The following is a 53,652-nucleotide window of genomic DNA, read 5'->3' as shown; positions in this document are numbered from 1 at the left end:
TAATCAAAAGCAGATAGAGAAGCCTTCGCACCTTCACCTGTAGCAATGATAATTTGCTTATAAGGAACAGTGGTACAGTCACCCGCAGCAAATACACCTTTCACATTGGTTTCGTTGCGATCATTAATCATAATCTCACCACGGTTAGTCAATTCAACATTTGAATCTTTTAAGAAATCCGTGTTTGGTAATAAACCAATCTGAACGAAGATCCCAGCCAACTCAACTGAATGCTCAACATCTGTTGCACGATCTTTGTATTTAAGTGCAGTCACTTGTTTACCATCACCCACAACTTCAGTCGATAACGCATTCTTGATCACTGTGGTATTCGGCAAGCTGTTCAATTTATCTTGAAGAACTTGGTCAGCACGAAGTTTCGTATCAAACTCAACCAAAGTAACATGCTCAACAATACCTGCAAGGTCAATTGCCGCTTCAACACCTGAGTTACCACCGCCAATCACAGCAACACGTTTGCCTTTAAACAATGGACCATCACAGTGCGGACAATAAGCAACACCACGAGTACGGTATTCAGCTTCACCCGGTACATTCATTTCTCTCCAACGTGCACCTGTAGACAGGATCACTGTTTTCGATTCAAGTTTTGCACCATTTTCCAAAGTCACTTCAACATTACCGTAAGTGGTTTGGTCTGCACCGACAATCGATTTAACACGTTGTAGGTTCATGATGTCGACACCATACTCACGTACATGTGCTTCCATTTCAGCAGCAAACTTAGGACCTTGAGTCTTTTGAACTGAGGTAAAGTTCTCAATATCCATGGTATCCATCACTTGACCGCCCATGCGCTCAGCCACGATACCTGTACGAATCCCTTTACGAGCAGCATAGATTGCAGCTGTATTCCCCGCAGGACCACCACCAATCACCAATACATCAAATGCTTCTTTGGCATTGAGCTTCTCAGCATCTTTAGCAGCAGAGTTGGTATCTAACTTGGCAATGATTTCTTCCAAAGTCATACGACCTTGACCAATGTGTTCACCGTCTTGGAATAACATTGGAACAGCCATGATTTTACGTTCTTCAACTTCGTCTTGGAAGAATGCACCATCAATCATCGTTGCAGTTGTGCCTGGGTTATTAATCGCGATCAAGTTTAATGCTTGAACCACGTCAGGACAGTTATGACAGCTTAAAGAAACAAATACGTCAAAGTTTGATTTGATACCTAAGTCTTTAATTTGAGCCAACACTTCATCAGATACTTTAGGTGCATAACCTGATACTTGTAACAATGCCAAGATCAAAGATGTGAACTCATGACCCATCGGTAAACCCGCAAAGTACACACGAGGTTCTTCACCCGCTTTCGCGATACCAAAACTTGGTGCACGGCTGTTTTTACCATCGAAACGTGCAGTCACTAGTGCAGACAACGCTGCCACTTCTTCAACCAATTCTTTAATTTGGTTTGATTTATCTGAACCATTTAAAGTTGCCACGATTTCGATTGGGCTTTCAAGGCGTTCAAGAAGTGTTTTTAATTGAGCTGAAGTATTTTGATCTAACATTGCTAACGTCTCCAAAGGAGTAAATGTTTATTTGATAAGGGAATCATAGCTAAATCTGTTAAATAGGTAAAACAGTTTGTTTTTATTATATTGATCGAAATATTAGATATAAGATATTCTCCTGTATCAATGCAACAATGTGTTCTAAAGAATAGCCTTCCATTACTCACTTATTCTCACTAATCTTAAATAATGATATTCCAAACGCACGTCCAATAGATCAATCCATCGATTCCATCATTATTATCACCTGCATCATTGATAAAACTGAACGAAGTTCAAGTTACAACAATCATCTAAAGTTTTAAGAAAAAATTCAGAAATCTCAGATGTAATTCTGAAGTGTTCTTTTTACTTTTATTGAGAATTTGGACAAATAAACATGGATTTAGTTTTTTAAATTAAATCTATGCATAACAATCTTGCCAATCGCAAGACTAATGTGGAGGAGTACCTAGCTCGTTAATCCATAGATGTAAAGATTCAGTTACAGAGGCATACATTAAATCTTCAAAACAAAGAATAGGTAGAAATTTAGAAAGGTAAAACTTGAAATAGAAATACTCAAATTTTCCACATTCATTGAAAAGAGTAAGCACATGAAAATTGAATTTGTTTTTGATATTGTTTATCCGATGAGTTATGTCGCATTTCAAAAATTAAAGAAAAATTGGAATGAACAAACCTCATCCCACATTGAACTTCTTCCTATACAGGCTGTTCCGGAAATTCCCGAACAAGGCTTAAATGTTTTGGAATATCTCACTGAAAAATATGGTTCAACTGCTGCTCAACGGAAATTAGAGATGACCAAATTTGCCGCATATAGTGAAGATATTGAAGTCAATATCGAACACATGAAACGTATGCCAAATAGTCGTTTGGCACATCAAGCAATTTTAGCTTTGGAAAATACCTTAGATAAATTCGCACTGACGCAAGCCCTGTTCCACGCCATTTTTGCACATGGCAAAGATATTTCAGATGCTGAAGTTTTGAAAAATATCATTGAAGGAATTGGCTTAGATGGCAATCATGTTCTACGTTCGATACAACATAAAGAAATTGCCGATCATCAGCGCGAGATCACAAAATACGTGCAGAGTTTAGGCAAGCATCCGATTCCTTATTATATTGTGAATGGTGAAATTTCAGATGAAAGCTTTTCGACTCAAAAGCTCAAAGATTTATTACGCCAAGCCAGTTAAGTAAAATATGAATAATCTATGAAAGTCGTAAATGAAAAATCCCGAATATTTTCGGGATTTTTTGTAGTCGGTCTTAACATTCTATTTTATAGATAAAGGGCTGAATTAATATTCAATCTGATGTTGAATGCGATGAATTCTTCCCTTTAAACGTCTTGATATTGAATAAAACATAAGACTGAACAAAAATAACAATGCGGACAGCGCCATCAAAGCAATATTCACCACTTTGGAAATTTGATCTGCTTTCAATACTTTCGGTTCAATACTTTTCGCCAAAGGCGTCATTGCTTGACCATAAACTTGCTTTTGCATCGTCCAAATCATTTCAGGCTTAAATCCATACTCAATAAAGTTATGTTGTGTTCTTTCAGCCTGAACCAATTGAGCTACATAAGAAGTTGCTACATCCTTATCCGTTGGCTTATGTAATAAAGCAACTTGCCCTAATACATAAGCTTTTACCGTATCGTTGCTGTTGTCTTCATTCAAAATTTGAGCAATTTGGCTTTCTTGAATGTGCTGTTTGTAATGAATTAATTCATATTGATCCTGTTCATCATCATCATTCATATCATATTGAATATAAGTGAATGCTGACCAAATCAAAATTATGCAGATAAGCCAAGCTACAAATTTCAATACAAAAGACTGAAATCTGATTGCAAAAAACTTAAACTTCTTCAAAAAATGAATAACGACAAATGCACCAACCATCGAACAGAAAACTTTCAGTATGAACCAACCAATCCAACCAAGTAAATTAAATAAATAATCAGGTTGATTGTGATATTCAGAAACAATGCCTTGAATTGAATAAGGAATATGTAACTGTTCAACTGTTTGAGTCAGCCCAAAAAAACTGTAGATAAAATCCTGCTGAATAAAAATTGCCACGAAGCTCACAATAAACACACTACCCGTCAATACGCTCATCATACTGAGCTTATTTTGACGCTTTTGTAGTATGTTTAGTCCCGTTGCAATATGTTCGGATTTAACAGGATGATCTTCTACTGTTTTCAATCAAATGACCTCAACGACATAAATTATGAGTGGGTTTGGTTATTACTTGAATCAATAACCAACTGCTGTAAATTGGTCTGCAAAGCACGAATTCGTGTCGATGCTTCTTCACGCTTCTGCATACCTTCTTTCTGAATTTGAATCACATCATTTACAGTATTAATGAGGGTATTCTGTACATGTTCAAGGGTTTCGATATCAATCACTGAACGCTGATTGGCTTTGGCAGTATCCACAGAGTTTTGATGTAACAAATCTGCATTACGCTTCAATAAATCATTGGTCGCATCATCAATGCTATTTGCCAATTGCACACTATTCTTTTGCTCATTCAGAGAAATAGCTAAACTGATCTGATTTTTCCAAGCAGGTAACGTAATATTTTTGATCGCATAAAACTTATCAACCAACATCATATTATTCGATTGAATAATACGAATCATCGGTAAGGTTTGCATTGCAGACTGCTGTAAAACCTGTAAGTCACTGACGCGTTTTTCAAGATTATTCGCCAAATGATTGAGATCATAGACAAGCTGATTCGTCTGCTGATCCTGCTCTTGTACTGAAAGTGCCGAAATTTCCTGTTGGATTTCTTGTTGTTTTAGACGACCCGCCGCAATATAAACACCCAATTGCTTGTATTCATCTTGCACGCCTTCGAACATTTTATCCAAAGTTCCAACACGTGCTTTTAAACCATTTTGTGATGTTTCAATTTCTTTGACCAAGGCATCAATTTGTTCTTTAGTCGTATTAAAATGCTGATCAAAGTTTTGCTTAGCACCTCTAAACTTGCTCAAAATACCACCCAAAAACCCACTGCTTTTTGGTTTATTCAAGATACTGGAGGTATTGAGTTGCTGTGCCACGCTCACAACTTCATTGAGCTTTTGACCCGTAACATCTAGGTCTTTATTTTTCACCAAGCTCAGTAATTCATCGGTATAAGTAGAGGTCTTAGTTGCGATATTTTTACCATATTCAGCAACACTTGAATGATTAATATCAGCCAACTCCTTACGTGCTGTTTGGACGGCTTGAAAATCTTCAGGTTGTAACCCTATTTCTTTAAGGTTCATTTTTTCAAAGTCTTGCTGTTGAATCTCTGTAGATACTTCAGTTGACGACTTAACCAATAATTCTGAATTTGAATCTGACATGATGTCCCCTATTTTTTATCTAATGATTTTTGTAAAGATTGAATGAGCTTCTCTCTGCTTTTATCAAGCTCATCTAAAGATGTTTGTGTATTTTGCGAACTATTTCTTTGAGCTTGGCTTTGCTTAACATGATATTGCCATGCAGGAATAAGAACTTGCTCAGCTTCTTTAAAACGATCCATCAAACTAAACGAAAGTTTTTGTGTTAGTTGCATTTGAGTGAGTGCAATATCATTACTGGCTTGTAAAGTTTGCAAGGTATTAATTTTCTTAGAAAGTCGATCTTCAAAATTATTTAACGGATGTAAATTTTTCACAAAATTCGGATATTCCACTAAAAATTCTTGTGCGGCACGAATATATTTTGCCATTTGTTCACGCAAACCATTCGCTTGTTGAAAACGCGACTGTGACTTTTGAATTTCAAGCTGTAACTTTTGACTGAGTTGATTAGCTTGATGAATATTACGATCTAAATCTTTAAGATATTTAATTTTTCCTGCTTTAAACTCCAAATCCAAACCGAGCCAACGTTGTAAAGCATTAAATTTTTTAACTTTTAAAGACTTTTTAGATTGATTGAGTTGTTGAATAATCTCTGCAATGACATGACTAAGTTGCTGTGTAAGCTGTGGATCAACACCATTGAGCAATACTGCCTGTGATTGAATCAAGTGATCTGCATAATGATTCAGACGAACTTGATCATCCAATAATGGTACAAGATCATTTCGTTTAATCGAGAGAAGCTCATCAGAACTCACCGCAATTTGATCAAGTGGGACAAGCTCATAAAATTGTTTCATATCATTAAAATTAATTCGTGATCTGTTTATAGTAAATAGTTATATGCGTTCTAATGTAGCAAATTGCAATAAAGAGATTATCATTTTCAATCACTTTATATTTAGTGAAATCGTTATGCAAATTTTTAATGATTTAAATTCTGGGTTCTCTTTAAATCATTAAAAAACCCGTTAAGGTTAACGGGTATTTGAACTCATATACATAATGAATGTGATTGTGGAACTATCTTACTATTAATGACGGCGTGATGCTTGTCGTGCTCTATAGCCGATTAAACCTGCCAATCCAAATAATGTGAACCACCCGATTGAACCACCTCCACCATTATTTCGAACACTGCCTGGTGCTGTCGCTGTATTCTTTAAATGAATTACGCCAGTATTTGACTTTGCTCCATCAGCATCGTACACGACATATTTAACATCATAAGGAAATACATCTAAGGAATTTTTTAATTGCAATGTCACGTTACCACCATAACAAATATATTTACTGTCTTCATTAGGACATGGACCAGAACGATCTGCACGAACTGCAACTGGGTTAGGTAAATCTTCAATACGAATGGCTTGCGTTTGACCTTGAGCATTAAAAAAGAAAGCCGACTTGTTAGGATTAGATAATGTACTTACCAGTCCATCTCCATCATCATTGGCACCTTTGAGCAAATCAACACTTACACTTTGAGTGCCACCATGTTGAATGGTTAGATCCAATTTTTCAGGAACATTTGGGCCTATATTCGTAAACCTTCCTAAAATATATGCACTTTCTGAAGTTGAAGTTTGTTTATTTTTCAGCGTGTACTTACAAATCTCAAAGTCACTCTCTGCAGTCAAACGATCATCTTCTCTGTAGAGCATGATTTGTTTGAGATTACTGTTCCAACTACATTTTAAACGTGTGTCATCTTGACCAATAAATAAGCCATCTGAACCAATTTTACCGACACCAGTTCTGACAACCGTGACTTCATAGTTATCAGGGTTTAAATGCTGGATTTGACGTGCACCATTAGTCACTAATTCATCAGGTATATTAGCCGAAAACGGATCAATAAAAATCGTTCTATATTTCTGATCAGATTTTGTATATTTAATTAAATTACTAAATTCATCACGGCGTAGTTGATAGTATTTCAACAACTCAGGTTTAGTTTCTTTATTATTAATAAGGTCATTAAACAAATCATAATTGGCTTGGTAATTGTCAATTAGACTCGTCATAGATTTATTGGTATCCGTGATATTTTGAACTGTTAACCTTAGCACTTCAGCTGAACCAATATCACAGGTATTACTTTTCATACTAGCCGTAGTTGAATCTGACTCTAGCGAACGTTTAACTCCTCTTTGATCAAATCCAGCGCAACCACCATCACCGCCCACATCAATCAGACTCACCCCTGTTTTCTCCAGTGGAAAATACATCGGAAGATAATCCGTGTACTCTTTGTCTACCTGAATTGGGCTTAAAAGATCGCCCATTTGTAAACCATTTATATCTACTGAATTAGTTTTGGCATAAGCCAGCGTTATTTTCGGTAATTCACAATCTGCATTACTGAGATTCATGGCATTTTTTTCAGCATCGACATTCGCATTATCAATAGTAGTAATGTCTCCGCCATTAAACTTACATGATTTACCCGAGTTAAATGCAAGCACATTATAATCTATAGTTTTCTTAGCTGTTAAATCATAGAGTAATGCTGTAGTGGCTGTATTCTCGACAATCGTATTGCTCAGCAGCCCCAAACTCGACGTTGGGCTTAGGTTATTTTGGGTATTTCCCGTGATTCCACTAAATTCAATAATACGACCTGTGCTCAAATTGGCTATATTTTTACTGATGGTACTTGTCGATATAAGTGCAGTCGGTTGACCACAATAACTCAGTGTACTTTGGCTATTTGCATCACCATTCCCAATGATACTGCTTCGGTTAATTGCAATATTTCGAATGGTATAACTGAGCTTATCTAAACAAGTCATTGCTAGCACACTACCTGTATTCGCTTTATTGTCTTTTAATACAGAACCTGTGATCGTTAAATTGCTATTGATATCATTGAGAAAAATTGCTCCTCCTTTATCAGCCTTTGAGTTCTGAATAATTACATTAATCAATTCAGTATTTCCGCCTAACAGTAAAGCTCCTCCAGCATCCGCACTATAGCCATCAGCTAATACAATATTCTCAAGAGTTAAACTCGGCTTTTCCAAATTGATGGTATTAAATAATCGCGCCGCACCTTGACCTGAAATGGTTGTTTTTAGCTTTGTTTTTGCTGGATAATCATTATTAATAGCATTGGGTTTTGAATAATCGGCAGGCTCTTTACCAACAATATAAAGCGGTGAATTAGGTGTGAGCTCTCGCTTAAGCACATAGGTACCTGCTTCTAATTGAATTGTTTTGACATTCGATGCATGTTTATCACCTTTCGGGCACCCACCATAAGGCTGATGCGTTGAAGCTGCTGTGACGGCTTCTCGTAATGAACATTGACTTGGATTTTCACCATCTTCATCATTAAAGGTAGTCACTAAAATCGTTGTATCCTCGGCAGCCATAAGTGACATTGCAGCCAATACACCGAGTGTTAACAGTCCTTTTGTGAATTTTTTCATCACTATTCCTTATTTTTATTTTACTTATACTTTTATTTTTTATTGCGGCGTAATGTTATTAAACCTAATAACACTATCAATCCAGCAAAACCAAAGCTTCCGCCTGATGTTTTCACACTGTAGTCTTTATAGGTATTTGGTGGATCTTGCACGACATTTGTTTTGATTTGGATATATTTGTTTAAAGAATCACTAAAATAAGTCGTGGTGGTAATAACTAAAATATTAAATTGGTCACTACCATGCCAATCACCATTCGGTTGGTAGCTAATGTCACCATCCTGTGTGAGCGTTAATTTCCCTTTAGAAGTAGTATTGGTTTGAACAATCTTTAGACAACCAGGTTGCCAAATGCCACTGGTTGGTTCACTACCAAAAAGCTTTTGACACTGTGCTGGTGTAATCAGTTCACCATCCACCAATTGATCACGAATGGACATTTTTGCAACATCTTTATAAAGAATATCCGCCCCTACAAGTTCAATTGTGTTTAAGTCCACGCGGAGTTCAATTGCTCCACGATCACAAAGTTCCCAAATATTATTTCGTTTAATTAATCTTTGATCTGATGTCTCACATGAAATAACACCACTTCCTGATAAGGGTCCTTTATTTACAATAGGAGAATCATTTCGACTGCTGTAGCTTTCTAACAATCTCGGTCTAAAATAACCTAAACTCGAATCTGAATACTCTTTAAAAGGACATAAAATACCATCTGATGTGATATCACATATACCTTCAGAAGAGGATGAAGCGATCAGATTAGTTGTTCCTAAGCTTTGAGAAAATGTTCCTGCACAACCATTAGAATATAAGTTATTACTTAAGTTATTTGCGATACCGCTTTGGCGAATGGTGCAATCTTCAGCTCCATTTTTAGCCAAAATGCTATTTCCAACATAACCACGTTGCAGTGGTGCATCTAGAATCAATCCTTTGCTATTCAAAATCATGGTGATATTACTCACTGTCATGAGATCCATGACACGAATTGTATGACCTTTATTATTAAAAATTGTGCTGTTCGAGATCCCTCTAGCACCTGAAACATTCACTATCGTTTTATCATCAAATCCCTCAAGACTATCAAATAACGCAGCTGAGCTTAAGGTTACTTCATTATCTCTGACCACAGATGAATTCACTAAATACTGTGGTGTATCACTAAAAATTACCGCCCCATTTTCTGCTTTATTACCCTGCATTACTGAATTTGCAATACTTACAAATCCAGGGGTTTTTAACAGATCAAATTTACCGGCGCTATAAATGGCTCCACCTGACTTTGCCTTTCCATTGAGTAATTGTGAATTATAAAAATTCAACGATTCTTTATTGTAAATTAATCCACCTTGCTCTTTGCAAAGTACAGCATCACATCCACTAAGCGTGATTTCATGAAAATTCACACTGATTCGAGCATTATCATCATCTTTTGTATCAGTGGTTTCTGATCGACGATCAATATTAAAAATTCGATCAGTGCCAGTCATTTTGATTACAGCATTATGTTTCCCCAACAAATTACTGTTTAGATCGGATTCGTAGCGTGTTCTCAGTGTGACTGCTTTTGAAATTAAGATTTCTTTATTTAAATTGTAAGTAAGAGATTGTAAATAAATCGTATCTGTCGTCTCTTTTCCTCCACAACCATTAAAGCCTGCTTCTGGTCGACCTTGGTTGATATACTCTATTGCTTCACGTAATGAACACTTGTCGTCAGCTGCTACAACATCTTCAGTTGTATTGACAACAATATCTGCCGCGAAAGTATGACCAGCGAAGCACAACAAAACTAAGCTTATGCTTTGTTTAAGCATAGAGAACTCCTTGTTTTTTCTTTATTTTTATAATCAGCAAAACATCAAAAATGTAACGCTATTATTCCTTTTTGCGTACTTTGTCACATTTGGTCAATTTAAACAATTTTTTTAGCGTTACAGATTATTATTTTCGACGAATGAATTAGAGAATTAGAGAATTAGAGAATTAGAGAATTAGAGAATTAGAGAATTAGAGAATTAGAGAATTAGAGAATTAGAGAATTAGAGAATTAGAGAATTAGAGAATTAGAGAATTAGAGAATTAGAGAATTAGAAATCTATCTCTTATATTCATCAATCAATGCATAAATTTGTTTGATAGTTGCATTGGATAATTTTACTTTCTCTCCCTGAAGCATCTTTTCTAATTGCTCCAGAGATTGAAGTAAAGTACTGGTTTGAGTCGGACCATGCATCAACAAATAATCAATAATTTGTGGGTCAAAATGAACACCTTTCCGTTCCATCACAGATGTGAGCAATGCCAGACGATCAGCATAAGACTGCCCACTAGGAACTCTTACACTCACTGCCTGAGTTAAGCGAGATTGTAAATCTGGAAGCTCTAATTTTAATTCAATCGGAGCAAAGCGTGAGGAAAAGACCAATTGTCCTCCCCCCTCGTTATTATTATTGATTAGATGAAATACTGCTTTTTGCCAATGAGGAACCCCGCTAATGGCCTCAATGTCATCCAAGGCAACAAGGTCATACATTTCTAATGAAGTAATTGCTTCAATCGGTGCATCTAGTAATTCAAGTAGGGAGACCTTAATTGCCGACTTACCTACTTCTAGATAAGAATCACAAATTGCGGTGAGCAAGTGACTCTTACCTGTTCCCGCTCCACCATAAAGGTAAAAACGATTCATCAGTCCTGCATGAAGCTGCCTAACGCCATCAATTACAGGTCCCCAACCCGGACCAGAAAAATCACTGATTCGAGCATCGAGCTGGGGTTCTATGTTTAATTGTAATTGACGCATCTAATTCATGAGACCTTATGGTTCTTTTCGATCTGGCAAATCCATGTTACTAGAATTTTCAGTAACTTGCTGATTATTTACCACAGGATCTTTTATTTCAACGTCTATATCCACATCCTGAGTACGAATACTCACAGATCCAGACGGATCAGTTTGAATTTCAACGTTTCTAGAACCATAAAGTTGGCTTTTTTCATAACTATCGCGAGCATGTCTCAGCAGAACAACAATTACTGCTGCAACAGGTAAGGCAATCAACATACCAAGGAAGCCTGCAAGCTGTGCACCTGCCAATACGGCAAATACAACCGCTACTGGAGATAGACCAATTTTATCTCCCAGCAAGAAAGGTTGTAGTACATAACCTTCTATGCCTTGTCCAATCATAAATACAACAAGAACTAACGCCAGTTGCATCCAATCAACGCCAAATTGAAGTAGGGTTGCAATTACAGCAGCCACAATACCTACAGCAAAACCAAGATAAGGAATAATACTCGCCAAACCTGCGATCATCCCAATGATTAAACCGACATCTAATCCAATCAGTTGTAATCCAACCGCATACACAATTCCGAGTAAAATCATCACCAAGAATTGACCTTTAACAAATGCCCCTAAAACACTATGGCATTCGGTGGCAATTTCTAAAGTTGTTTTTTCATAAGGACGTGGAATCAAACGACGTAAACTATCAAGCATTCTTCTCCAATCTAATAGGAAATAGAAAGCAATGATAGGAATGAGGACAACCGTACCACCAATTTGTATAAAGTTAAGTCCAGATTGAGCAATTCTAAGCGCCATTGCCTGCAAACTGTCCGTACTATAGTTGGTCTGAATGTAGTCCATTACAATAGTCGACATATGGTTGGTGTCAATTTCCATCTGTTCGACATTAAATGTATTCGACACCCAAGGTAAAAATGTAGAGTTAATCCAATTAATACCGACAGGAATACTGTCACGTGCAATGACCAACTGCTTCCAAATTAAAGGTACGATGTACCAAAAGGCCATGGTTACTGCAACGCCAATACCAATAAATACTGTGCCAATCGACAACCACCGAGGTAAACCAATTTTCTGTAATCTATCGACTAAAGGACTAAATAAATAGGCAATAAAAAAAGCAATAATAAATGGGATGACAACAGGCTTTAATAGATACAAAATCCATAGGAAAAGCGCTAGTCCACCAATAATGAGAATTCGTTTTAATGTACGATCTTGCATGCAATCTCGCCTTTTTCTAGATGATTCGTTATTGAATTAAAAATATTTCGCTAAAGATAACATTTTAAAGCATAAATACCATAAGAGTTTCGTATATTCAGGTATAATCTCCGCGCGAATGCGGAGACTTCATTATGAGCAACTCAACCTCTACCCATAACACTGGTTTAAGCTATAAAGACGCAGGTGTCGACATTGAAGCGGGCGACGCATTAGTCGATCGTATCAAATCTGTTGCAAAGCGTACTACACGTCCTGAAGTGATGGGCGGTCTTGGCGGCTTCGGTGCCCTTTGTAAAATCCCTAAAGGTTATGAAGAACCTGTTCTCGTATCTGGCACAGATGGTGTTGGTACAAAATTACGTTTAGCATTGAATTTAAATCGTCATGACACCATTGGCCAAGACTTGGTTGCAATGTGTGTAAACGATCTTCTTGTTTGTGGTGCTGAACCATTATTCTTCCTTGATTACTACGCAACTGGTCATCTAAATGTTGATGTTGCTGCGAATGTAGTTACTGGTATTGGTGCGGGTTGTGAGCTTGCTGGTTGTGCATTGGTCGGTGGTGAAACTGCTGAAATGCCAGGCATGTATGAAGGCGATGACTATGACCTTGCAGGCTTCTGCGTAGGTGTTGTTGAGCAAAGTAAAATCATTGATGGCACTAAAGTTAAAGCGGGTGACGTTTTAGTTGGTGTTGCATCAAGTGGTGCTCATTCAAATGGTTATTCATTACTTCGTAAAATTATCGATGTAAAAAATGTTGATTTAACTCAAATCGTAGATGGTCGTCCTCTTGCAGACGTTGCAATGGAACCAACTCGTATTTATGTAAAATCAATTCTTGAATTGCTTAAACATGTTGATGTTCACGCTATGGCGCACATCACGGGTGGTGGTTTACCAGGTAACTTACCTCGCGTACTTCCAAACGGTGCACAAGCTGTTGTTAATGAAGCATCTTGGGAATGGCCAGAACTATTCAAACTTCTTCAAAAAGAAGGTGGCGTTGAACAGTTTGAAATGTACCGCACATTTAACTGTGGCGTAGGTATGGTTCTTGTTGTTGATGCTGCAGAGGCTGACAAAACAGTTGAACTATTGAATAGTTTAGGTGAAAAAGCTTGGTCTATGGGTCATATCGTAGATAATGCTGAATCTGTTGAAGGCGCTGACGAAAAAATCCGTGTGGTTTTTGCTTAAGTATTCAAGATGATTAAAATTGCTGTACTTGTTTCAGGTAGTGGTTCTAACCTTCAAGCCTTGATTGATGCCAATCTTTCAGGGCAAATTGTTGGGGTAATTTCCAATAAACCTGAAGCATATGCTTTAGAACGTGCCAAACAAGCCAATATTGCCACAACCATCATTGAACATAAGCAATATCCTAATCGTGAAGCCTTTGATGCAGTCATGCATCAACAATTGGTGGATTGGGATGTGGATCTGGTTATTCTTGCTGGATTCATGCGCATATTAAGTGCTGACTTTGTCAAATTATGGGAAGGAAAAATGGTGAATATCCACCCTTCTCTTTTGCCAAATTACAAGGGTATGCATACACATCAACGGGTTTTAAACACAGGTGATGTGTTACATGGATGTACTGTTCATTATGTGACGGCTGAACTTGATGCAGGTCAAGCACTTGCTCAAGGTATACTTAAAGTCGCAGTAAATGACAATATTGAAACGCTTGCTTCACGTGTTCATGTTTTAGAGCACCTCATTTATCCACAAGCTGTTGAATGGATTTGTAACGGTACGATTAAGTACACTTCTCATGGTGTAATGCATCGTGGACAAGCCTTAACTGAACCCTTTCAGTTTTGTAAGTTCTGACTTTTATATTTATACAATTATCAGACTCAAAACCATAAAATAGTTTAAATAAAAAACGCATCTTAAGATGCGTTTTTTATTGCTCGAAATATTTACTTCAAATAAAAAAGTCTTTATAACCGCTATTGAAGCAACAAAGTTTTAATTTTTTCTGCTACTTCGACTGGATGCTCTAAAGGAAACATATGGCTTCCTTCAAAAACCTGAAATGGAGTACCAAATTTCTTTTGAGCTTTTTGTGGAAAGCGCATTTTTAAAAATGGACCTTTAGACGCGATCAGCATTTCAACAGGTATCATCGGCTTTGCTTGAGGCATCCACCACAAAGATGGATTCGTTCTAAAAATTTCAACTTCCGTCATTTTTGGTATCGTCAGTTCAACACCACCACGCAAATGATCATCGGTCAAAGCATAACGAATATAGTCATCAAAACATTGAGCATCAAATTCTTGATAGAAACCTTTCGGTCTCAGTAATTCAGCAGCTTGCTCACGACTCTCCCAATGATCACGGCGACGCAATGACAAAGCTGCTGGAGACATTGAATCAACAGCTTTCAGCTTTAAAACTTTCGCAATATGCAACATGACGGATTCCTTACCTAAAATCAAAGGAGGATCCATCATCAATACACGTTCAAAAAGATCTGGGCGTTTTAGTGCAGCCTTAAAAGTTAAAACAGCACCAAGAGAATGACCGATGCCAATCACCTTACGACCATTGGCTTTTTGCACAATACTATCAATGACTTGCTGCGTCATGCTTTCCCAATGATTATCCACTGGATAGCGTTGATCCGTCCCAATCAATGGAACATAGATCACATCAAATTGATCACTCAAAGCATCAAATAATTTTTGATAGACTTGAGCAGGCACGCCATTGGCGTGCGCAAAATGAATAAGTGGTTTCATTGCAGTTTCGTCGTTTGTTCAGACTGAATTTGCTGAGTAATAGATGAAGTAATTCCTTGTCCAACTGTTGCACCCATGCGACCCAAAATTGAATCGAGTGGATTATGCTCAATCGTATAATTCACAGTCTTATCAATTTTTAATTCACGTTTTAGCGCATTAACACTACCAATACGGTCAGCAATACCTAAACTGACTGCTTGCTCACCTGTCCAGAACAACCCTGAGAATATAGCAGGATCATTCGACTTCAGTTTTTCACCACGACCTTTTTTCACAGCTTCAATAAAATGTCCATGAACATTATCTAACACACCTTGAACATGTGCTTTTTGAGCAGGATCTACAGGTTGAGTCATAGACAATAAAGCCTTATTTGAGCCTGAAGTCATTGTGCGATCTTCAACACCCAATTTCTGCATCAAACCATTTACGCCATAATTTGGCATAATTACACCAATTGAACCCACTAAACTCGATGGATTAACAATAATTTGATCGGCTGCAGATGCAATATAGTAAGCGCCAGAAGCACCCGTATCACCAATCACGGCATACAATTTTTTATCCGTATGCGCTTTCTTCAATATTTGAATTTCTTGCCAAATTTCATCAGATTGAACAGGTGAACCACCTGGCGAGTTGATATTGAGAATAACAGCCTTACTTTGCTTATTTTCAAATGCTTTTTTTAACGACTTGATCGTATCTTCACTATTAACACTTTTATCATCTGCTGCGATCGTGCCGATGATGTCTACGACAGCCAAATGGTTACCTGTTGTGGTACTCGCATCAACATTCGCAGTCGAACACCCGCGCCCCATCACAACCAGTAAAAAGAGAATATATGCAAAAGTTAAAAATTTAAAAAAGATACCCCAACGACGCGTGCGTCTTTGTTCTTCAACTGAGGCTAAAACAGCTTTTTCTAAAATTTCCCATTCTTTACCAGTAACTTGTTTATTTAAATTACTATTGTCATTATGAGGTTGTGGTGGCCAATCGGACATATATACCATCCAAATTCATTATTAATGCGACATTATATACATGTAATTGCTTTAAACTGTTTAAAGTAGCAAATTTAAATTATAATATTTAACAACCCTTTCACAATTTAAAAATATTCAACATACTGACAAGATGACTGAAAATAACCCTTCGACGACGACACGATTACTGAATTTTTTTAGTCGCCGTCCCATTCGATTTTCACGCTTTTTCGCGCGTATTCTTGCTGGTTTGATTAATAATTTTCATATTGGCAAAACAGCAAAAGTGGTTCGCTTAAATGTGGATATTTGCCTACCGTATTTATCTACTGAACATAAAAATCAAATTGCACGTGCTGCCATTTCCCATGAGCTTCAATCTTATATGGAGTTTTTTAGCATTTGGGGCAGCTCGAATGAGAAAAATATTTCACGGATTCGTAAAGTTCATGGCGCTGAGCATTTTCATGATGCAATGCAAGCACAGAAAGGGATTGTTTTACTTGCGCCCCATTTCGGAACATGGGAAGTTATGAATGCTTGGTTTGCACAACATTCAAAAATGACCATCATGTATAAACCTATTAAAAATGCAGATGCGGATCAATTTGTACGTGCAGCCCGTAGCCGTGAACAAGCCAATCTTGTGCCAACCGATGAGTCAGGTGTCCGCCAAATTTTTAAAGCATTAAAGCAAGGTGGGACGACTGTTATTTTACCAGATCATACGCCTAAAAATGGCGTTGAAATGATTAAATACTTCGGTTTACCACTAGACTCAAGTAATCTCAGTTCTAAGCTCATTCAGAAAACTAAAGCTGCGGCATTATTAATTTACGCAATAAGAAACGAAACGGAAGATTTTGATATTCATATTGAGACGATAGATTCTCAGATCTATGATGGTACTGCGATGGATGGCACTTTAATCATCCACAAAGCTATTGAAGGATTAATTGCACGATATCCTGAACATGCGCACTGGAGCTATAAACGCTTTAAAGCAAATCCAGCTCTACATGATATTTACAATATTGATCATGAAACTGCACTATCAAAAGTCGAGCAAGTTCGTGAAGAAGCTAAAAATCCACTCTTATCAACTTCTTCAGAACATGAACTTTCTCTGATTAACTGATCTAAATATCAACTACCTTTTCAACCAAAGTTTTAAATCTCGATAATCTTGAACGTTAATTTCACCAGTTTTATCCAAGCTAAATTGGATACTTCCTTGATCTATCGTGGTTTTATACGGGATAGCCAATGCCTTTAATCGTGCAAGGACAATCGGATGCGGATGATGATAGCGATTATTAAAACCTGCCGATGCAATTACTAACTTCGGATTGAGTCGTTTTAGAAAATCAAAGGATGAACTATATTGACTACCATGATGTCCTAAAATAAGCACATCCACATCGAGATTTGGATATTTTTGTAATAACGTATACTCAGTCTGCCAACCTGCATCGCCCATAATGAGAAAATTTTTAAAACCCTGTGCATTCAGTACTTCAATATAAATCACACAAGATAACTCATTTTTATTTTCATCAACATGGCTCAGATTATCACGCTCTGGTGCAAGCACACTCAATCTGATGTTGCCAATATTCTGTATTTGCCCTGCATAGCAATAATCAAAATTTAAATTATTAAAGCGTTCATCTTGCTGGTTTGACCTAACTTGATCAATTTTTAAGACTTGGGCAATATCCTTAAATGCGCCTGCATGATCTTGATCCAAATGTGAAAGAAAAATTTGATCCAGCTTTGATATCCCCTCACCCATTAAATAAGGGATGATCAATTGACGTCCTACACTAAATTTCGTCTCATCATAATAACCACCCACATCGATCATGATCTGTTTGTCTTCACTTTGTAGATGTACTGCCTGACCTTGCCCAACATCTAAAACGGTTAAGCTGAATTCATGTGCTCTTTTAAGCGGAATGATTAACGGTAAAAAGCAAATTAATGCCCAAGCTTTAGGTACAACGAAACGAGGCAAAAATAGAATAATGATTCCAATAGCAATACTGACGATTGAAATCGTCGAGAGACTTAACCACGTGAGGCTAGGCTGAAATACAAATTGCAATAATCTGAATATAGCCAATAAGCAACTTAATGCCCAATCTGCACAATTAAAAAACAACAATCCAAGTGGTTCACTGATCACGCCTAATAGTGCTGCTACGACCTCCAATGGCACCACAACCATGCCAATCATAGGAATAGCGATCAAATTAACCAAAGGTGAAATCAAAGAAACCTGCTGAAAAATAATCGCGACCAAAGGAAATAAAGCGATAAAAACTTTCCATTGCGAATCGACTAAAACTTTCAAGAATAGCCATCCTTTCGTTTTCCAAGAATCTAGCTGCGACCGATCTACAGAATGACGATGGCTAACCATGGTTTGATAAACTCGAATCAAAATAAAACAAGCACCGTATGACAGCCAAAATGCAGGTGATAAAATACTAAAAGGGTCTATGAATAATAAAATGCTCGCGCTTATCAATAATAGCTTTAATGCATTCACGTGCTGTTTAGCTAAAATTGCAATACTTACAATTGCCACAGTTAGTAGCGTTCGCATTGCGGGAATTTCAAACCCGACAAAAGCGGTATATAGAAATACACAACCTAAAAATGGAATAACCAAAAGATAAGGACGTGGAACCTTCAAAAATAACTGTGGTTTAAATTTTGAAATCATAAGATTTATAAAAAAACAGACAATCACTGCAAAAATCAGAACATGTGGACCTGAGATAGCCAATAAATGCGATATCCCTAACACTCTAAATTGCTCTTTCACAGAGTCTGATAATAAGCTTTCATCACCCGTTAATAGGGCTAATAACAATCCTTTATGATTCAAAGATTGTGATTGAATTAAATTCCTAAAATCGAGTCTGAGCTGCTCACTAGCAACCTTAAAACGACTTAACCAACTTGAATTGGATTTAAAAAATTTATTATATTTTACAAGCCGAGGATCATTTTGAGGAATCAGCTCAAAATGATTAACTTGCATTGTGCCCATTATATTTTGCTGTATCAGCCATTTTTCTTGATCAAATACATGCGCTATGGCATAACTATGTGCGGGTTTAACTTTCCCTGTGATTTGATAATATTGACCGAGTTTTAAATCAGTTTGAGTAAATTGATCATTTAAATATAAAAGTACACTATGGCTCTCATGATCATTCTCATCAGCGAGCTCAGCAATTTGCTTCACAGATTGCTGCTCATCTCGCATATTTATTTCATTTAAACGGCTGATATAAACAATTTCTGTTCGCTCCTCTACAATATTAAAGCGATGTTTAAGCCGATCTTGTAATGAATCTAAGGCAAATTGATGTCCAAGAAAAAATACACTGATTCCAATGAAACCCATTTTAAAAAGCTGAAAATATCGTTTAGTGGTCAGCGAAAATTTCAGAAAGCCAGTGATCAATAGCAATAAGGAAATGATATAAAAAACTGGCGCAGTTGCGACCAATCTTTCAGGCAAAATATGCCCCATTGTAGAAATACCCATGATCCAAGCGATCAATAAAACAAACAAATACATGGTGATTCTTTATTGTTATTTTGAAACAATTAAAGCCCAATTTCTTGAGCTTTAAAAGGTTAATGATCGGTTTTATTCCAAATAAAAGTCACTTGATTTGAGCATTATTGATTAAACCCATAGACCATCTTGCATGTGTAAAATACGATCAGCTTCTTTAGCCAATTGTTCATCATGAGTCACGATTAGCATCGCCATATTAAACTCTTGACGTAAATCGGTGAGCAATTCAAAAATACTACTTGCCGTTTTACGATCCAAGTTACCTGTCGGTTCATCTGCCATCATTAATTTAGGCTGAGTCACTAAAGCACGCGCTAAAGCCACACGCTGACGTTCACCACCAGACAATTCACCAGGTTTGTGAGTCATGCGATGAGACAAGCCAACACGCTCAAGTAAGTATTCAGCGCGTTGTTTCACTTGCTTAAAATCAGCCCCTTTACGTAGCATTAACGGCATTGAAATATTTTCCAACGCAGAGAACTCAGGTAAAAGATGATGAAACTGGTATACAAAACCGAGATGTTCATTGCGTAAGAAACCACGCTCTGCTTCACCTAAATTATCAAAACGTTTACCATTTAAGTTCACAATACCTGATGTTGGTCGCTCTAAACCACCGAGAACATGCAACAAGGTACTTTTACCAGATCCACTCGATCCGACAATAGAGACAAATTCACCAGCATTGACCTGTAAGGACAAACCTTTGATCACGTCGACAGTCGACTTGCCATCGGTAAAGCTTTTTTGAATATTTTGAGCATCTAACACGACATTACTCATAACGAAGTGCCTCCGCTGGTTGGATTTTAGATGCACGTAATGCAGGGTAAATTGTAGCAAGGAAGCTCAATACCAAAGAAACACTAACAATCAATGCAACATCTTGCCATCTTAAATATGATGGCAAGTAGTTAATAAAGTATGCATCAAACAAATTTAGTCCCATGGTGGTATTTAACCACCCCATAAAACCACTAATATTAGTTGCAAAAATGATCCCTAATGCAGCACCAGCAAGCGTACCTACCACACCAATGACCGTACCTTGCACCATGAAAATTTTAGTAATGGTAATCGGTGATGCACCCAAAGTTCTTAAAATTGCGATATCAGATTTTTTATCTGTAACCACCATCACTAATGATGAAACGATGTTGAATGCCGCAACCAATACAATCAGGAACAAGAGTAAGCTTACCATTGCCTTTTCCATTTGGATGGCACTAAACAAGTTACCGTGGGTATACGTCCAATTAGATGCATAGAACTGACCTGGCAGTTGCTGAACAATCTCATCAGCCACTTGAGGGGCTTTAAAGATATCATCCAACTTCATACGCACACCTTGAGCACCATCTGGTAAACGAAGCAAAGTCGAAGCATCATTCAGTGCGATATAACCCATCATTGAGTCAACTTCAGCACCAATACTGAAAATACCCACAATTTTAAACCGTTTAAAACGCGGTACGACCCCTGCTGGTGAAGGTGTTGCCTCAGGTAAGACTAAAGTAACACTATCATTTAAGCTCAAGCCCAATGCATCCGTCATTTGCTTGCCCAGTACAATACCAAACTCTCCTTTTTTCAAAGAGTTAATATCACCTTGCACCATATGATCTTGAATAATTGAAACTTTCTTTTCATAGTCAGGTTCAATCCCTGTGACCATGATTCCAGCAACCTGTCCTTGAGCTGTCAGCATGCCTTGTAATTGTGTAAATGGCGCTGTGCCTACAACATGTTCATGCGTATCAATCTTCTTGGCAAGCTCTGGCCAGTCTGTTAAAATTTGTGTTGAAGAAACAGTAGCTTGAGGTATCATACCCAAGACTCGGTTTTTTAATTCGCGATCGAATCCATTCATCACAGATAAAACTGTAATAAGAACAGCGACCCCGAGAGTCAAACCGATCATTGATACCAAAGCGATAAAAGAAATAAAGTGATTACTCCGCCGTGCGCGAGTGTATCTCAACCCTATATACAGCGAGATCGGTTTAAACATACCATCTAGTCCGAGGTGTTTTAATGGAAGCTCTACAGCACCAAAGTGGAGAAAGCGAAAGACGCGTCATGTCCCGTATTGATGCTGCGCTAAGGATTAACTATCAGATCATTTCTGAAGAAATTGCTCTCAATGACCCATATGATTCAAATTTTGTATTACCGCGTTATTTTCTCTTACTTGCAGAATTAGATCAATTTGATCATGCGCTTCTATACGAATTGGAACAATTAAATCAAAAAGATCAACAAATTGCTCGAATCTTATCCTTATTTAACCAAAAATTAAACCTAATTAATGGTTCTCTATACGATTCAATTGTACAAACCATGTTACCAATTCCTGATTCGGTGAATTTATCAGAGACTGGTTTAAGTTTTTATAGTGAAAAAGAAATCCCTGATGGGTCTTATATTCATATTAGTTTGAGCCATCCTGAAAATTTCTTCCATATCGCAGCGACAGCACATGTTGTTTATAGTCGACCTGAAGAAAATGGTAAATATCGTACGGGGGCATATTTCATCACTTTACACCCGCAAGATCGAGTTAAACTTGCCAATGCAGTAGCTCAACATCAAGCTCAAAGTTAGGTTGTACAATACCCAAAGTAAGCATTCTAAAGATTTTATTTTTTAACTTTATAGGCAAGCATCAAGTCTTTGTAGAAGTAAACAAATAATCCCGTGAGTAGTACAAAAGCGCCTACAAAAATCATGGTCGTTAAGGCTTCATTATTGAAGTAAGCACCCACACCTAATGCGATGATGGGTGTTAAGACTGTGGTCAATGATAAAGTCGTCGCTTTAATATTTTTGATCAATTTAAAATAACAAAACATCGCCAACAATGAAGACATCACCACAGCATAAAACAATCCCAAAAGTGATTTCATTTCAGGAATTTGTATAGGCGCGTATTGCCAAATAAAGGGCAACAGACAAAGTGCAATCAAGGTTGAAATCGTTATTGATCCCGTTGCTTGTGATAAAGGCTGAAGCGGTGCATTAATCTTTTTAATCCAGAAGATCGAGGCGCAGTAAATTAAGACACTCATCAGCATCAGTACAATGCCAGTCGGATGCACGACTTGCTGATCACCACCTAAACTAATGATAGCAAGCCCGATCAGAGCAATCACCATACCTAACCATTGACTCCAATACAGACGAATTTTAAATATAAAGACGCCTAAAATTCCTGTGATTAATGGTGCCAATCCAAACATCAGTGCAATCAACCCAGAACTCAGATAATCCACAGCTAAATAGGTAAAAATTTGCGACCCAATGAAGCTAGATGCACCTGCGATATAGCTTTGAATAGATCGCTGATCTAGCGGTAACCATCCTCTTAGAATGAGTAACAGTAGAATAGCGATAGGAAATGCCAGAAAAAATCGAAGTGCTAAAGCCCACAGCGGATGTAAGTCTGTAGCACTCCACACGATTGCCAAAGGCGTTGTCGCCCAAATAAAAACCAGTAACGCATAGGTTAAGGCTATATTGAATTTCGATGGCATTCGTTATCTGCTTTAGTGATTGGAAATCGAATTACTCTAAATACGTCTAAATTCTATATAAGAAAAATGATGCTTAAGAATAGATACTTATTTATAGATGAGTAGTCTTACGCTTTTGCTTTTGAATGGTTTGGTCTAATGCGCTTGAGAACTCACGCTTATCACGTTCAGAAATCGGAGCAGGTCCGCCTGTATTTACACCAGCGCCACGTAAAGTATCCATAAAATCACGTAAATGCAGTCGAGCTTTAATATTAGATTCTGTCCAAATTTCCCCACGTGGATGAATTGCAATTCCACCTTTTTCGATCACTTGAGCAGCAAGAGGTATGTCTTGTGTCATTACAATGTCATGCTCTTTCATGCGATCTACGATTTCTTGATCCGCCTGATCTGCACCACTCATGACTTGAATTGAATTAATTCGTACTGATGGCGTAATCCCAACATTTTGATTTGCTACAAAAGTAACTTCCAGTTGGTATCGATCAGAAGCGCGTAAAATCACCTCGCGTAAAATTTTTGGAAGTGCATCCGCATCAACCCAAAGCTTAAAAGGCAGCACAAAAATTTCCTACAAATCACAGTAAATCAATACTATCAAATTTGAATGAGATTGATAGAATTAAAGCGATAAAGCCTTTAGATTTGTTTGAATAAGGACTTAAAATGACTCAATGGGTAGCTTTGAATCATGTTTTAAAATTTTAAAATATAATTAATTATTTGTTTTTGCTCAATGTATGAACGTTTAAACATAATATTGTCAAAACTGTTTTGACAAAGAAATATTAAATCCTTAGTATACACATCACCTCGCAACGTCCCTATCGTCTAGAGGCCTAGGACATCGCCCTTTCACGGCGGTAACCGGGGTTCGAATCCCCGTAGGGACGCCATCTATTGATCTCATACGATCAAAGCATATTCAAAATTACTATTATTTCATTGCAGATCTGTAGTTTTTCACTACAATAGCCCGCTTCATTCTTTTGATTCTATTCAATTCCTATGCACTCATCTCCGAATGATGCTACGCATCAGGGCAATTCTGCGCCTTTAAAACGCGCTATGAGTACTCGACATCTGGTTATGATTTCGCTTGGTGGCGCAATCGGAACTGGACTATTTTTAGGTTCGGGTGAAGTCATTGCACAAACGGGGCCTGTAGGTGCCATTCTTGCTTATCTTCTTGGCGGTATCATCGCTTACATGGTTATGCTGTGTTTGGGTGAGCTTGCCGTACACATGCCTGAGTCTGGTTCTTTTGGCGCTTATGCCAAGCGCTATATTGGTCCAGGTACAGGTTATACCATTACATGGTTATATTGGCTGACATGGTCTGTCACACTCGGTACTGAGTTCACTGCTGCTGCATTACTCATGCAAGAGTGGTTTCCAGATATATCTATGTGGATTTGGACGATCATTTTCGGTGTATTCGTATTTAGTTTAAATATGATTTCAACCCGTTGGTTTGCCGAATCTGAATTTTGGCTTGCTTTGGTTAAAGTTGTTACAGTCGTTGCTTTTATTCTATTAGGCTTATTGGCAATTTTTGGGGTACTGGGCTACCAAGGCTATGAATCTGCACCTTTATTCAGTAATTTAACTTCTGATGGTTGGTTCCCTGAGGGTATCTTCCCTATTTTCGCAACCATGCTCATTGTGAACTTTGCATTTTCAGGAACGGAACTGATTGGTGTTGCTGCAGGTGAAACCAAAGATCCTGCGAAAAATGTACCTAAAGCAATTAATACAGCAATTTTCCGCTTATTAATCTTCTTTGTCGGAACCATTGTTGTGGTTACCTCTCTACTTCCTCATCAAGAAGCAGGTCTTGCTGCAGAAGGTGTGAGTAGCAGTCCATTTGTAACGGTATTCCAGCATATTGGCATTCCATATGCAGAAGACATTATCCGTTTCGTCATTATCACAGCATTATTATCAGCAGCGAACTCTGGTTTATTCGCAGCATCTCGTATGATGTGGTCACTTTCTCATAACAAGCAACTTCCTGCTGTATTCTCAAAAGTGAATTCACGCGGAATCCCATATATTGCTGTTATGGTGACCATGATCGGCGCAATGCCTGGTTTACTTTCAGAGCAGTTTGCACCTGAAACGATTTTCACCAACTTACTTGGTATTGCTGCATTTACCATGGTTGTGGTCTGGATGAGTATTTGTTTAAGCCAATATAATTTCCGTCGACAATGGTACAAACAGGGTAAAACCGCGAAAGATCTTGGATTTGCAGCACCGCTGTTCCCAATCGTACCGATCTTAGGTTTTATCTTCTGCTTTATTACCTGTTTAAGTATGGTCTTCGATCCTACGATGCGTATTAGCTTCTTTGGATGTTTACTGTTTATTGCAGGCTGTTATTTGAGTTATTACGTTTTCTATCGAAAGCAAAACTAACACATAAAAAGAGTGGTCATTGACCGCTCTTTTTTTTAATCTAAAACCAAGAATAATGAGAATAGTGATGATCTATGCGGATTGTTTTTATACATGGAATGAACCAAAAAAATTATAATGCGACAACATTAAAACAATATTGGGTAACACTCTTTGAGAATGGACTCAAAGATATTCATGCTGATCTAGATATTAATACACTCGATATCAGCTTGCCTTTTTATGGTGATTTACTCTCTAAGCATCAGTTGAAAAATAGCTTAGACTTGACTACATTTTTACCCAAATCTTGGGGAGGTTTACACCTACCTTTTCACCTCACCCAAAACCCAACCATCGTCAATGAAACACATCCGAATATTTGTGCTCTTCCTACATTCAACCCCAATCACTCACCCACCATGTCTCAGCGCTTAAGTTTAGTTTCAGCACTCTCAAAAGATCATGTCTTAAAAGAATTTATTATTTTCCTCAATCACTACCCTAAACTTCATCTTTCCCTCATTCAGAAATTTCTCATTGAGACTTATCTTTATCTTGAAAATGAAAAATTCATGCATGAAGTTGACCAAAGAATCATGCAACACTTACAACCTAATGAAAATCACATCATTGTGGCGCACTCTTTAGGAACTGTGATCGCTTATAACTTACTTCATAAAATTAGGGGTTTCCGTATTCAAACGTTGATTACGCTCGGTTCGCCTTTGGCATATAAAGTGATTCAAGATAAATTACCCATCCCGATTAGCCGTCCAAAGCAGCTCAAAGGTGATTGGATAAACTTTTATTCGCCTGATGATTACTTAACGGCATTTCCACTTTCAAATGCACCTTTCGACTTTCACCCTGCAATTATTAATTTTCCAGTAAATACCCCTATTTCCACACCGCATAAAATTGCAGGTTATCTAGAACACCCCAAAGTCATTCAAAGCATTGTTGAAGCCTTAAAACGATAAAAATGTCATATTTCGAATGATTTAGCATCAACTTGATGCCTTTTTATGCACTTGATTATAATTTTAAAGATTAGCCCTGAAAAAGGTTTGACACACTTACAAATCCACCCTAATATACGCCCACCTCTGAAAAGTCCCTATCGTCTAGAGGCCTAGGACATCGCCCTTTCACGGCGGTAACCGGGGTTCGAATCCCCGTAGGGACGCCAATTTCAGAAGTATGTATGTTTATTTAGTCCCTATCGTCTAGAGGCCTAGGACATCGCCCTTTCACGGCGGTAACCGGGGTTCGAATCCCCGTAGGGACGCCATTAAATTTACATCTTAATTTTTAAGATTTTAAATTGGTTTAAATATATTTACTTCACACTGTCCCTATCGTCTAGAGGCCTAGGACATCGCCCTTTCACGGCGGTAACCGGGGTTCGAATCCCCGTAGGGACGCCATATTCGAGACGTAAAAATCTCAACAAAAAAGCCCAAGCATCATGACTTGGGATTTTTTGTATTTGATGTTTGTAGCTTGTATTATAATTGGCTCATTTCATACTACACCCTGTTCTTTTGCATTAAAAAATTATCTATATGATTTACTTATTATAGTAATGAATTCTAAAGCTCAAAAAAATGAACTGATAATCCTGCAGAAACTGAAAAGTTAAGAATTTGCATAACGCCTATTATGTTAAATCGGATAAGCAATACATAATAAAATTTACTTAATGAGACATAATCTGTCGTGTACTTTTTAAACAATAGACAATAAACGGGTTAAAGATAGTAATATGCTCTAATAATTTTTTTATGATCAATATCTAAGAGTTATATAGGTGTCTTTTGAGATGTTTGTAAATCTTATATTTTAAATTGGGGATATTTTTGTATAACTCTTTCTCATTAAAGAAAGTTCTTGAGCTTTATGCTGCTATGCCATTGATCCTAATAGCACTAGCTGGAACTTATAAGTTTGGATATTTTTCTACCTTTGATGCTTTATGGATATTACCTTCTATATCTGCTTATAGTTTATTTTACTCAATTCTAACTACTACTTTATTATTTGCTTTTGGGAGCATACTTTCTTTAATGTATTGGTCTTTTTCAGTTTGGGTAGGCCACTTATATTCACTCATTTTTTCCATATTATTTTTAACACTACTCATATTTTTGATAGGAATACAGGAATCAACTACCTTATCAACTAAGTTAATTCCGCTTTATTTCGGTGTGTTTTATTATTCATATGTACATAGTTCTATATTTGGAGGACAGATAGAGCAATACTTTAGCTTCCCTTTAGTACTTTTTTTAACGATTTTTTCTTTTGGTTGTATGTTTGGAAGTGGTATGAACGATGCTAATAAAGCGATTAATAATAAGACACTACCAATAGTTTTATTTGAACAGCAAACAACATATCCTAATGATCAATCCGATTGGAGACTGTTAGAAGTGATGGATACCCGATTTGTGCTGATTAATCTTAAAAATAAAACAGATTACGGCTATGAAATGAAAGTAGTTGAATACAATAAAGTTGATAGTATTTATTAATTCAAACCCCATTAATTTCTTAACTTCTTTATAGTTTTTCTAAAATCAACATAATACGGATTATACGAAACTCTATTTTTATCTAATATAAATCAAATATTTATTGTGTGTTGAAAAGTCCATTCATCATCGACTGGGCTTTTTTTGTGATTTATTACACCCCTCAAATTAATGAAGTGATATTTAACTATAATTTAGAAAAATATTCGGATGAAATAAGAATAAATATCCAATGACGTATTCATTTAACAGCGATCAGTTTCTTCGAGTTATAAATTGCATTTGGCGCAATAACTGTTTCATTTAAAGGTACTTTATTACCATACCGCGTTTGCATTAGCACTTTCACTTTAGGATCTGTTAAATCAAATTGTCGAAGTTTTTGTAGTGGTGCAAGCTGGATTCCAAGTGCTTGATCATAAGCTTTCCATACAATCTCAGAACAATAAATTGCATCGTCACCCCACCCAAAATACAAATCATAATTTTTACCCAAATGCTTTTCGGCGGATTTGACCAACTTCAACTGTTGTTCAGCATTCAAATTTTTATGATAACGCTTCACTACATATTGTTCATTCACACCACGCTTCGTCCAAGCATCGAATGGCGTATATTTTACAGGTTGAATCGCTTCAAGAACCCAAGGTTTGCCATTTCTATAAACAATCATCCCTATATGACTATAAGGCGAAGCTGTTGCTTTTTGAATCACGATACTTTGAGAAGACTTAGAAGTATGAAAAATAATATCGCCCGTTTGAAAGCCTTTAGCAAAAATAACGGTATTTGATAGGCAACTTACCCAGACCATCAAGACCACACGCTTATAAGGAAGTTTAATCATTATTATTTTTCTCTATCCAATCTTCCGTCACACTATATCATTCAACCGAATCAATCGACTTGAATAGACATTCCTATCAACTCATGACTAAAACTTAGGATGTAAAAGTTAAAATATTAAAACTTTAGAAAATTTGCTTTTACAAAACAACTTAAATCCATGAAATCGTGATAAAACAGTTTAGATAATTTTGAATAAATCAGCTGCTTCAATGACATCATTTACACTTTACCACTTAGCCAATTCTCGCTCTCAGCGTATTTTATGGCTTTTAAAAGAGCTTGAACTGCAATACCAATTAGAAATATGCAAGGTTGATCAAAACAGTACCACTTATCAAAAGTTAAAAACTTTGTCCTCTAACCCCAAATTTCCATTACTACATATTCAATGTAGTCAAACTCAGGAATATTTCCTAAGTGAAACAACTGCCATTGCTGATTACTTGACTCACAAGTTTCAAAAACTAGGCTTAAACAATTTAGGAAATGAAGAACAAATTGATTTCCTCTATTGGAAAAATTTTGCTGAATCTAGCTTTATGCCCAATATGGCTTTAAAACAGATTTTTGCTCAGATTGTCAATAAAACGCCTTTCATAGCCAAACCTATTTCCATGCTATTAAAATATGGTTTCGACAAAGGTTTTTTAAATCATGCCTTAGAAATGCAAATGAACGAAATCGAAGTACAACTGGGTAACAAGCAATGGATTGCTGGCTTGGAGTTTACGGTTGCAGATATTATCCTATGGTTTCCACTGAGAGCTTGTATCGAGACAAGTCCAAAATTCCAAACTTATCCCAATATTCAACGATATCTTCAAGACTTAGAAAGTAGACCCGCTTTTCAAATTGCTTTAAAAAATGGACAATGGTCTGAATCAGTCTTTCAGCAATACTGGAATATTTAAATTGTGAAATAGATAAAAGTGGTCAACAAAAAAATAGTCCAAATTAAGCTTTAACTGATGTCATGCTCTTATTTGGACTATTCCTCAACATTCAAACACTCTAAAAGTAAGACATGGATTTAAAGTTGAGAAGCAATGTCTTTAATGATAGCACTCAACTTAAATCAATCATTCTAAATACTTAAGCACTCTTACGTGAATTCACTTTACCTTGAATAATTGCCTTAATATTGCCTTTGGCATAATTTAAAAAGACTTTGAGTGGCGACAATTTAGGGTTAGGTGCTTTACCTTCACCAATCGCCTTGAACTGTGCCGCGTACCAAATAATTTCCATAATCGCCATTTTATCGACAAATGGAATGCCCGTTTTAATCGGATTCACAGCGTATTTGACATCCTGCCCTGCAATCAAACGATCTGTTAAATCCGTTTCTACCGCGAGTGGACGTGCAATACCAATGAAGTCACATGCACCACTTTCAAGCGCTGCATTCATCCCTTGCACTGTGCGGAAACCACCTGTCACCATCAGTTTACATTTCACTTCCTTACGAATTTTTTCAGCAAAATCGAGGAAGTACGCTTCACGAGCAATGGTACTTTCTTTACGTTGATTTGATTTTGCTCCCGCCATTGCAGGAGCTTCATATGTGCCACCAGAGATTTCAATCAGATCAATTCCAGCTTCATCTATGGCTTTAAAGACAGAAATGACTTCTTCTTCAGTAATCCCACCTTTTTGAAAATCAGCAGAGTTAAGCTTTACCGAAATAATGAAGTTCTCAGATGTTGCAGCACGGACTGCTTTATAAATCTCTAATAAAAAACGAGTACGGTTTTCAATTGACCCACCCCATTGATCCGTACGTTTATTGGTGAGTGGAGACAGAAATTCACTGATCAAATAACCATGTGCACCATGTAACTGCACACCTTCAAAGCCTGCTTTTTCACAAATTGCAGCTGAGGTTGCAAAGCGTTGAATCAGATCTAAGATTTCATCTTCACGCAATGCACGCGGTGTGGCAAAGGTCGTTGCAAGCATCGCACTAAATGGCACTGCAGAAGGTGCAACTGTTTCTTTATTGAGACCTTTAGGACATTGACGCCCTGGGTGTGACAATTGAATCAACTGCACCATACCATGTTGCTTACCCAAATCCGCCCACTGCTTTAATTTTGACAAATCTCGCTCAGTTTCTACAATGACAACCCCAGGTTCATTCTTAGCACGTGCATCCACCATCACATTACCTGTAATTGCACAACCTAAACCACCTTTTGCCCAAGCTTCATATAAGCCTAGATGAAGATGATTTGGCTCCCCCGCTGCATTTGCGAGAGCTTCGCTCATTGCACCTTTAATCACACGATTTTTAAATGTGGTATTTCGAATTTGAATCTGTTCTGCAATCTGGCTCATGCTTACGATCTCTTATTTTTAATCTATGAAATGAATGATTCAATCGAGTGTAAAGTTGACAATCCATAATGTCAATTTGATTAAGATGAATATTGACTCGCCTTGATGAGGTTTTTTGTATATTCATTTTGTGGATGTAAAAACAGTTGCTCTGTCTCTTGAAACTCAATCACTTGAGCATTCTTCAAAACTAAGATCTTTTGGCAAAGTGCTCTTACCACATGTAGATCATGACTAATAAACAAGTAACTGAGTTCATCTTCTAGTTGCAACTGTCTCAATAACTTTACGATAGAACGTTGCGTGGTACGGTCTAAAGCCGATGTTGGCTCATCCAAAATAATGAGTTTAGGTTTTAAAATCAGTGCGCGAGCCAATGCCACACGTTGTCGTTGTCCACCTGATAGCTCATGCGGATAACGACTTTTAAAATGTGTAGGTAATCCGACACGCGTCAGCGATTGATCGATCAGCTCAATCATTTTTGACGCAGCTACTTTTTTTATCGCTAAGCCTTCACCAATAATCCGTTCAACATTCATCCTCGGATTTAAACTGCTAAAGGGATCTTGAAACACAATTTGAAAATTACTACGTAAAGGTCTCAATTTATTTTCATTCAAGCGATTCAGATCATTTCCCAATAAAACAATTTTGCCATCACTTTCAATTAATCTTGCGATTGCGAGCGCTAAAGACGTTTTACCCGAGCCACTTTCCCCCACTACACCGATTGATTCACCTTTAGAAATATTTAAGTCCAAAGCCTCAACAGCGACGAAATAATCTTTCACGCGGTTTAGAAAACCATGCTTAATCGGAAACTTAACTGCGACCTGATTTAAATCTAAAACTTGCTGACGGTTTGATAATGCAGGATTTGCTACGCCAAAATCATGGTTCAATAAATGTTGCGTATAACTGGCTTTAGGTTGGTTAAAGACAGCCTCAACAGCTCCCTGCTCCTCCACGACACCCTGATTCATCACAATTACATGCTGTGCATAATGACGAACCAAGTTTAGATCATGACTGATCAAAATCATTGCCATATTGCGCTGTTGAATCAGTGACTTTAATAAATCGAGTACTTGAGCTTGTAAGGTCACATCCAATGCAGTTGTTGGTTCATCTGCAATCAAGATATCAGGCTCTAGTGCTAAAGCAGCTGCAATCATGACACGCTGACGCTGACCACCAGACAACTCATGTGGATAACGTCTAAGTTTAGCTTCGGCATCACTCAAACCCACATCATTGAGTAATTGAATCGTTTTAAGGCGAACCTCTTGCTTACTATTCCCTTTTAACAGCAGTGGCTCACCTATAATTTTTTCAACTCGATGCAATGGATTGAGCGCTGTCATCGGCTCTTGAAAAATCATAGCAATATGTTGACCACGAATACTTTGTAGCACTTGTTGATTTAATGTGAGTAGATTTTTATTTTGAAATAAAGCTTCACCTGAAATCTGCAAATTTTGCGGCAACAAGCCAAGTAGCGCCAAACTACTAATAGACTTTCCCGAACCACTTTCACCGACGATGGCTAGCGTTTCACCTTGTCTGAGTTCAAAACTCAGATCTTCAACCAAGACTTGCTGTCGATTCTTAATTTGAAGATGGTGAACAGTCAACAACGGCTTAATTTCTTCTTGGATCGAATGCATCTCGAGTCGCCTCCCCAATATAAATCAAAAGTGAAAGGACGATTGCCAGCGTAAAGAAACCTGATAATGCCAACCACGGTGCGCTCAAGTTATTTTTACCTTGAAGTAATAACTCACCTAAAGATGCTGCATCCGGCGGTAAACCATAACCAAGGAAATCAAGCGCAGTCAAAGCCGTAATATTGGCAGTCAGCATAAAAGGTAATTGGGACAATGTTGAACTCATCGCATTGGGTAATATATGCCTAAAAATAATCGTGGAATCTTTGACACCCAAGGATCGAGCTGCTCGGACATAATCTAAATTTCGCGCCCTCAAAAATTCTGCACGAACCAAGCCGACCAATGCTGTCCAACCAAATAACAACATAATAAAGAACAACCAATACACGCTTGGTGTGAACATACTGACTAAAATCATCACCATGAATAATGTCGGCAATCCACCCCACACTTCAAGAAGTCGCTGTCCGATAAGATCAATCCAACCACCATAATAGCCTTGTATTGCACCAACCAGAATTCCAATTACAGACGCTAATAAAGTTAGCGCTAAACCAAATAACAGCGAAACACGTAACCCATACAAAATCCGCGCAAGCACATCACGTCCCTGATCATCAGTCCCCAACCAATTTTGTGCAGTGGGTGGTGACGGTACTGGAACAGTCAAATCAAAATTCGGTGTTTGATAAGAATAACGACTAATCGGCCAAATCGCCCACCCATTATTTTCGATCATCTGTTCTACTGCGGGGTCACGATAATCAGCTTCTGTTTCAAAGATGCCACCAAACTCTGTTTCAGCATAGGTTTTAAAGACTGGGAAATAGAGCTGTTCTTGGTACTGCACAATGATCGGTTTATCGTTTGCAATAAACTCAGCAAACAGTGATGCGATAAAAATAATTGCAAATAAAATAAAGCAGCCAAAGCCTAGCCGATTTGATTTAAAACGATTAAAACGCTCACGCATGATTGGAGACATTATTTTGCTCCTCTCGAATCAAAGTTAATCCGAGGATCAATCACTTGATACAACACATCGCTGATTAAACGAAGTACTAAACCGAGCAAAGTAAAAATAAACAATGTTCCAAAGATCACCGGATAATCACGCTGTTGAATCGCTTCAAAACCCAATAGCCCAATACCATCTAAATTGAAAATAATCTCAATAAATAAATTACCGACAAAGAAAATACCAACCAATGCCTCAGGCAAACCTGCAATCACAATCAACATAGCATTACGAAAAACATGACCGTAAAGCACTCTATTTTCACTTAGACCTTTTGCACGTGCTGCGAGTACATATTGCTTGTTCAGTTCTTCCATAAACGAATATTTCGTCAGATAAGTTAAACCCGCAAAACCACCTAACACTAATGCTGTTAATGGCAAAGCCATATGCCAAAAGTAGTCGGCAATTTTTCCAAACAAGCTCAGTTGTGCAAAGTTTTCAGAAACAAGACCTTGCAGTGGGAACCATTGAAAATAAGATCCACCTGCAAAGAACACAATCAGTAAAATCGCAAAGACAAAGGATGGAACGGCATAACCTACGGCTAAGAGCAGAGATGTCGATTTATCAAAAAACAAACCATGTTGACGTGCTTTTTTAATACCCAAAGGAATAGATACTAAGTAAATCAGTAAAGTACTCCACAGCCCCAGTGAAATGGTGACAGGCATTTTTTCCCATAGCAGTTGAGTGACAGGCTTATCTTTAAAGAAACTGGTCCCAAAATCGAAACTGGTATAACCCTTCAGCATCAACCAAAAGCGTTCATGAGCAGGTCGATCAAATCCATACTGCGCTTCGATTTTTGCGACCATTTCATCACTCAACCCTCGCGCACCTTGATACTGCGCACCCACATTGGTCCCTGTAGAGCCAGCCTCACCACCACCTGTTGCAGCCCCAATACCTTGGAAATTTTCAGCTTTCTGTATAGCTTGTTCAACAGGTCCACCCGGTGCCAATTGGATGACAATAAAATTAATCAACAAAATTAAAAACAGCGTGGGAATAATCAATAACAAACGCTTTAAAATATACATGCCCATATTTACGCAATCCCTTTTTTATTACGTCTTATTGGCGACGTAAATATTGAGCAACTTTTTGGGCTTCGTTTTGATCCACCCACCAATATTGTTCACCCAATGCTAACTTGGGTTTCACAGTCGGTTGTTTGTACATATTCCAATAGGCATACCAATTTTTATTATTGCCATACGTTAAAATTTGATAATAGCCTGCACGCAACAATCGATCTAACACTTTGGTTCTTAAGATCAGCTGTTCACGATTCGGTGCACGAATCACTTGTTGGACTGCATCATCAATCACTGGATTTTTAATGCCTGAGAAATTGTAATTTCCTACCTCATCCGCAGCTTTACTACTCCAAAATTGTGCTTGCTCATTGCCTGGTGTTAAAGATTGTGGCATGACCATCGTGGTCATTTCAAAATCTGAACGGCGCATACGCTCTAGATACTGAGGTACATCGACTTGACGAATTTGAACATCTACACCCAGTTTTTTCACATTACGAATAAAAGGCAATAAGGTACGCTGTAAACCATTTTGATGAATCAACAACTCAAATTGGATCGGTTTACCACGTTGATCATGCAATTTTCCATTTTTAAAGCGATAACCCGCTTTCAATAAAATTGTACGCGCTTGCAACAATCCTTGGCGGTTAAATCCACTGGCATCAGAAACTGGAAATTTCCAATTGGCTAAAGCCCCTTCTTTTTGCACAGGATGCAATTTGGGTAGATAGTTTTGCAGTATTTTGAGTTCAGCCGTGCTTGGCGACCCTTTTGGCTCTAGCTCACTGTTTGAAAAATGACTTTGTAATCGTTGATATTGACCATAAAAAAGCGCCTTATTCAGCCACTCAAAATCATAAGCATAGGTCAATGCTTGACGAAAATAGATATTATTAAAAGGGGCTTTTCGCGTATTGAATACAAAGCTCTGCGTCGGAGCTGGCGTTTCAGGTGATGAAATATATTTTTTGACCATACCTGATTCTAAAGCGGGAAAATTATAGCCTGTCACCCAGGTTCTGGCTTTTTTCTCTTCATGAAACGTAAATTGTCCCGATTTAAAGCCCTCAAAGGCAATATCCATGTTGCGGTAATAGATATATTTAATTTGATTAAAATTATAGCGACCACGGTTCAATGGTAGATCTTTTGCCCAATAATTTGGATTTCGCTTATAGGTAATACTTCGCCCTGCATCAATTTTATCAATTGTATAGGGACCAGATCCCATAATCGGTTGCATGGTGATTTTAGTGAAATCTTTGTTTTTCCAATCCGCTTTTGAATAAATAGGCATCTGCGCCAAAATGATCGGCATTTCTGTATTGTTATCTGATTTGAATGTCATTTTGACACTATGTTTGGATAAAACTTCTGTTTTTGCCAAATCTGATAAATACATTTGCAAACCTGGATTGCTCTTGGTTTGAAATACATCAAAACTAAATTTCACATCCTCAGCCGTAACACCACTACCATTACTAAATTTAGCTTTGGGATTGAGGTGAAAAATTACATACTGTGTTTTCTTTGGATCAAAGGTGACTTTTTCGGCAAGCAATGGATACAGTACACTGGGTTCGTCCAGTGAACTTCCCATCAACGTGTCAAATAAATTGCTCACGCCATCTACTTCAGTTCCTTTACCATTCATGCTATTTAAATTATCAAATGTCCCATTGGCTGAATAGCTAATCAATCCACCTTTAGGAGCATTAGGATTTGCATAAGGCATGCTTTTCACATTGGAATATTTTGGCGTGGCATAAAGTGAAATATAAGGCCTCGTTTGAACCTGCGCCCAAACGACGTTTGTAAAACTTGAGCAAACAACAGCGAACGCCATCATTCGTGCTATTTTAATAAGCGGTTGCATCCTTGCGCTGAATCCTTAATTGCTCAAGCAAATACTAAAAATTGGGAACTTTTAGAATATCACCAACTTGTAGAGAAGCATTCGATTTTAGATCATTCATATCCGCTAACTGATCAGTTTCAATGCCAAATCGAGTGGCAATACGAATCATTGAATCACCGCTACGTACTTTATATTCAGTGACCAATTTAGGTACTTGTAAAGTCTGACCACGTTGTAACCCAGATCGAGCATTCATATCGTTCAAATCAGCCAATTCTTTAGTCGTGATTCCCATACGACCAGCAATCACATTTAAAGACTCACCCGCTTTAACCGTGTAGGGCTCTGTCGCTCGATTACTATTGGTTGATGACTTAGGCGTGGCTGTAGTAGTTCGATTAGCTTTCGATGAGCTCTCATCAGATGAAGTATCTTCACCAGTGACTTTTAAGCGCTGACCTACACGAATAGTTGAGTGACGACTAAGATCATTTAACTCAAGTAAATCGTCCAATTGCATACCGAATTTACGTGCAATTGAAGCTAAAGTTTCACCAGAACGAACAGCATAAACTTCGGAAACAGCTTCATTCGATGATTTGGTCGAGGTTCTTGCTTCTGATTTTGAACTACGATCTGCAACAGCTTTGGATGCTTCAGCTGTTCCTGTTAGTTTTAGCTTCTGACCAACAAATAATCCCGCTGACGGTTTCAAACCATTCAACTCTGCAACTTGTGCAATCCCTAAGTTATATTTGCTCGCCACAGCATGAAGACTATCCCCCGATTGAACAGTATAACTATCAGGGACTTTATTGCTGACTGGAACTTTAATCGTTTGACCTGCATACAAACCTTTATTGGTTTGCAAATCATTTAACTCAACCAACTCATTCAACGTGATATTCGATTTCATCGCGATGCTATATAAACTTTCACCGCTTTGAACGCGATAACTTTCCGTTTTATATGCAGGCTGGACTGACACCTTATCAATTTGGCTACGCGTATTTTTTTCAGCAAGGTCTTTAACTGGTGTAAGCTGATCAACAGGGACATTGATGCGTTGCCCTGCAATCAGGTAAGTATCTGCTTTTAAGCCTTCAGTTAAAGAAGCTAACTCTTGATTGGATAATGCATAGCGATCTGCAATCAACTTGAGATATTCACCACGCTTCACTACATAAGACTGAGTTTTAATTTTAGAAGCAGTGGCACTTGATGATTCAGTCGGCTTCGCTTGGCTTTGAGTCTTAGCTGCAGTTTGACTTTTAGAAGTCGTTTGGGATTTAGTCGTCGCACCTTTCTTTTCAACCAAACTTAACTTTTGACCCACGAACAGATTGCTGTTGACATTCAAGCCGTTCCATTCAGCTAAGTCTTGTACGGATAGATCAAATTCATTCGCTAATCCAGTCAAATGATCATTCGGCTTAACCACATAAATAGAAGGTCTTTCTTCCACTTTTTTCTCTGCTAATTTTGATTCTTGAACAGGTGGTTTTGCGTCATATAGATAAAGTGTTGTTCCTACAAATAATGTTCCATTTGGATCTACTTGGTTCCATTTCGCAATATCACGCCAATTGACCCCATTTTTCATTGCGATGACAGCCAAAGTATCGCCCGGTAAAACCGTATAAGTGCTTCGTTTACCTTTTGGAGCACTAACAATCACTTCAATGTCAGTTTTTTCAAATGTTTTGTTTTGATTTAATTTCGCTTCTTCTGATGATGCTGCTGTATTTTCAGCGACTGATTTTGGATATGCAAAACCAACTTTAACCTCAGATCCTTGTTGTGCAGCAACAGACTGACTGGTTTGAATCGCAGTCAATTTAATTTTGCCATCTAAAGGATCAACAATTTCAGTCCCTTTCGGTGCTAAAGCGGTAATCTCCTTAACAACTTCATCTTTTTCAGCTTGGGTTGCTTCAGGCTCAATCGCTTTTTCAATCACTTGCTCAGCAGTTAAACGAGGCTCAGCAGGGAGAGTACCTAAAATGTTTTCACGCTCATCCGCTGAAATAGGTGGTTCGACCAGTACCGGTTTCACGTTCACTGCTGGCGTAATCGCGACTGGAATACGTGGGGCACTTGGTAAGACTGCAGAAGATGCAAATGCAGCCAATGCATCTGAACCTCTTGGCGTTCTGCCAACGGTCATTGGTGTCGAAGATGTACTTGGAGTTTTGACTGATGCAGCTAGTGTAGCTTGAGCATCGGCTGGACGCTTGGTTTCAACTGGCTTCATTGAAGTCGTAACAGCAACAGTTGAAGCCGTTGACTGAGATTTACTTTGCGCAGATTGATTTTGGGTAGACTGATTTAAAACCGGTGGTGGATTAGTTGAAGTCACTATCGGTGATGTCGTTGTTTTGGTTGTCACTGCATTGGATGATGGTGATGTGCCACCCGCCCAATAACCACCACCCGATGATTTGAGTGATTTTAAACGTGCATCAATATTTGGATTTAAATCAGCAGGAATCAAAATACGCATGGTACTGGTCGCATCTACGATATCACCACGATGCCCAGGGTTTAATTGATACAACTCGGCACGACTTAAACCAGTAATTGATGCGATTTCATTTAAACTCGAACCTGCAGGTACACCTACTTCTCTAAAGTGTGGACGGTTCGCAATGGGTGGTAAATTCACACCATATTTATGTGGAGATTTAATGATTTGTGCAACTGCCATAAAACGTGGCACATAGTTCATGGTTTCTTGCGGCAATCTTAAAGACCAATAATCTGTAGGTAATCCTGCAGCACGGTTACGATTAATTGCCTGTTGAACACGACCCGGACCTGCATTATAGGCTGCTAAAGCCAATTCCCAAGAACCAAATTGATTATATAAGCTACCTAAGAACTCATAAGCAGCACGCGTCGATTCAACAACATCACGACGACCGTCATACATTGTGGTTTGTCTTAAACCGTAAATTTTTCCTGTACTCGGGATAAATTGCCACATCCCTGCTGCAGCTGCACTACTTGTCGCTGCAGGATCGTACGAACTTTCAATCACAGGTAATAATGCTAATTCTGTTGGTAAGCCACGACGTTCTGCTTCTTTAACCGTGTGATAAAGATAACGCGAAGCACGTGCACTTAAGCGCTCAATATAGGGCTGACGTGTAATGAACCATCCACGTTGTGCCTCAATACGTGGATCCCATTTATTTTCATCCATTTTAAAACCAACAGTCATGCGCTTCCACACATCACCATGTTTCAAAATCAACAAACGGTCGCCTTCAACTGCACGCATGTCAGTTGCTGAAAGTAAATCCTCAAGCGAATCCAAACTATTGGCATCTAACATACCCGATTGGGACTTTTGGACTTTTGCCTTTGCAGGCGTAGATGAACAACCTGTAGTTAAACCTAAACCTGCCACCGCAGATGCAATTACAGATAATTTAAAGAAAAGAGTAACAGGTGGCTTCCACGCTGTGGTGGTTGGTTTATACATACAAATTCCGAACAACGAATAATAGATTTATTTTATAAATGACATTTTAGAGGACACAACTTCAGAGACAACCCTAGAAATGCATCCTCATTATTGATAAATGTTACAAGAAATTAAAAAACACGCAGTTAAAGCACTGATGATCCCCATTTGCGTATACAATAAATTCTTAAATCTGGTTGTTCAACTCTTTATTCTTTTTTATTGGTTCAAACTATGTCTGAAATCACCCTTTATGTTGATGGTGCATGCCGTGGAAATCCAGGCCTTGGTGGCTGGGGTGCCTATATCATTACCGAAAGCGAAGAACATAAACTGTGTGGTGGTGAACCAGAATCAACCAATAATCGCATGGAATTAACCGCGGCAATTGAAGGAATCGCATTTTGTCCTATGGATGCGAAATTGATTGTTTGGACGGATTCAATCTATGTGAAACGTGGTATTACTGAGTGGATTCAGGGTTGGAAAAAGAAAAACTGGAAAGATGTTAAAAATCCAGATCTTTGGAAAAAACTCGATGCTACTTGCCAAGGTCGAAATATAGAGTGGAACTGGATTAAAGGTCATGCTGGGCATCCGGGCAATGAAATGGCAGACCAATTAGCCAATTTAGGTGCGGATCAAACCTTAGAAAAGATGAAGAATGGTGAGTTTTCTACTGCTTCAGCTCAAGAAACCGCAAAACCATTAGAGCACGTCATTGATAATAAAATGGATGATAAAAAAAAAATTGAGAGCGACTGGCTTTTAGATGATCCATTTGGTTTTGATTTGGCTGAAGAAGGCTTTGATGAAGTAGAACCTGACAATTTATCAGTGCAACATCATATGAACCCTTCTGAATCAAATCAGGACGCTTCTGATCAAGAGCAATCCAATGAATCTAATACTTCTTCGATGATGAGCAATGCTCAAACTGATTCAACAGCTCATGATGTTCTCGATGCTGATGCATCGACGCTAACACATGGGAATGCAAACGCAAATATGACAAAGCAACATCCTCATATTGTGATCACCCCTGCAAAGTTAAATCTGCAAGGACCGCGTCAATTGATTCTCGATACAGAGACCACTGGATTCTATTATCAAGATACAGATCGAATCATTGAAGTCGGCGCGATTGAAATGATCAACCGTAAACTGACCGGCAGTTCGATTCATATTTATATTAATCCGAAAAAACCAGTGGGTGACTCTGAAAATGTCCACGGTATTTCAGATGAATTCTTAAAAGACAAACCTGTTTATGCTGAAATTGCTGACGTACTTTTTGATTATCTAAAAGGTGCTGAAATCATTGCGCATAATGCTAGCTTCGATATGAACTTCTTGGATATGGAGTTTAAACGTGCTGGCTTTGTAGCGCTGTCAGATGTATGTGAAGTTACCGATACATTGGCAATGGCGAAATCTAAGCATCCTGGGCAGAAAAACTCTCTAGATGCCTTGGTCAGACGTTATGAAATCGTGCAGCGTGACCGTACTTTCCACGGTGCATTGCTCGATGCCGAGATTCTAGCTGACGTTTATCTTGCTATGACGGGTGGTCAAGTATCTTTTGATATGGATAGTGCGAACGCACATCAAGACTTTGCAAGTCAGTCTATACAACGAGCAAAGATCGAATTTGATTTGCCTCTGATTATGGCGTCAGATGATGAATTAGAACAACATGAGAACTGGGTCAAACAATATCAAGAAAAACATGGTGAACCTTGTTTTTTCGGAAAATAAATTCATGTTTCGATTTGATATTTTTTGTAAACAAAACTTAGTTCAGTTATATTAAACACAGAACAATTTAGCCCCAGTTATAGGGGCTATTCAGAACATTTATATACTCATATATACTTAGGAAAGGTGCAGATAGATGTCTTACCAAACCTCAATTCATTTTGACCCTACGGCACTATTGATAATTAAAAAAGAAGTCGATAATTCAATACAACAAGTAGAAACTGCTGTTAATAGTTTAGTCGAAGATCAAAGTCTGCCTTTCGGTATTGATGATGCTTTAATTCAATTTGAACAGTGTGCTCAAGTCTTAATGCTGATTGACATGCCCCATCTGTCTCAATTGACACAGTATGCAGCTGAATTGATGCGTAAAATTATGCTCAATCCGCGTCAAATTAAAACTCAAGATGTAGTGGCTTTAAGCGAAGGCACAACCATGTTGCGCCGATATATTGAGTTTATTTGTTTACGTGAAGTACGCGTACCCCAGTTCCTACTTGATACCATCAATAATCTTGAAATTGCATTAGGCAAACCTGTCACACCTGAAGGTCAACCTATTCTCTCTTCTTTAGAATGTATCGAGCCAAAGTTCTCTTTACCTCAAGCCCCTGAACTTGAAAAATCAATCTTCATTCACAAACTTTATAAATTAAGTTTGCAAAAGATTCTCAATCAACAAGAAACTGAACTTGATCAACAAGCTTTAAAAATTGTCGGTACTTATCTTGCTCATTTAGCTCAAACTAAACCAAGCCAACAATATTGGGGTTTAGTTCATGTCGCATTTAATCAAATCGAAAATCTTGCTTTAAGTGATGCACGCTTAAGAACACTGATTAGTATTGAAACGAATATTGCGACTTTCTTCGAGTCTCCAAATGACTTCAAAGTTGAACTGATTGATTTAGCAAATGTATTAAGTCTTTGCATCAGTCAAGATGATGATCAATCGCATCAAATTCGTGAACAAGCCAACATTGGTGAAGATTTACTCACTGATTCACAACTACAAGTGTTTAGCCGTCATTTATTTGGTCCTGACTTTGAAACTATCCATGTTGCAAGTAAGTTGATCACTGAAGAAATGACGCAAATTCGTAATGAAATCGAATTTAACTATCAAAACATGCCAGAAGATAAGATTGCTGAAATTAAAACCAAACTGTTTAATTTAGCAAACGTCTTTAAAGTGATGAATTTGAACGAAGCTTTTGTTGAGTTAAAAATTCAAGCTGAGAATTTAACCCAAGACAATATGCAGAATAATCAGCAATTCGCACAGCAATTGATGAACAGTATTTTATCTGCGATGAACTCAATTGGAATTTTGGAGCGTAACTTCACATCAAGTCGCCTTCAACTTCGTGTTAACAATATGCAAATTTCATTAGATCGTTTAGATGAAGCGCATGATGCATTATTGACTCAAACCAAAACCTTGGTTGAAGAATCTAGCTCAACGTTGTTGAATTATTTACAAGACGCTCAAGCAACGAGCCTTGAAAATATTCCTGCGCAATTCAAAGAAATTAGTGGTGCATTACTTTTCCTAAGTGCAAAAGACGGTCAAACTGCATTACTGAATAGTGAAAACTTCTTGAAAGCTGAAATGGCAAAAGAGTCAACATTGACGAAGCCTCAAGTTGAACGCTTGCTTGATGTCCTTGCAAGTGTGGAAATTCTGATTGAAAATATCCGCAACAAGCAACCGATCATCCAAAAAATGTTTGATATTGCGCTGACCAGTAGCCAAAACCTAAAAGCCTCTGCTTAATGTGTGAAGAACTCTCGATTGCTTATATTTTTAAGCAACAACAACTTTTGGTAGATGAAAATTTTCAACTACCAAAAGTCGAAAAGCTTGCAGATGACCTACATTTTATCTCGGACGACCAAGTTATCGCTCGAGATTTACATATTGAGGAAGCCATTCCTGAAGGTTATCAACTCGTTCCTATCCGTCAGCTGATTACCCAATGGACTAAGCGCGAATTTGAACAAGCCAGTCGTGCAATTCAATTGTTAGAATGGCGTAGAAACCACAAATTTTGTAGTCATTGCGGTGCGGAAACTGAAGTACATTCGTCAGAGTATGCGATGGTTTGTCCAGCCTGCCGTTATCACCAATACCCTCGTGTTCAACCTTGCGTTATTACTGTGATAACTCGTGGAGATGAAATTCTATTAGCAAAAAATGCAAAAAATAAATCTAATATGTATGGATTGATTGCAGGGTTTGTCGAAGTGGGTGAAACACTTGAAGAAGCTGTGGCACGTGAAACACTTGAAGAAATTGGCTTAAAACTGAAAAATATTCAGTATCTCTCAAGCCAGCCTTGGCCTTTTCCAAGTAATCTGATGATTGCTTTTAAGGCTGAATATGCATCAGGTGAGATTGAGCTACAAGAAGAAGAAATTAGTGATGCGCAATTCTTCAAATTTGATCAACTTCCTGAAATTCCTTTTGCAGGAAGTATTGCTCACGCCATGATTCAGCATGTGATTCATAATACATCGATGCATAAAGATTAAAATATAAAAGCTAAAAAAAGAGAATTGGGCTTAAGCTCAACTCTCTTTTTTATTGCTTTCACATTCATTTAAGTGATTGTTCAATCGCCTGTAAAATCGCTTGTCGCGTTTTAAAAAACGGACTAAATAAACTTGATACACTTCCCATAATTGAAATATGCCCAGTTTTAGGAATTGTGATCACTTCACAGTGATTTCCACACGCTTTCAGCTGTTTTTCTAAATCATAAGTATTACTATGCTTGACCAATTTATCTTGCTCTGCCAATAGCAAATAATGCTGAATTGGATTTTGAGCTACATAATAATAAGGCATCACTTGCTGATAATTCACAGTATGATCAAAAGCATGCTCAGCCAAGGCATCACCTTTGTAATCAAAATGATATGGGCCTGAGATACCGATCAATGCTTTGATATTTTGCTTATTTTTAAATTCAAAAACTTGAGGGTGATAAATCAGCGATGCAATATTAAATGCTCCAGCCGAATGCCCCATTAGAATAATATTAGAGGTGGATATCTCCAACTTCTCTTGATTTAACTCAAGATAGTTCAGCGCAACAACCAAATCATCCACATAACTTGGAAAAATATGATCAGGGGCTAAATGGTAGTTAATCACTGCTACATCATGCCCAAATCGTGCAAAAGCCTCACCTACGAACTTGTAAGAACTTTTATCGCCACGAGTCCATGCACCGCCATGCACAAATACAATTAAAGACTTAGACTGTACAGCATCAGAAACATATAAATCCATGCGCTGACGAGACTTCAAGCCGTAGGCGACGTTATGACGTGTCTGATAGCCTTTTTTAGGTGTAAGACCATTAATTGCCAATCCACCCAAATCATAAGGGCGGAAGTTTTCAATTTTACGTTTTACAAAATCAACTTGAGGTTTAAATTTGGTTTGTAAATGTTCATTCAGCAATTTTAATTTATGGTTGGACATTTGGCTCAACTGCATCTGGATCAATTGCGACAGGAGTCTGATCTAAAGGTTGCGTTTGAGCACCACCCACCATCGGTGTTGTAAAAGAAGAAGATTGAATGCCATTTGCATTACTTTGTAGCTCAACATTATCAATTAACGTGACAATTTTTTGAACATTACCGACTTTTTGAAGCACATCATTCAAATCATTTTCTTCAGCATTATTTAAACGCCCCATCACATACATGACTGCATCTTCTGTATGAACCAATACCTTACTTTCAGACACGACTGGCGCACGCATGATCAAAGCACGTGTATTTGCTGTTACCGTAGCATCTTGCATGATTGTGGTGTAATTCACCTGATTACCCACAGTAATGTAGTTATGAATCGTTTTGACATCACTCATAGCGCGAATATTATCTTCAGCAAGTTGCTTTAAATGTGCATCAGGCACTTGCCCTGTCAACAATACATTACTGTGAAAACTGTTCACATTGACACGTGACTGCTTAAAGCGTGCATCTAATTTATAGAGATTGATCTTTGCTGTACGCTCAATTGAAGAATCAATAAAAACTTGACCAAGCGAACGGGATCCGCTCGAAACGCCGACAGGCTCTGAACCTGTACCGCTTGAAATAAAACTTGCGCAGCCTGATAAGCTTGCGACACACATCATTGTTACTACAATACGGCTAAACACTCAGCAAGTCTCCTCGTGAAACTTAATATTCTTTACTTTAAATAACTGATCTAAATACAAATTATAGATTAATCAAGTCTGCATCCAATGTAAATGCATTTTCAATCCACTGTTGATCATACGCCAACTTAGAAAAATCTTGCTGTAGATTTTTTGCAATTTGTTGAGTGAAATCAAAACAAATAACATCAAAACGATAATAAAACTGTCCATATTGTTCATATTGAGCAACGAAACTTAAAGCAGTCTTCAAAATTTTCTTCTGTTTCGATAACGTAATGACTTCAATAGCGGATCCATGTCGAGTCTTATTTCGAGACTTAACCTCAACAAAGACCAACTCTAAATCTCTACTCACAATCAAATCAATTTCACCATATCTCGAATGATAATTGCTGTGAATGAGCGAATATCCTGCATCTCGTAAAATCTTTTCTGCCTGAGCCTCTGCCCATACTCCCATCTGCTGAGCAACTGTCATGTTCTGAAAGTGTATCCTTTTTATATTGATATAAGGGCATAACGTATATTGCCAAACAAATCATAGACGACTAATTTTGAATCAGATGAGACATATTCAACTGACTTAGAATTTTATGACTGAAAGATGCCTGTTCAACTAAACCTTTCGCAGTATTTTTATAACATGCAGGCACACGTGCAACCTTATCATCAGTAATTTGAATTTGCCCTGTGCGACCTGAAAATTTCAATTTATCCAAATTGGGATTTAACACAAACTGTTCAGCAATTTGCCATGCATCACCACCAAAAGCATATAAACGCTGGAATGGTAAAGTCGTTGGATTTTGTTTATAGGTATTGACGACATCAGACCACTTGGTTTGATACACAGCAGGAACATCACAGAAAGTTAGACCGATTGGCATCGTTTTATTATCTTCTATTGAAATCGCTTGTGCGTATATATTTCTCTTAGGCAATCTCGTTAAAGAATTGATCCAAGTATTATCTCCCAAAAGTAAAATACCATCTTTGGCTTGAATCTGAGGGACTTGATCCACGATCGCGACATGTCCCTGATATTTTTTATAAAGCGCATTCACGAAGCTTAGCGTGTCTGCTTCCATGCCTTTTTGACGCATGATGTAAATATTCTGAATTTTATCGCGTTCCAATACCGCAATCATTGCATCTGCATCTGCATCTTTTGACAAACTATATTGCCAAACATTTGAATGAGACATCGACACTTCATTCAATGCGAGTACAGGTATTTTTGGCTTTTGTTGAATTAAACTTTCAACATCAGTTCGGGCTAATGGCCCAATGATCATTTGAGTTTTTGAATTAATATTCTGTTTAAGAATATCACTGATTCTTTTCTGATCAGAATTTACAAATTTAAGCGGTATTTTACTCGTAGATGACTGTTGTGCGGACACAATACCCAGTTTAATACTGTTCCCTGCTCGCGCCATTGGCCCAGATTCAGGTAAAATAACCAAAACCTCCGCTTGAGCTTGGATCATCATTCCAAACAATCCCAAGCAAAACAAACTTTTCTTATTGTTCAATTTATCCACCATGGAGAAAACCTATGAGTGCTCAGTTATTTGTAGTAGCAACCCCGATTGGGCACTTAGACGACATGACCTATCGTGCTATTGAAGTTTTAAAGTCTGTCGCACTTATTGCAGCTGAGGATACGCGTCAGTCTGCTCTTTTAATGAAACACTATAATATCGCAACTCCATTGACAGCGTGTCATGATCACAATGAAAGTAACAAAATTGATATAATTATCGAAAAATTAAAGCATGGTGAAAATGTTGCTTTAGTTAGTGATGCAGGTACACCACTGATTAGCGACCCAGGTTTTAAATTGGTTCGTGCAGCTCAAGAACATGGTATCCGTGTTACTCCTGTACCTGGAGCATGTGCTGCCATTGCCGCGCTTAGTTCTGTTGGTTTACCAAGTGACCATTTTAGCTTTGAAGGTTTTTTATCATCTAAGAAATCACAACGCCTGATTCAATTGAACAAATTGAAAAATAACATGCATACCATGATTATTTATGAAGCCCCTCATCGTATCTTAGATTCAGTGAAAGACATGGTCGATGTATTTGGTGGCGATCGTGCTGTAGGGTTTGCACGTGAAATTACCAAGACATTTGAAACCATCAAAAAGATGACGCTTGCTGAATTACATGCCTTTATCGAAAGTGACCGTAATCAACAAAAAGGTGAAATCGTACTTGTGATCGCGGGCGCTGCTGAAGAAAGAGACATGGAGCAAGAAGAGTTAGATAAATTATTGCTTCGTTTAGTGCAAGACTTAACCGTTAAGGCGGCGTCACAACTTGCTGCTGATTTGACAGGTATCAAAAAGAAAATCGCCTACCAACGTGCATTGGAACTTACTGCTCAATCTGAAGATGAATAGCGGTAGTGCTTCAATTATTTGATTTTGAATAAAATCTATTCATTTACTTTTTTAATTAAATTTTGAAACAAAAAAAGCATCACTTCAGTGATGCTTTTTTGCATTCAATAGACATTCAAGCAGTGCTAGCTAGACGATCAATCGCGTGCGCTTTCATCTGGAGGAACTTCTTTGATTTGTCCACCACGCGCTAAAAATGCAGCAACTTCATCTTCTAAAGCTTGACGCTGTTTTAGTTTCGCTGTGATGGTTAATGTTTCTGCTTCAGCAACATCTGCATCAGAAACAGTTGAATCACTTACAGCTGCACCTTTTTCGGCAGCTTGAGATTCATCATCATCAACAACGCTATCTTCGTTATCATCAAAATCATTTGAATCTGTCATTTTAAACTCCCCATCAATGACATCTATAGCAACCCATTTAAATCAGGTTAGATTTAATGAGAAATGTAGCAAGCTCTTAGGCTTTCGACTAGAGTCTCAGCCACTTGATTTGTATGTTTATTAATCAAATTCGTAAAAAAGTATTAATGATTGCGCAAAATTAATCCATTGGCTTATTTTCAGCACCCTAAGCTTCATAGCGTGTATTTTTAAGTGCCGATAAACCATTGGCTTGTTGCATAAAGCGCGTTTTAAAAATAGGCAGTTGCTCAACTTGCTTTAAGCCAAAATTACGCGCCCAGACCACCGGAAATAATTCAGTCGTTTCTAACCAACCAATCGCCGACATACCGTGCATCATGGCTTCATTTTGAATTTTTCGTTGATGCTCATAACGTTTAAGGGTTTGTTCATGCGCCCAAACGCCACGTTTAAGATCATGCAATAAAACATCACATAAAATAGCCGCATCTAAACAGCCAATATTTACACCCTGCCCAGCCAGCGGATGAATCACGTGTGCTGCATCACCCACCAATGCCAATCCTTCTTGGACATAACGCTGTGCTGCTCGTGCTTTTAAGGGGAAACGTGCTCTTGGTGTCGCCTCTAGAACCTCGCCCAACATATGATGGCTTTCACGGGTCAATAATGCTGTAAATTCAGCATCATCTAGCTTGGCGTATTCTTCAGCATAGTCATCTGGCAACGTCCAAACAATCGACTGCCAATGACCTTCTTGAGCTTGATCCAAACTTGCCATCGGTAAATATGCCAAAGGACCAGTCGGCAAGAAAATTTGACGTGCCACATGTACATGCGGTTGTACTGTACGGATCGCACAAGTCAAACCAGCTTGTTTATAATCCAGCACATCTATATCGATATATGCTTGCTCTCGCACAAATGAATTTGCACCATCGGCACCAATGAGTAACTTGGTTTTAAGTTTAGTTCCATCGGCAAGTTTGACGATCCAACATTTTACCCCACGTTCGATTCGTACCACTTTGACTTGAGTGCGGTAGTCTTTCACTGCTGCGAGCATTTGTTGTTGAATGGCTAAATTCAGCACGCTCGGCTCAACCATTGAACCTAAGCTATTTTCAACATTTGGATATTGCGAAGATTCTTCACCAAAGTTGATTTCGCCATAACCATTTTTATTCCACACTTGCATGCCTGTATAAGGCATTTGACGCTGAATCTTGCTCCACACATTAACCGTTTGTAGTAAATGAATGGTCGCCTGACTGAGCGCCAATACACGTGGGTTGGCAACTTGTAGTACCGATGCTTCATCTAAAATTGGCGCTGCATCTAACACTGTTGCTTGCACACCACCATCAGCCAACAATAATGCGGTTAATCCACCCACCAAGCCACCACCAATAATAATGACTTCTTTCATGTCTTCAAAAGTACCTGTCATGACTTCAACCCCATTGCATAATTTGCAACGAGTGGCTTAATGCCTGGGATATTTTCAAAACACATTAAACCCATATTTCGAATGAATCTAAGAAGTAAATTTTGATTGCTAAAACCACGAACCACGGAGTCACAGAACTTGATTACACGTTGTTGATCTTTTAAACGTGCTTTTTCATAAGCTTGTAGAACTGATGACTCGCCTAGATCTGCACCTTTTTCCAATTGTTCTGTCAAATAACGTACCAAAACATGCGCATCTCGCATGCACAGGTTAAAGCCTTGTCCTGCGACTGGATGAATGGTATGAGCTGCATTACCCATCAGTACTACACGCCCAATGGCTTGTTTTTCTGCAAGTACTTGAGAAAGTGGGAAGCTGAAACGCTTGCCTGTTTTCTGGAATTTACCTGCACGATCACCATAGGTTTCTTGCAGCGCATCTAAGAAATGCTGATCATTTTCTTCACCCAACCATTCGCCCTCTGTTCCTTTCGGCACTGGCCAAACTACAGAACGACGATATTCACCTGGTAATGGTAATAATGCTAAAGGTCCAAGTGGGCTAAAACGTTCAAAGCCTACATGATCATGGGGTTTAGATGTTTGAACTGTCGTTACGATAGCAACTTGATCATAGTCATGTTCTGATGCACCAATACCCAAAGCTTTACGACAGAAAGAGTCTCGACCATCGGCAGCAATCACAAGTTTAGATTGTAGTTCAATCTTTTGCCCATCTCGAACTGCTTCGATATACGCAAATTCTTCATCTTGGTTTAATGAAGTCACTTGCACACCATCAATCAGCTCAATTGAACTTTGTTTTGTAACTTCTGCGAGTAGGACACGTCCTAACCATGCATTTTCAATCACCTGTCCAAAGCTTTCGACTTTTTCTTGAGCTGCTTTTAGGCGAGCCTTACCGAAACTGCCTTGTTCGGTAATATTCACTTCTAGAATTGGTGTCGCATGTTCTTGTAATGCATCCCACAGTCCAAGCTCTTGATAAATTTGAACTGTACGGCGTGATAAAGCACTGTTTCGAGCATCAAAACTTGAGTGATATGGGGCAAGGTTTGCATCATCATAGTCTGGGTATTTAATTGCTTCGAGCAGTTTGACTTGGATATTGGCTTTGCTGAGCATAAGTGCCAAACTGAGTCCAACCATTCCACCGCCAACGATGATGACCTCTTGTTGCATACTTACTTCCTTATCTGTTGTATTCGATTCTAGCTGTCGAAATACTTAAAACTTGTATTGGTTTTATCTTACATCAAGGTATGCTTTTTTTATATTGGTTCACAAGGTAAATATGTCAGTGAAGACATTTTTGCAGTTTCTATTGTAGTTTTACTTTTTGCCTTACCTACAAATGAGCAAACTATCAATATGAAACTTAAAAAATCAATAAAAAAGCCTACTTAGCCATGAACGGGCTTCCACATATCTGTTCGCGAAATGAATTGAACACATCAGAGCTGGTATTCACCAATTAAAATGTCTATGCGATAAACCATTTAAAATGTCCTGTTTTTAACGACAAGAGTCAAGCACAGGATTCAACTTTCTTTGTTCAATACCGGCTTTCTGAGCTTTACGACTTGGCATACTTTTGTTTGTTCTTGAACGTTTATTCTGTTTTTCCAATGCTTCATGCTGCTGTTGAATATGCGCTAGAACTGAACCTAAACGTTTATTTTCAACAATCTCATTTTGCTGTAGCCCAGCCAATTTATTGAAGATGCTGTAGTTGAGCTTTCGTCCTTGATGCATGAGGGCCACAGTCCCATCCGGATACTCTAGAAATGAAATATATTGCCCAACTAATTTCTGGTTTAATTCAGTCGGTTCAAGCATATAAATACATTTGTCATAGGTCAGGGTTAGATTCTTGGTGACCTTACGCGGTTCCTGCCAGGTAAAAATATCATCCAGTTCAAGATCAGATTCGGTTAAGGGCCGATGTAAATTCTTTGAGTTTCTCGCACATTTGGCGAACCTCTGATTGAAATGCTCAATAAAGCAGGGTAGCCATGCATTGGCTTCAGCAATCGAACCGATGCCTTCTAGGCGCATCTCCTTGATCAAACGGTCCTGAAGGGTTCTATTCGCTCGTTCTACGCGGCCTTTGGCCTGTGGTGAGTTGGCGAAGATAATATCAATGTTTAACTCGTTCAGAATCCGCCCAAATTGCGTGATCTTGCTGTCTTGGCTCGATTTCTGATTGACTCGGAATACCGAGTGTTTATCGCTATAAAAGGCCAAGGGCTTCCCATATTGCTCAATGTAGGCTCGGGTTGAAAGCATGTAATCAAAGGTCGTTTCCGCTTCACAAAAGCGCAGATGCAACAGCTTTCCAGTGGCATCATCGATATAAACCAGCAAGCAGCATTTGGCGGCTCGGCCTTCAAACCAGTCATGATATGAGCCATCAATCTGAATCAGCTCACCCAAGCAATCCCGGTTATAGCGTGGCTGATATGGGCGTTTTAGACGTTTGGATCGCGGAATCCAGAGCTCATTTGCAGTCATCCAGCGCCGAAGCGTTTCTACAGGGATATTCAGGTCAAACATGCTGCTGAGCTTCTCATGCGCCAAGGTGGGTCCAAATCCGAGCAGATGTTCAGAAATAATGGAAAGGCACTTTGATTTTAATAACTCATCATGGCGATGATGACCCGGGTGACCACGACTGGCATGCGCCAGACCTGAAACACCGTCTTGATGGAGCTTCTGCAATAACCGGGTAATTTGACGAGTGGAAAGATTCAGGATTTCAGCAGCACGGACTTGGGTAATACGATGATCTCGAACCTCTTGCAGAACTGCAAGACGTTGAATTTCTTTATCAGACATAGTGATCAGCATCTATATTTTATATCCAGTCCATGATGATAAAAACCATCATAAACTAGACATTTTTATTGGTGAGAATATAGACAATTTAAATGGGTTCTAACAA

The 53,652-nt window shown here is 38.2% G+C and carries 43 protein-coding genes and 4 tRNA genes; 17 read left to right on the top strand and 30 right to left on the bottom strand.

What is annotated here, in order from left to right; translation table 11 throughout:
- A partial coding sequence (ahpF, locus tag AC5YDM_RS14750; RefSeq protein ID WP_496152406.1) for an alkyl hydroperoxide reductase subunit F occupies nt 1–1,544 on the bottom strand: 1,544 nt, incomplete at its 3' end.
- A 599-nt stretch (nt 1,545–2,143) separates the two neighbouring features.
- Between ahpF and AC5YDM_RS14745 the strand changes: the two genes are divergently transcribed.
- Nucleotides 2,144–2,752: a DsbA family protein gene (locus AC5YDM_RS14745; RefSeq protein WP_496152823.1), complete on the top strand. Its 609-nt coding sequence runs from the start codon at nt 2,144–2,146 to the stop codon at nt 2,750–2,752.
- Between the two features lie 105 nt (nt 2,753–2,857).
- Here AC5YDM_RS14745 and AC5YDM_RS14740 read toward each other — a convergent pair whose 3' ends face one another.
- From AC5YDM_RS14740 to cxpE, 7 genes are all read right to left on the bottom strand, one after another.
- Entirely contained in the window at nt 2,858–3,778 is a 921-nt protein-coding gene (locus AC5YDM_RS14740) for a hypothetical protein (protein WP_496152822.1), read from the bottom strand.
- Nucleotides 3,779–3,801: 23 nt separating this feature from the next.
- On the bottom strand, nt 3,802–4,941 hold the full coding sequence (locus AC5YDM_RS14735) for a toxic anion resistance protein (protein WP_496152821.1): 1,140 nt from the start codon (nt 4,939–4,941) through the stop codon (nt 3,802–3,804).
- A gap of 8 nt (nt 4,942–4,949) precedes the next feature.
- Nucleotides 4,950–5,747, bottom strand: coding sequence for a tellurium resistance protein (locus tag AC5YDM_RS14730; RefSeq protein ID WP_496152820.1), 798 nt, complete (start codon nt 5,745–5,747; stop codon nt 4,950–4,952).
- A 234-nt stretch (nt 5,748–5,981) separates the two neighbouring features.
- Complete coding sequence (locus AC5YDM_RS14725) at nt 5,982–8,381, bottom strand: CSLREA domain-containing protein (protein ID WP_496152819.1); 2,400 nt, start codon at nt 8,379–8,381, stop codon at nt 5,982–5,984.
- Nucleotides 8,382–8,413: 32 nt separating this feature from the next.
- On the bottom strand, nt 8,414–10,204 hold the full coding sequence (gene rbtA / locus AC5YDM_RS14720) for a rhombotarget A (RefSeq protein ID WP_496152818.1): 1,791 nt from the start codon (nt 10,202–10,204) through the stop codon (nt 8,414–8,416).
- Nucleotides 10,205–10,485: 281 nt separating this feature from the next.
- Nucleotides 10,486–11,193, bottom strand: coding sequence for a DnaA regulatory inactivator Hda (hda, locus tag AC5YDM_RS14715; protein WP_496152817.1), 708 nt, complete (start codon nt 11,191–11,193; stop codon nt 10,486–10,488).
- Between the two features lie 15 nt (nt 11,194–11,208).
- A complete protein-coding gene (cxpE, locus tag AC5YDM_RS14710) occupies nt 11,209–12,429 on the bottom strand; it encodes a chloramphenicol efflux transporter CxpE (protein ID WP_496152816.1) in 1,221 nt (406 codons plus the stop codon).
- 134 nt (nt 12,430–12,563) lie between these two features.
- Here cxpE and purM point away from each other — a divergent pair, with 134 nt between their 5' ends.
- Together purM and purN are read left to right on the top strand one after the other, a co-directional pair.
- On the top strand, nt 12,564–13,634 hold the full coding sequence (purM, locus tag AC5YDM_RS14705) for a phosphoribosylformylglycinamidine cyclo-ligase (protein WP_496152815.1): 1,071 nt from the start codon (nt 12,564–12,566) through the stop codon (nt 13,632–13,634).
- 9 nt (nt 13,635–13,643) lie between these two features.
- Nucleotides 13,644–14,273 (top strand): phosphoribosylglycinamide formyltransferase, encoded by a 630-nt coding sequence (gene purN / locus AC5YDM_RS14700; RefSeq protein WP_496152814.1) that lies wholly within the window; start codon nt 13,644–13,646, stop codon nt 14,271–14,273.
- Nucleotides 14,274–14,395: 122 nt separating this feature from the next.
- Here purN and AC5YDM_RS14695 read toward each other — a convergent pair whose 3' ends face one another.
- Complete coding sequence (locus tag AC5YDM_RS14695) at nt 14,396–15,190, bottom strand: alpha/beta fold hydrolase (protein WP_496152813.1); 795 nt, start codon at nt 15,188–15,190, stop codon at nt 14,396–14,398.
- A complete protein-coding gene (sppA, locus tag AC5YDM_RS14690; RefSeq protein ID WP_496152812.1) occupies nt 15,187–16,203 on the bottom strand; it encodes a signal peptide peptidase SppA in 1,017 nt (338 codons plus the stop codon). Before sppA ends, AC5YDM_RS14695 begins: the two co-directional genes overlap by 4 nt.
- A 133-nt stretch (nt 16,204–16,336) precedes the next feature.
- Between sppA and AC5YDM_RS14685 the strand changes: the two genes are divergently transcribed.
- Nucleotides 16,337–17,323 (top strand): lysophospholipid acyltransferase family protein, encoded by a 987-nt coding sequence (locus AC5YDM_RS14685; protein WP_496152811.1) that lies wholly within the window; start codon nt 16,337–16,339, stop codon nt 17,321–17,323.
- Between the two features lie 12 nt (nt 17,324–17,335).
- Here the strand turns inward: AC5YDM_RS14685 and AC5YDM_RS14680 are convergent, their stop codons facing one another.
- The 3 genes from AC5YDM_RS14680 to AC5YDM_RS14670 form a co-directional block, all read right to left on the bottom strand.
- A complete protein-coding gene (locus tag AC5YDM_RS14680) occupies nt 17,336–19,783 on the bottom strand; it encodes a DNA internalization-related competence protein ComEC/Rec2 (RefSeq protein WP_496152810.1) in 2,448 nt (815 codons plus the stop codon).
- Between the two features lie 111 nt (nt 19,784–19,894).
- The gene (gene lolD, locus AC5YDM_RS14675) at nt 19,895–20,572 is read right to left on the bottom strand and encodes a lipoprotein-releasing ABC transporter ATP-binding protein LolD (protein ID WP_496152809.1); all 678 of its coding nucleotides are present in this window, start codon (nt 20,570–20,572) and stop codon (nt 19,895–19,897) included.
- A complete protein-coding gene (locus AC5YDM_RS14670) occupies nt 20,565–21,800 on the bottom strand; it encodes a lipoprotein-releasing ABC transporter permease subunit (RefSeq protein WP_496152808.1) in 1,236 nt (411 codons plus the stop codon). Before AC5YDM_RS14670 ends, lolD begins: the two co-directional genes overlap by 8 nt.
- 23 nt (nt 21,801–21,823) lie before the next feature.
- On the opposite strand from AC5YDM_RS14670, the gene AC5YDM_RS14665 reads away from it, so the two are divergent.
- Nucleotides 21,824–22,393, top strand: a complete 570-nt coding sequence (locus AC5YDM_RS14665) for a PilZ domain-containing protein (protein ID WP_496152807.1) — start codon at nt 21,824–21,826, stop codon at nt 22,391–22,393.
- Nucleotides 22,394–22,428: 35 nt separating this feature from the next.
- Here AC5YDM_RS14665 and AC5YDM_RS14660 read toward each other — a convergent pair whose 3' ends face one another.
- Together AC5YDM_RS14660 and AC5YDM_RS14655 are read right to left on the bottom strand one after the other, a co-directional pair.
- Nucleotides 22,429–23,322, bottom strand: coding sequence for a DMT family transporter (locus tag AC5YDM_RS14660; RefSeq protein ID WP_496152806.1), 894 nt, complete (start codon nt 23,320–23,322; stop codon nt 22,429–22,431).
- A gap of 91 nt (nt 23,323–23,413) precedes the next feature.
- Nucleotides 23,414–23,887 carry a YaiI/YqxD family protein gene (locus tag AC5YDM_RS14655; RefSeq protein WP_496152805.1) on the bottom strand — a complete coding sequence of 158 codons (474 nt, stop codon included), beginning with the start codon at nt 23,885–23,887 and terminating at the stop codon, nt 23,414–23,416.
- A gap of 258 nt (nt 23,888–24,145) precedes the next feature.
- Here AC5YDM_RS14655 and AC5YDM_RS14650 point away from each other — a divergent pair.
- The 7 genes from AC5YDM_RS14650 to AC5YDM_RS14620 all read left to right on the top strand — a co-directional run bounded on the left by AC5YDM_RS14650 (nt 24,146) and on the right by AC5YDM_RS14620 (nt 28,262).
- Nucleotides 24,146–24,221, top strand: a tRNA-Glu gene (locus tag AC5YDM_RS14650).
- A gap of 112 nt (nt 24,222–24,333) precedes the next feature.
- Entirely contained in the window at nt 24,334–25,746 is a 1,413-nt protein-coding gene (locus AC5YDM_RS14645; RefSeq protein WP_496152804.1) for an amino acid permease, read from the top strand.
- A 74-nt stretch (nt 25,747–25,820) separates the two neighbouring features.
- Complete coding sequence (locus AC5YDM_RS14640; RefSeq protein ID WP_496152803.1) at nt 25,821–26,708, top strand: hypothetical protein; 888 nt, start codon at nt 25,821–25,823, stop codon at nt 26,706–26,708.
- A gap of 133 nt (nt 26,709–26,841) precedes the next feature.
- Nucleotides 26,842–26,917 (top strand) — tRNA-Glu (locus AC5YDM_RS14635).
- Between the two features lie 26 nt (nt 26,918–26,943).
- Nucleotides 26,944–27,019: transfer RNA gene (locus AC5YDM_RS14630), tRNA-Glu, on the top strand.
- Nucleotides 27,020–27,079: 60 nt separating this feature from the next.
- Nucleotides 27,080–27,155, top strand: a tRNA-Glu gene (locus AC5YDM_RS14625).
- Between the two features lie 432 nt (nt 27,156–27,587).
- Nucleotides 27,588–28,262: a hypothetical protein gene (locus tag AC5YDM_RS14620; protein ID WP_496152802.1), complete on the top strand. Its 675-nt coding sequence runs from the start codon at nt 27,588–27,590 to the stop codon at nt 28,260–28,262.
- Nucleotides 28,263–28,503: 241 nt separating this feature from the next.
- Here the strand turns inward: AC5YDM_RS14620 and AC5YDM_RS14615 are convergent, their stop codons facing one another.
- Complete coding sequence (locus tag AC5YDM_RS14615) at nt 28,504–29,109, bottom strand: YiiX family permuted papain-like enzyme (RefSeq protein WP_496152801.1); 606 nt, start codon at nt 29,107–29,109, stop codon at nt 28,504–28,506.
- A 211-nt stretch (nt 29,110–29,320) separates the two neighbouring features.
- Between AC5YDM_RS14615 and AC5YDM_RS14610 the strand changes: the two genes are divergently transcribed.
- The gene (locus AC5YDM_RS14610; RefSeq protein WP_496152800.1) at nt 29,321–30,022 is read left to right on the top strand and encodes a glutathione S-transferase N-terminal domain-containing protein; all 702 of its coding nucleotides are present in this window, start codon (nt 29,321–29,323) and stop codon (nt 30,020–30,022) included.
- Nucleotides 30,023–30,203: 181 nt separating this feature from the next.
- On the opposite strand, the gene AC5YDM_RS14605 is transcribed toward AC5YDM_RS14610, so the two are convergent.
- The 6 genes from AC5YDM_RS14605 to AC5YDM_RS14580 form a co-directional block, all read right to left on the bottom strand.
- Nucleotides 30,204–31,448 (bottom strand): NADH:flavin oxidoreductase/NADH oxidase family protein, encoded by a 1,245-nt coding sequence (locus AC5YDM_RS14605; RefSeq protein WP_496152799.1) that lies wholly within the window; start codon nt 31,446–31,448, stop codon nt 30,204–30,206.
- 80 nt (nt 31,449–31,528) lie between these two features.
- Nucleotides 31,529–33,118, bottom strand: coding sequence for an ABC transporter ATP-binding protein (locus tag AC5YDM_RS14600; RefSeq protein WP_496152798.1), 1,590 nt, complete (start codon nt 33,116–33,118; stop codon nt 31,529–31,531).
- A complete protein-coding gene (locus tag AC5YDM_RS14595; RefSeq protein WP_496152797.1) occupies nt 33,093–34,106 on the bottom strand; it encodes an ABC transporter permease in 1,014 nt (337 codons plus the stop codon). Before AC5YDM_RS14595 ends, AC5YDM_RS14600 begins: the two co-directional genes overlap by 26 nt.
- Nucleotides 34,106–35,188, bottom strand: coding sequence for a microcin C ABC transporter permease YejB (locus AC5YDM_RS14590; RefSeq protein WP_496152796.1), 1,083 nt, complete (start codon nt 35,186–35,188; stop codon nt 34,106–34,108). Before AC5YDM_RS14590 ends, AC5YDM_RS14595 begins: the two co-directional genes overlap by 1 nt.
- A 28-nt stretch (nt 35,189–35,216) precedes the next feature.
- Nucleotides 35,217–37,034: an extracellular solute-binding protein gene (locus AC5YDM_RS14585; RefSeq protein WP_496152825.1), complete on the bottom strand. Its 1,818-nt coding sequence runs from the start codon at nt 37,032–37,034 to the stop codon at nt 35,217–35,219.
- Between the two features lie 61 nt (nt 37,035–37,095).
- Entirely contained in the window at nt 37,096–40,530 is a 3,435-nt protein-coding gene (locus AC5YDM_RS14580) for a lytic transglycosylase (RefSeq protein ID WP_496152795.1), read from the bottom strand.
- Nucleotides 40,531–40,746: 216 nt separating this feature from the next.
- Between AC5YDM_RS14580 and dnaQ the strand changes: the two genes are divergently transcribed.
- From dnaQ to nudC, 3 genes are all read left to right on the top strand, one after another.
- Nucleotides 40,747–42,270, top strand: a complete 1,524-nt coding sequence (gene dnaQ, locus AC5YDM_RS14575; RefSeq protein ID WP_496152794.1) for a DNA polymerase III subunit epsilon — start codon at nt 40,747–40,749, stop codon at nt 42,268–42,270.
- A 136-nt stretch (nt 42,271–42,406) separates the two neighbouring features.
- Nucleotides 42,407–44,050: a chemotaxis protein gene (locus AC5YDM_RS14570; protein ID WP_496152793.1), complete on the top strand. Its 1,644-nt coding sequence runs from the start codon at nt 42,407–42,409 to the stop codon at nt 44,048–44,050.
- Entirely contained in the window at nt 44,050–44,808 is a 759-nt protein-coding gene (nudC, locus tag AC5YDM_RS14565) for an NAD(+) diphosphatase (protein ID WP_496152792.1), read from the top strand. The genes AC5YDM_RS14570 and nudC overlap by 1 nt, the downstream gene beginning before the upstream one ends.
- 64 nt (nt 44,809–44,872) lie before the next feature.
- Here nudC and AC5YDM_RS14560 read toward each other — a convergent pair whose 3' ends face one another.
- The 4 genes from AC5YDM_RS14560 to AC5YDM_RS14545 all read right to left on the bottom strand — a co-directional run bounded on the left by AC5YDM_RS14560 (nt 44,873) and on the right by AC5YDM_RS14545 (nt 47,953).
- Nucleotides 44,873–45,766: an alpha/beta hydrolase gene (locus AC5YDM_RS14560; protein ID WP_496152791.1), complete on the bottom strand. Its 894-nt coding sequence runs from the start codon at nt 45,764–45,766 to the stop codon at nt 44,873–44,875.
- Nucleotides 45,753–46,457, bottom strand: coding sequence for a BON domain-containing protein (locus AC5YDM_RS14555; protein WP_496152790.1), 705 nt, complete (start codon nt 46,455–46,457; stop codon nt 45,753–45,755). Before AC5YDM_RS14555 ends, AC5YDM_RS14560 begins: the two co-directional genes overlap by 14 nt.
- Before the next feature lie 61 nt (nt 46,458–46,518).
- A complete protein-coding gene (locus AC5YDM_RS14550) occupies nt 46,519–46,938 on the bottom strand; it encodes a YraN family protein (RefSeq protein WP_496152789.1) in 420 nt (139 codons plus the stop codon).
- A gap of 70 nt (nt 46,939–47,008) precedes the next feature.
- Nucleotides 47,009–47,953: a penicillin-binding protein activator gene (locus tag AC5YDM_RS14545; protein ID WP_496152788.1), complete on the bottom strand. Its 945-nt coding sequence runs from the start codon at nt 47,951–47,953 to the stop codon at nt 47,009–47,011.
- A 65-nt stretch (nt 47,954–48,018) separates the two neighbouring features.
- Here AC5YDM_RS14545 and rsmI point away from each other — a divergent pair, with 65 nt between their 5' ends.
- The gene (gene rsmI / locus AC5YDM_RS14540; protein WP_496152787.1) at nt 48,019–48,867 is read left to right on the top strand and encodes a 16S rRNA (cytidine(1402)-2'-O)-methyltransferase; all 849 of its coding nucleotides are present in this window, start codon (nt 48,019–48,021) and stop codon (nt 48,865–48,867) included.
- Between the two features lie 137 nt (nt 48,868–49,004).
- On the opposite strand, the gene AC5YDM_RS14535 is transcribed toward rsmI, so the two are convergent.
- From AC5YDM_RS14535 to AC5YDM_RS14520, 4 genes are all read right to left on the bottom strand, one after another.
- Complete coding sequence (locus tag AC5YDM_RS14535) at nt 49,005–49,253, bottom strand: hypothetical protein (RefSeq protein WP_496152786.1); 249 nt, start codon at nt 49,251–49,253, stop codon at nt 49,005–49,007.
- A 187-nt stretch (nt 49,254–49,440) separates the two neighbouring features.
- Entirely contained in the window at nt 49,441–50,664 is a 1,224-nt protein-coding gene (locus AC5YDM_RS14530; RefSeq protein WP_496152824.1) for an FAD-dependent monooxygenase, read from the bottom strand.
- Nucleotides 50,665–50,681: 17 nt separating this feature from the next.
- Nucleotides 50,682–51,890, bottom strand: a complete 1,209-nt coding sequence (ubiH, locus tag AC5YDM_RS14525; protein WP_496152785.1) for a 2-octaprenyl-6-methoxyphenyl hydroxylase — start codon at nt 51,888–51,890, stop codon at nt 50,682–50,684.
- Nucleotides 51,891–52,223: 333 nt separating this feature from the next.
- Entirely contained in the window at nt 52,224–53,558 is a 1,335-nt protein-coding gene (locus AC5YDM_RS14520) for an ISNCY family transposase (protein ID WP_496151848.1), read from the bottom strand.
- Nucleotides 53,559–53,652: the final 94 nt, after the last annotated feature.

This window comes from Acinetobacter sp. CY81, from assembly GCF_059515925.1.
Note: the sequence above shows the minus strand (reverse complement) of the source record. Positions and strands in the feature narration are given on the sequence as shown.

Bases quoted from the DNA above. Each gene is read 5' to 3' on its own strand.
- AC5YDM_RS14660 (WP_496152806.1), bottom strand. From the start codon at position 23,322: ATGCCATCGAAATTCAATATAGCCTTAACCTATGCGTTACTGGTTTTT.
- rsmI (WP_496152787.1), top strand. From the start codon at position 48,019: ATGAGTGCTCAGTTATTTGTAGTAGCAACCCCGATTGGGCACTTAGAC.
- AC5YDM_RS14665 (WP_496152807.1), top strand. From the start codon at position 21,824: ATGGAAGCTCTACAGCACCAAAGTGGAGAAAGCGAAAGACGCGTCATG.
- AC5YDM_RS14670 (WP_496152808.1), bottom strand. From the start codon at position 21,800: ATGTTTAAACCGATCTCGCTGTATATAGGGTTGAGATACACTCGCGCA.
- rbtA (WP_496152818.1), bottom strand. From the start codon at position 10,204: ATGCTTAAACAAAGCATAAGCTTAGTTTTGTTGTGCTTCGCTGGTCAT.
- ubiH (WP_496152785.1), bottom strand. From the start codon at position 51,890: ATGCAACAAGAGGTCATCATCGTTGGCGGTGGAATGGTTGGACTCAGT.
- AC5YDM_RS14570 (WP_496152793.1), top strand. From the start codon at position 42,407: ATGTCTTACCAAACCTCAATTCATTTTGACCCTACGGCACTATTGATA.
- AC5YDM_RS14550 (WP_496152789.1), bottom strand. From the start codon at position 46,938: ATGACAGTTGCTCAGCAGATGGGAGTATGGGCAGAGGCTCAGGCAGAA.
- purM (WP_496152815.1), top strand. From the start codon at position 12,564: ATGAGCAACTCAACCTCTACCCATAACACTGGTTTAAGCTATAAAGAC.
- purN (WP_496152814.1), top strand. From the start codon at position 13,644: ATGATTAAAATTGCTGTACTTGTTTCAGGTAGTGGTTCTAACCTTCAA.
- AC5YDM_RS14595 (WP_496152797.1), bottom strand. From the start codon at position 34,106: ATGTCTCCAATCATGCGTGAGCGTTTTAATCGTTTTAAATCAAATCGG.
- AC5YDM_RS14695 (WP_496152813.1), bottom strand. From the start codon at position 15,190: ATGAAACCACTTATTCATTTTGCGCACGCCAATGGCGTGCCTGCTCAA.
- nudC (WP_496152792.1), top strand. From the start codon at position 44,050: ATGTGTGAAGAACTCTCGATTGCTTATATTTTTAAGCAACAACAACTT.
- AC5YDM_RS14605 (WP_496152799.1), bottom strand. From the start codon at position 31,448: ATGAGCCAGATTGCAGAACAGATTCAAATTCGAAATACCACATTTAAA.
- AC5YDM_RS14585 (WP_496152825.1), bottom strand. From the start codon at position 37,034: ATGATGGCGTTCGCTGTTGTTTGCTCAAGTTTTACAAACGTCGTTTGG.
- AC5YDM_RS14680 (WP_496152810.1), bottom strand. From the start codon at position 19,783: ATGTATTTGTTTGTTTTATTGATCGCTTGGATCATGGGTATTTCTACA.
- AC5YDM_RS14730 (WP_496152820.1), bottom strand. From the start codon at position 5,747: ATGAAACAATTTTATGAGCTTGTCCCACTTGATCAAATTGCGGTGAGT.
- AC5YDM_RS14610 (WP_496152800.1), top strand. From the start codon at position 29,321: ATGACATCATTTACACTTTACCACTTAGCCAATTCTCGCTCTCAGCGT.
- AC5YDM_RS14640 (WP_496152803.1), top strand. From the start codon at position 25,821: ATGCGGATTGTTTTTATACATGGAATGAACCAAAAAAATTATAATGCG.
- AC5YDM_RS14645 (WP_496152804.1), top strand. From the start codon at position 24,334: ATGCACTCATCTCCGAATGATGCTACGCATCAGGGCAATTCTGCGCCT.
- AC5YDM_RS14535 (WP_496152786.1), bottom strand. From the start codon at position 49,253: ATGACAGATTCAAATGATTTTGATGATAACGAAGATAGCGTTGTTGAT.
- AC5YDM_RS14590 (WP_496152796.1), bottom strand. From the start codon at position 35,188: ATGGGCATGTATATTTTAAAGCGTTTGTTATTGATTATTCCCACGCTG.
- hda (WP_496152817.1), bottom strand. From the start codon at position 11,193: ATGCGTCAATTACAATTAAACATAGAACCCCAGCTCGATGCTCGAATC.
- lolD (WP_496152809.1), bottom strand. From the start codon at position 20,572: ATGAGTAATGTCGTGTTAGATGCTCAAAATATTCAAAAAAGCTTTACC.
- AC5YDM_RS14745 (WP_496152823.1), top strand. From the start codon at position 2,144: ATGAAAATTGAATTTGTTTTTGATATTGTTTATCCGATGAGTTATGTC.
- AC5YDM_RS14685 (WP_496152811.1), top strand. From the start codon at position 16,337: ATGACTGAAAATAACCCTTCGACGACGACACGATTACTGAATTTTTTT.
- AC5YDM_RS14520 (WP_496151848.1), bottom strand. From the start codon at position 53,558: ATGCTGATCACTATGTCTGATAAAGAAATTCAACGTCTTGCAGTTCTG.
- AC5YDM_RS14560 (WP_496152791.1), bottom strand. From the start codon at position 45,766: ATGTCCAACCATAAATTAAAATTGCTGAATGAACATTTACAAACCAAA.
- sppA (WP_496152812.1), bottom strand. From the start codon at position 16,203: ATGTCCGATTGGCCACCACAACCTCATAATGACAATAGTAATTTAAAT.
- cxpE (WP_496152816.1), bottom strand. From the start codon at position 12,429: ATGCAAGATCGTACATTAAAACGAATTCTCATTATTGGTGGACTAGCG.
- AC5YDM_RS14530 (WP_496152824.1), bottom strand. From the start codon at position 50,664: ATGAAAGAAGTCATTATTATTGGTGGTGGCTTGGTGGGTGGATTAACC.
- AC5YDM_RS14580 (WP_496152795.1), bottom strand. From the start codon at position 40,530: ATGTATAAACCAACCACCACAGCGTGGAAGCCACCTGTTACTCTTTTC.
- AC5YDM_RS14725 (WP_496152819.1), bottom strand. From the start codon at position 8,381: ATGAAAAAATTCACAAAAGGACTGTTAACACTCGGTGTATTGGCTGCA.
- AC5YDM_RS14600 (WP_496152798.1), bottom strand. From the start codon at position 33,118: ATGCATTCGATCCAAGAAGAAATTAAGCCGTTGTTGACTGTTCACCAT.
- AC5YDM_RS14615 (WP_496152801.1), bottom strand. From the start codon at position 29,109: ATGATTAAACTTCCTTATAAGCGTGTGGTCTTGATGGTCTGGGTAAGT.
- dnaQ (WP_496152794.1), top strand. From the start codon at position 40,747: ATGTCTGAAATCACCCTTTATGTTGATGGTGCATGCCGTGGAAATCCA.
- AC5YDM_RS14545 (WP_496152788.1), bottom strand. From the start codon at position 47,953: ATGATGATCCAAGCTCAAGCGGAGGTTTTGGTTATTTTACCTGAATCT.
- AC5YDM_RS14735 (WP_496152821.1), bottom strand. From the start codon at position 4,941: ATGTCAGATTCAAATTCAGAATTATTGGTTAAGTCGTCAACTGAAGTA.